This is a genomic window from Hymenobacter sp. 5317J-9, from assembly GCF_022921075.1.
Lineage (GTDB): Bacteria > Bacteroidota > Bacteroidia > Cytophagales > Hymenobacteraceae > Hymenobacter.
Window position 1 is genome coordinate 2,232,885 of record NZ_CP095050.1, and the last position, 55,070, is coordinate 2,287,954.

A 55,070-nucleotide genomic window follows, 5' to 3' on the forward strand; every position below is an offset into this window, starting at 1 on the left:
GGCCGGCTCTTCCGATTCGGACGCTTCGGGCGAGAAAAGCCAAGGCCACTACGGCAACAACAGCGGCTACAACTACGACTACTGGGTGGTGAAAACTGACGCCGCCGGCGCCGTGCAGTGGGAGCACACCTACGGCGGCGCGGCCATCGAAAACGCCAACGTGGTGCGCCCAACCCGGGACGGCGGCTACGTGGTGGGCGGCGTGTCGTCGTCGGGTGTGTCGTTCGACAAAACCCAGCCCAATCAGGGCGACGGCGGTGGGTACGACATGGACTACTGGGTACTAAAAATCAGCGCAAACGGCACCAAGCAATGGGACCGTTCGTATGGCGGCAATAGCAACGACTACCTCTACAGCCTGGCCCAGACCACCGATGGCGGCTACCTGCTGTCGGGCTACTCCGGGTCGGGCCTGTCCAGTGATAAAACCCAGTCTACCGCCGGCATCAGCGACTTTTGGCTTATCCGGCTGGGGCCGGTGGCCGCCCCCGTGGCGCCGCCCGTCACCATCAGCGGCGACTCGGTGCTGTGCCCGGGCCGCAGCGTCACGCTAGTCGCCGCGGCCTCGCCGGCGCCTACGGCCTACCGCTGGAACACCGGCGCCACCACGGCCAGCATCACGGTGGCGCAGGCGGGCCTCTATTCCGTCACGGCTACCTTCAGCACCGGCCTCAGCAGCACGCGGCAGTTTCGGGTGCTTGCGAATGCCGCGCCCCCGGTGCCTTCTTTCACCCTCGGGGCCGACACCACGCTGTGCGAAGGAGCAGCCCTGGTGCTACGAGCGCCCGGTCCAGCCAGTTCCGGTCTCAGCTACCGCTGGTCCGATGGGTCGTCGGGGCCCACGCTGCTGGTACAGCAGCCCGGTACCTACTCGCTGGAAATCAGCTCGGCCTGCGAGACCCGCACGGCCCGCCGCACCGTGACGGCTGCTTCCTGCCTCCTCATTCCCACCATCATCACGCCCAACGGCGACCAGCAAAACGAGCATTTTGTGGTGAAGGGAATGGGCGCGGCGGCCTGGTCGCTCGACGTTTACAACCGCTGGGGCCGGAAGGTGTACACCACAGCCAAGTACAGTAACGACTGGGGCAGCGGCGCCGCGCCGGGCATGTACTACTACGTGCTGCGCTTGGCGGCATCGGCCCGCGTCTACAAGGGCTGGTTTGAAGTAGTGCTGTAACGGCCCGCTTCCTTACTAGGAGGGCAGCAAGTCAATCCAGCCGTCTTCGCTTACCACCACGGCCAGCATGGGGTACTTGCTGCTGTTGGCGTAGCGCAGGGCCGAGTTGAAGCGCGCCCCGCGCGAAGAGTCACCCTTGTCGGTGGCCAGCCCGTCGAGAATGGCGCCGATGGCGTGGCACATGCCATTGGGCTCGATGAGCACGGCCCCGTCGATGTTGGTGACGAGTCGCAGCACCGAGGGCGTCATGATGCGCGGCACCACCCGGAAGCACTGCCGCGTGAGGCGATGGGCCTCCTGCGCCGCTCCGGCCGAGATGACCAGAATAGTCCCCGTGGGCTGTGTGCTGGCCTTCTGGGCGAGGTCCCAGAGGTAGTCGGTGCTATCAGCGTCGAGACTCGGAAACACAATGCGCACAATGCGGGCAAAGTTGTCGGCGGCCACGCGGCCCTGGGGCAGGCGCGGCGTGTTGCTCACCACGCGCATGAGGATATGGCCGGCGTGGCTCATTTCCCAGCTGTAGTGGTTGGTGAAATGCACCGTCACCAGGGGCTCGTACTGCGCATCCGACTCCGGCACCAGCTGGCCCAGGCCGAACACGTGGGAGGCGTCCGAAATTAGGGCGGTGTGGCCCTCGCTCAGCTCCAGCAGCTTCCGGATGGAGCGGTGGTCGCGCATGGGCACGGGCGTTTCCAGGGTGAGCACGGGCACGATGGCCGGGTGCAGGCGCCGGCTCACCAGCATGGTGCCGATGCCTTCGTCGCCCTCGTGGCGCAGAGCGGCCACGCCGTTGCAGGCATCATACAGGCCGTGGGTGCCGGCGGGGGCCACGCGCAGCATCAGCCGGCGGCCGGCCGAGCGCAGCAGCTCGTTGTAGTCGCGGTCGAGCACGGGCTGGTCGTTGTCGGCCGTGTCGGCTTCGCGCAGGGCGCGGGCGCAGTCGTGCAGAAACTCTACCACCGTAGCGTGGGGCAGGTTGGCGGGGCGCGCGCTGCTGGCTTTGGGCAAGGAATAGTAGCCCTCGTAGCAGTCGGCCGACAGCTGGAGCACCACCGTCACGAGGTAGCCCTGCAGGCTCACCGGCACCGAACAGAAGGAGCGGCGGTTTTCGTGCCGGCTGCGGGTGAGCTCGTGCAGCGTGGTTTCGGTGGCGCGGCACATCAGCTCGTACCAGTGCTGCTTCTCAAACCGGTCGTGGTCGTTGGGGTGCAGGTGGTACACCGAGCCTTGCGGGCCGGCGTCGGCCTCCAGGGCAGCGGCGTTGGTTTTGACGCGGCAAAAATCCTGCGGCTGGTAGCGCGCCGTGGGCGGCTCCACCACCACGGCATCGGGCTCGTCGGCCTCCTTGGCCGAGGCAAACCCAAGCAGAAAAATTTCCGGCCGCAGGTTGCGGTCGAGCAAGTTAAATACCCCCTCGGCAAAGAGTTGGGCCGAAACGCGAAACAGACTTTGGTGTTCCCACATGGGCAGATTCAAGACGGCCGGGCCTCGCTGCGGCCCCGACTTCAGGCCGAACTACGGAAAAAACGCGCGGATAGTGGTAGAACGAAACAAAATTCCTCTTTTAAGGCTTCACCTCCCGTTCAGAAATTCGTATCTTCGAGCTAGAGCCGGCGCAGTTGCCGGCACCTCCCACCGTCCTTTCCTCACCCCTGGCCTATGCCTTTCCTCGACATGCTTCTGGTGATGGCGGTGGCCATTTCCTTCATCCCCATCCTCACCGGCTACTGCGCCCAGAGCCGGGGTCGCTCGTTCTGGCTGTGGTTTGCGCTGGGGTGGTTGCTGCCGCTGGCGTCCTTCTTCCTGCTTTTTGCCCTCATTGCCCGCGAAGAACTGAACCCCGGCCGCCGGCTGCTCGGCGAAGCCCGCCAGATTTTGCGCGAAGCCGAAGAGAAGGCCAAAGCGCTGGCCAGGGAGTAAAAAAATAAACCGGGTGTTAAAATTCGGAGCGCCGCAGGTTATTCTGCTTGCAGCCGCTTCGCAATGCCCCGCGCCACCCATGCCCCGGTGCTGAAGCAGCCCTGCAGCAGGTAGCCGCCCGTGGGCGCCTCCCAGTCCAGCATTTCGCCGGCCACGTAGGTGCCCGGCCGCTGCCGCAGCATCAGAAACTCATCCACCGCTGCAAGGCCAATTCCGCCGGCCGTGGAAATGGCCTCGTCGAGCGGCCGCAGGCCGGCCACGGGCAGCGGCACCGCAGTGAGCAGGGCCGCCAACGCCTCGGCAGAATAAGTGGCCACTTCCGGCGCCGTTTCGCGCAGCAGCGTGGGCACCGGGGCCCCGAGATTCAGGGCTTTGCGCAGAAAGTCGGGCAGCGAGGTGCCGCTACGCCGCTGTTGGAGTTTGTCCAGCAAGGTGGCCTCCGGCAGGTCGGGCTTCAGGTTCAGATACAGCGTGGCTTGCCCTGCCGCCAGGGCTTGCCGAACCTGCGGCGTGAGGGCATACACGGGCGTGCCCTCGATGCCGTACTCGGTCAGCATGGCCTCGCCGCGCACCGGCGGGCCATCGTTCACCCGCAGGCTGATGTTTTTGAGCGGCGCGCGACCAATTTTCTGCTTAAAGAAGTCCGACCAGCGCACTTCCGCGCCGCAGTTGGCCGGGGCGAAGGGCGTGATGGGCACGCCAACCTCCTGCAGCAGCGGCACCCACGCACCATCGGAGCCGGTTTTGGCCCAGCTGGCGCCGCCCAGGGCCAGCACGGTGGCAGCGGGCTCCAGCGTGGTTTCCTGGCCGGTGGTTTCGTCGCGCAGGCGCAGGTCGTGGGCGCCCGCAAAGCCCAGCCAGCGGTGCCGGGTGTGCAGCTCCACGCCCAGCTCCCGCAGCCGATTCAGCCAGGTCCGCAGCAGGTCGGCGGGCTTGTGCGCCGCCACCGGGAAGATGCGCCCGCTGGTGCCCACGAAGGTTTCGATGCCCAAATCGGCGGCCCAGGCGCGCAGGTCTTCGGGCGAAAAGTGGGCCAGCAATTCCCGAAACCGGGCCGCTTCGGCGCCGTAGCGCCCGGCAAAGCGGGCAAGTTCTTCGGCGTTGCTCAGGTTGAAGCCGCCGTGGCCGGCTACCAGAAATTTGCGCCCCGCGGTGGCCTGGGCCTCGAATACCCGCACGCGCAGCCCGGCTTCGGCCAGGCGCTGGGCGGCCATGAGGCCTGCCGGCCCGCCCCCGATTACGACAACTTCGCCGCGGTGCTGGTGCATACAGAAAGAAGGTTAAAAAGGCCCGGGCGCAGCCCCGAAACGGGCCGCCAAGTTACGGCCAAGGGGCGCAGGGGCTTAACCCCGCCACCTTCTTGCCCGTTAGCAAGCTCCTCTATGGGACCTTATACCATCCTTATCGGCCTGAGCCTGGCCGTGCTGCTTTCCTACATATTCGACCTGGCTGCGCGGGCCACCAAGGTGCCGTCGGTGCTGCTGCTGCTGCTCTCCGGCATTGCTCTGAGCCAGGCTGCCGCCTACTGGGGAGGCGTGCCGGTGGCCGTGCCGCCGGTGCTGCTGCAGCTTTTCGGCATCGTGGGCCTCATTCTGATTGTGCTGGAAGGTTCCCTCGACCTGCGTCTCACCCGCGACAAGGCCCCGCTCATCCGGCGCTCGTTTCTGGCGGCGGTGCTCATTATGGGGGTGCAGGTGGCGGCCATTGCGGCGCTGCTGCACTTTTATGTAGGGGCCCGCTGGCAAAGCTGCCTGCTCAACGCCGTGCCGCTGGCTGTGGTGAGCAGCGCTGTGGCCATTCCCAGCGTGGCCGGCCTGGGCGGCGAGAAGCAGGAGTTCATCGTGTACGAAAGCACGTTTTCCGACATCGTGGGCATCATGATGTTTAATTTCATTTTGCAGGACGACTTTGCCCAGGGCTGGTCCGTCATCACGTTCGGGCGCGACGTGCTGGCCGTGGTGGTGGTGGCCGTGCTCAGCACGGCGCTGCTGGCCTGGCTGCTGGGGCGGCTGCGCTCGCACGTCAAGTTTTTCCTGCTGTTTGCGTTTTTGGTGCTCATCTACAGCCTCGCCAAGCAGTTGCACCTTTCGTCGCTGGTGCTGGTGCTGGCCTTTGGCCTGGCCGTCAACAACGCCGACCAGTTGCTGCACCACCCGCTGCTGCGCCGCTTTCTGCACCCCGAGCAGCTGGCCCGCGAGCTGCACCAGCTCAAAAGCATCACCGCCGAGTCGGCTTTTCTTATTCGCACGTTCTTCTTTTTGCTGTTCGGCTACTCCATCACCCTGAGCCATTTGGCCAACGTGACCCTGCTGCTGCAAGGGGCCCTCATCGTGGGGGTGCTCACGCTGGTGCGCTACGTGTACCTGCGCTACGTGGCGCGCACCGACCTGGTGCCCGAGCTGTTCATTGCCCCCAAGGGGCTGATTTCGGTACTGTTATTCTACAGCATACCAACCCGCTTTCTGATTGGCGAGGTGAGCGAAAACATCCTCTTCGTGGTCATCCTGCTCACCGGCCTGCTCATGATGGTAGGCCTGCAGCTGGCGCGTAAAACCCCGGAACTAGGCGAGTATTGAACGGTAGCGGCCACCGGCTACGCCTCGCTTTCCTGAATGAGCTGGCGCCGGTAGCGGGCCAGAATATCGGTTTTGACGATAAAGCCCAGGTAGCGACCGTCTTCCTCGCACACGGGCAGGGCCCAGAATTCGTGGCGGTCTAGCAGGCTCAGGGTGTGCTCTAGGTCGTCGTTGGGGCCCACCACGGCGGGGCGGGTTTCATCAGCTCGCGCACGCGGGTGGTGGCGTAGTGCGCGTCGTCGAACAGCGCGTCGCGCACCGAGTTCAAACTCACCACGCCCAATAAGCGCCCGCCGGCCGCCACCACCGGAAACAAGTCGCGCGACGAGTGCCGGAAAATGTCGACCAGTTCGCCCAGCGACGTGCTGGGCCGCACAGGAATGAAGTCGGTTTTCAGCAGTTGGCGCGGGTCGAGTTGGGCCAGCAGGCCCCGGTCCTTGTTGGCGTACACGTCCACTCCCCGCGCCGTGAGCTTGCGGGTATACACCGAATAGGGCTCGAAGTATTTGGTGATGAGGTAAGAAGAGCTGCTCACCAGCATCAGCGGCACAAACAGCGCGTAGCCGCCCGTGATTTCGGCAATGAGGAAGATGGCCGTGAGCGGCGCGTGAATGACGCCCGCCAGCGTGCCCGCCATGCCGAGCACCACAAAGTGCACTTCCGGAATGTGCACCAGCCCGCTCAGGTTGATGATGCGGGCAAAAAAGAACCCGCCCAGCGCCCCCGCAAACAGCGACGAGCCAAACATGCCGCCGTTGCCGCCGCTACCCACCGTGATGCTGGTGGCCACTACCTTCAGCAGCATGCTGAACAGCACCAGTACCAGTAGCAGCCAGGGGTTATTGTCTTGGTAAACCGAGAAAATGCTGCCGTCGGTGATGTGCTCGGGGTGGCCGCGCAGCAGCAGCTCCACGGTGTTGTAGCCCTCGCCGTAGAGGGTCGGAAACAGAAAAATGAGCCCGCCCAACGTGAGGCCACCCAGCGCCACCTTGCTCCAGCGCAACCCCGGCCAGCGCTCAAAAAAATGTTCGGACCAGTGGTAGGTCCGAATCATATACACCGAAAAAAAGGCCGTAAACAAGCCCAGCAGCACGTAAAACGGCACCGCGTCGACGGGCCAGCTGGTGGTGATGAGCACAAACGGCTGGCCCGCATACAGCGCCTTCGACACCACCGTGGCCGTGGCCGACGAAATCAACAGCGGGATGAAATACTGCGCCGGCAGCTCCAGCAAAATGGTTTCGACCGCAAACAGCACCCCGGCAATGGGGAGTTGAAGATGGCCGCCACGCCCGCCGCCGCGCCGCAGCCCGTGAGCAGGCGCCGCCGCCGCCGGTCCAGGTGCAGCACCCGGCCGGCGTTGGAGCCCAGGGCCGAGCCCGTGACGGAAATGGGCGCCTCGGTACCCGCCGAGCCACCGAACGTGACCGTCAGAAAAGCCGTCACCAGCTGCGAGTAGAGCTTGGAGCGCGGCACCACGCTGCCCTCGCGGGCCGTGTTGTAGATGATGGGACCAATGCCCCTCCCTAACTGCCCGCCCAGAAAAAACTTGGTGAACAGCACCGTGAGCGCAATGCCCACCACCGGGTAGATGGACAGCGCAAACACCCGGCTGGGCTCCGAAATGCCGTTTTGCAGCATGGCCTGGCCCCAGCGCACCGACGTTTTGAGGAGCACCGCCGCCAAGCCCGCCGCCCCGCCCACCAGCACGCTCAGAATAAGCATGTACATCCGCTCGCTGATGTGGCGGGCCCGCCAAACCAGCAGCGGGCGCAACAGTCGGTGAACGGCGTGGTGGGGCATAAGCGAGAGCGGGAAGTCAACGCAATAGCATCAACGCAAAAAAAATGCCGACAGATGAGATGAACGTGAATCCACCCATCCGCGGGTTTTGACAACGCGCCGATAGCGGCTATCATTGCCAAGCCCTCCTCAAGATTCGGCCGACACCGCGACGAGGTTGGCTGCCCAACCCGTCAATTTTACTTTGCTGCGGGCACGCCCTGCAGGTAGGTGCGCTTCAGGTGGGCGCCGAGTTGCTGCAGGTTGGGGTCGTGTTCGTACAGCAGGTTGCGCCACAAACTCTGGATGAGCAGGAGCAGGAGTTGCGTGGTCATGTCGGGGCTGGGAGTGCCCAGTTCGGTGAAGGCCTGCTTGAGCAGGCTGTCAATCGGGCTCATGAAGCGCTGGAAATACTTCTGCACCAGCGGGCGGTTGAACTCCTTATCCTGCATCTTCCAGAAATCGGGCTCGTCGTGCACCAGCTTATAGGGCAGGTCGATGACGTTTTCGACCAGTACGCGCGGGTTTTTCTCGGTCAGAATGCCGCGGTTGGCTTCCACAATGCGCCGAAATCCCTGCTTGATGAGGTATTCAAACAGCTTCTCCTTGCTCAGAAAATACTTGAACAGCAGTGCTTCCGACACTCCGGCGCCCTTGGCAATGAGCAGGGTGGAGGTACTGTCGTAGCCCCGTTCTCCGAAAAGCTGCAGGGCCGCCTGCTCAATTTTGGAATGACTGGTCATAGCCCAACCTAATATAAATAAACCGCCAAAAATCAGTCGCAGGGCCATTTTCGGCCCATCTACGTGGCAAGATAGGGCCCACGGCAGGCATTTGGGACGCACAGACGTGGAGAAACGGCATGAATTCACCAAAAAATAAACCCATTCGCATCATACCCTCGGCGCTCAACGCGACCCGCCGGAAACGCCACAATGCCCCAAAACAATACAGCCGGTTAAATCGAAGCGTGTTCGATTTAACCGGCTGTAACGTGTTGAACTCCGCATGCCGTAGCTCCTAGGACGGAGACCCGAACGGATTCAACCATTGTTTTCCTAGGTGGGGTGGGATACACCTAGCGAAAGAGGACGTGGGAATTGGCTGCTCGGTCAACGTTTTGTCCGATAGCGAAACAAAGGTAGGTGAGGAGCCGCTAAAGCCATATAAGTGTTAGCTCACTATTGGTAAGCAAACACTCACTCGCCTTTTTATCAGCGTACTAAAATTCGGCAGCTGGGCTGGCTTACAGCTCCATAATGTCTTCGTTCCACAGCGTGGGCTCAGCTTCGATGAATTCGTTCATCATGTCCACGCACTCCTGCAGGTCGAGGTCGACCACTTCCACGCCGTGGCTTTCCAGGAAAGCGCGCGACTCGCCGAAGGTGCGGCTCTCGCCCACCATCACCTTCGGGATTTTGAACTGCACTATAGTGCCGGCGCACATGTAGCAGGGCATGAGCGTGGTGTAGATGACGGTGTCGCGGTAGCTGCGCTGGCGGCCGGCGTTGGTGAGGCAGTCCATCTCGCCGTGCTTGATGGCGGAGTCTTCCTGCACGCGCTTGTTGTGGCCCTGGCCAATGATTTTGCCGTCGCGCACGAGCACCGAGCCGATGGGAATGCCGCCCTGCGAGCGGCCCAGCCGGGCTTCGTCGATGGCGGCCTGCATGAATTCGTCTTTCGTGTTTTGGTCAGTCATGAGTTTGGTTGAATTGGGATTGAATTTATACGTCTGTCATCCTGAACGCAGCGAAGGGCCTTCTCACGTTTGCACCGATTGTGCTAGCGTGAGAAGGTCCTTCGCTGCGCTCAGGATGACAGGTGTTACGAGTAATGCTATCGCGCGCAAATGCCGCGATACGGGCAATGCTCGCACTTGGTGAAGTCGTCGGTTTTGCGAATGGGCTCGGTGGGGTCGAGGATGCGCAGCACAATCTTACGCACCAGTTCCTCCGACGCGACTACGAACTCCTGGCCGCCGTCGGTGATGAAGCTGAGGTCGGCTGAGAGCAAGCCTTCGTCGATGTTGCGCAGCGAGAGGATGGCAGTTTCGGCCGTTTCGCGCTGGGCGGTGTGGGCCAGCATGAGGCGGTAGAGCCAGAGCTGGCGCACCTTGTCGGCGCTGGAAGAGGCTTCGAGGAGCAGGCGCTCGGTGGCTTCGGCGGGGGTGAGGCGGTCGCGGTAGCCGCGCAGCTGCAGGTCGTTGCGTTTCACCAGGCCCGATTTGTAGTCGACCACGCGCAGGCGGCCGTCGGGCATCTCGTCCACGCGGTCGGCGAAGCCGAACAGGCGCACGGCCAGCGGCTCGGGCTGGCCCGGCACGTCGACGAAAATGGTGGCGGCCAGCTCCTTTTCGAGTCCGAAGAGGCGGATGGGGAGCAGGCCGGGCTGCTCGGTCAGGCTTTCGAGCAGGCGCACCACGAGGCGCGTGGCCACCTGGCCATACACGTGGTTCAGGCCTTCGTCGGCGCGGGCATGCTTTTCGGTTTCTTCCTGGCGCAGGGCCTTTTGCACCTCGGCCGGGGCTTGCCGGATGAGCTCGGGAATGTCGTCGGCGGTGATGGAGCGGGCGTCCTGAGCAAAGGGCTGCATGAGGTTTTCCAGCGCCTCGTGCACCATGGTGCCGAAGCTGCTGGCTTCCAGGGTTTCTTCCACGGCGTCGTTTTCATGGAAGCGGGCCACTTTCGAGAAGTAAAAGCGCAGCGAGCAGGCCAGAAAATCGTTGAGGCGCGAGGGCGAGATGTTGCGTTCCAGCACGCCGCGCAGGGCAGCCAGCATCTCGGGTCCTTCTCCAGAATGAGGTCGCCCTCGTAGGGATTTACGCCCACTTCGGTGTCGGGGCCGGCCACCGATACCGTTAAGTCCTCGAGCGTGAGCTGTGGGTTTTGGGGCAGCAGGTCGTTTTCCAGCTGCAGCAGGAAGCGGCTGCGCTCGCCGCTTTTCATGCCCTCGGCGCCGGGCAGCACGTGCACCAAATCCACGCGCTGGGCGCGCTGGAGCAGGCGCCAGAAGTTGTAGGCCGTGATGGCCTCGGCGTCGGCGTAGGTGGGCAGCTTGAATTCGGTGAGAACGTCGTAGGGAAACAGCGACTGCTGCTTTTTGGGCGCGGGCAGCACGCCCTCGTTGCAGCTAAGGATGATGAGGTGGTCAAAGTCCAACGCCCTGGTTTCCAATAGGCCCATCACCTGCACGTCGGCCAGCGGCTCACCGGAAAAGGGCAGGCGCGTGCGGCTCATCTGCTCATACAGGAAGCGGCGAAACGAGCGCACCGACAGGCGCTGCTCGCGGCAGTCGAAAGCCGAATCGAGCTGTTTCACCAGCGTGTAAAACAGGTAGAGGTATTCGGCTTCGATGCCGCCCTGGTGGTCGGCGTATACCTGCTTCAGCAAATCGATGAGTGTGTTGCAGGCGGCAATGATGTCGTCGCAGTTGTCCCAGGTTTTGAACAGCGCCTCCACAATGGGATGGTGCGCGCCGAGCCGCAGCAGCTCTTCGGCCGGCAGCAGCACGGCGTTGAGGCGCACGAATTCGCGGCAAATCTGGTCGAGCACGCCGTGGTATTGGGGCTCGTCGGCCTGGCGGTCCTGCCACTGCTGGTAGCGGCGCAGGAAGGGGTGGCTCAGCAGCTTGGTCACGGCCAGGTGGTGGTAGCGGGGCACGCCGTAGCCGGTTTCGGGGCTGCCCTCCCGAATGCCGGTGAGGTGCACCTCAAACAGCAAATCGACCAGGTTGAACAGCGGCGTGGCCTGGAAGCTCAGGCCCATGGTCACGTTGTAGTCGGGCACTTCGTCGGGCGGCAGGCCGTGGAGCACGGGCAGGAGCAAGGTTTCGTCGGGCAGCACCACGGCCACGCTGGCGTCGGGGTAGTTGCGGCGGGCTTCGGCCAGGAGCTGGCCGGCCAGCTTGCCCTGCATGCTGGGGTTGGCCACGCCCAGGTAGCGCACGTGGTGGGGCTGGCCGCGCAGCCATTCCACGCCGCCCCCGAAATTATCAAGCGACAGCTTCCACTTCTCGAAGTAGCGGCGCAGGTGCTGGCCGGCGCGGTTGGGCGAGTCTTTTTCGAGGTAAAACGGGTCGGCGTCGAAGCGTACTTCGGCCCGGCCCGCGTTCAGCAGCAGGCGAATAAGCTTTTCTTCCGAAGCCGACAAATTCCCGAGACCCACAAACACGTGGCGGGCCACTTCGGGCGCGGCGGGGTCCAGAATGGTTTTTTCCAGCTTCTCCACGGCGCGGCGGTAGGCCAGACCGGGGTAGGCGAGGTGGTTGGCCAGCATTCGGCGCTTCAACTCGTGGTACACGCGCTCCAGCTGGTTCCAGAAGCCGAACGAGTGCGCGGCGGCCTGGCTTTTGGGCGGCAGCTCGCTGATGTCCCAGCGCTCCAGGGCCTTGGCCTCGGTCAGGTAGTCGAAGACTTCGTGGGTGGGGGCCAGGTTCTGGTCGAGGTTGGAGAAGTCGTTGAGCAGCAGTCCGGCCCAGCTCACAAATTGGTCGAAATCCAAATGGGTGTCGATGCCTTTGAGAATGTCGTAGAGCAGCAGTTGCAGGGCAATGGGCTCTTCAACCTGCACGCCCGACAGCTCCACCATATAGTCTTCCATGGCGGCCACGCGCGGGGCCCACAGCGGGGCCGCGCCGGGCAGGGCCAAGGCCAATTCGTTCTTCAGGTACACCACGGCGCGGCGCGTGGGCACCACCACTACAAGGTCGGACAACTCATCGAGCGGGCCGGAGCCGTAGCGGTCCAGCAGCTCGCGGGCCATGGTGGCTAGGAAGGAGGCAGGGGCGGCGCCGGGAGCGGCCGCGGGAGGTTCGGGGTAGGAAATAGGACGAGCCGGCATTGGGGTAAAGATACCGGAGGTGGGGCAATGGGTGGGACGCTTAGAGCCGGGGCGAGCTGCCGCCGGGCAGCCACGCGGCCGGTGGCCTAACGCTCGCCCGCGCCGGCGTGTTCCGGGCAGGCGGGCCGCCGGCACCGGGCAGATTGGGCTGAGGAAGGTGCTGATGAGGCCGAGCGGGCAGGCAAGCCGTTGGGCTTGCCGCGCAAAATGCCGAACTTGACGAAGTCGCCAGCCGGGTTGATGGCCGGTGATGCTATTTGCGGCCTCAAACAACTAACCTCCCGCCATGAAACACCTGTACCTCTGCCTGAGCGCCGCCGCGTTGCTGGCCTCGCCCGCCTTTGCCCAAACCACCCCCACCGTCATTCCCGAGCCCGTGCCCACGGCGCCCGCGCCCGACCCGCTTTGGCGTAAGTCGCTCAAAACCGGCCTGGGGCTGAACGAGGCCCTGCTGAGCAGCAACTGGCGCGGCGGCGGCGTCAACACCATTGGCTTCAACGCCCTGGCCAACGCCCGCGCCAACCGCAAAAGCGGCGCTCACAGCTTCGACAACGAAGCCGATTTCCTCTTCGCCTTTTCCCAAACCAAGGGCCTGGGCTACCGCAAAGGCCAGGACCGGCTTTACCTCGACACCAAATACGGCTGGGCCATGAGCACGAAGTGGGACATGTTTGTGTCGCTGAATTTGCTCACGCAATTTGCGCCTGGCTATAAGTACGATGGTGACAACGCCCAACTCACGTCCGATTTCTTTGCGCCGGGCTTTCTCACGGCCGCCTACGGGTTTGAATACCACCCCGTCACGTACTTCCACCTGCGGCTGGCGCCTTTCGCCCCGCGCCTCACGGTGGTGAACCGGGCCGACCGTTTCGTGGCCGCCCTCGGCGATACGCCCTACGGTGTGAACCCTGGCCACAGCACCCGTTGGGAAATCCTGGCCGCCCAAATCCTGGCCGAGCTCGATAAAAACATCAGCCCCAACGTCAACCTCAAGGCGCGTTACCTGCTGTTCGCCAACTACCGCAACATCAACCCCCGGGAAATCGACCACCGCCTCGACGTGGGCCTCACCGCCAAAGTGGGCAAGTACGTGAACGTGTCGCTCAACGGCATTGCCCTCTACGACTACGACCAGGACAACGCCGTGCAGTTTTCGCAAGGCCTCACCATCGGGGTGGCGTATTCGGTGCAGAATTTCGTGGATGCGAAGAAGTAGCGAGTGTTAGGTATTTACTTTACCCAAGTTGATAATATTAAATGCCAGCCTCGTAGTGATAACTCTCGGTCACCCATCACCGCCACGCTTGGGGATAAACCGCAAATTTTGCGATTTGGGTTATTTTGATTAGTGGCTCATTAGTAATTCAACAGTGGTGTAGAAAATTTGAGACCATAAGGTGGTGTCGCTTAAGGTGCTAGTTCGCTTTTCAGCCCGTTTGGTACAGACCAAGATTTGGAAGATTCTCTAATCGACACTGCTACTTGGTAGCCTCGGTTTCTTACGGAGTCTTGCCATCTGCTTTGAGATGGGTATTTAGATTTTTGTAACGAGTCGAGAGCCAGCTTAAAGCCAACCATGGCGGCTTCGACAGGTTGGGTTTCAACAGCCGATAATTCGACCCAATAAAGCCGTCTAAACTTAGTGTCTTTTGCTTTATACTCCTCAGATTTAAAATTTAAGTGAGTAGTTAAATAACTTATAACCTCGGTGGCTTCGTCATATACTTTGCTCTGTTTGTTTTTGAATTTTGTAAGGGTCTCAATGGTTGCTTGGCGGTATTTTGCTAGGGTTTCCAACGAGTCTTGCCTATGCATTTTGACGAGTTCGTATTTGCGTAAATCAAGCTCTGCAGCCTTGTTTTGATTGAATTCTGAAATGCCTACGGCTATGGTCCATAGTGTAGCACCAATCGTCAAAATTTTCACGATAAGGTCTATTCTCTTTTCAGCATCCATGAGTAAGTGTGGGTCTTTTAAACCGGAGTAATTGTACGGTCAAATTATTCGATTACCGCAGTGCGTAAATCCGCTCAATGATTTCCACCACTTTCAGCCCTTCCAGTGCATTGGTGGTGGCAAAGCTGCGCTGCTGCACGGTGTCCACCACGTTTTCGATGACCTGCACATGGTTGGCGGCCGAGCCCTGGAAGGCGCCGTAATTATTGGCGGGATTAGTGGCGGGTAATTCCGGCATGTGGTAGCCGTCGAGATGGCAATATTCCACCTTGTCCATGTACTGGCCGGCGATGCGCAGGCTGCCGCGTTCGGCCACCACGGTGAGGGAGCTTTCGAGGTTGCGGTCCCACACGGCGGTGCTGTAGCTGAGCGTGCCGCTGCCGCCGCGCACGAGGTCGAAGGTGACGAGGCCACTGTCTTCAAACTCGGTCAGGCCCGCGTGGGTGAAGTCGCGGAAGCGGGCCGAAATATTGGTGATGTCGCCAAATACCCAGTACAGCAAATCGACGAAATGGCTGAATTGTGTGAAAAGCGTGCCGCCGTCGAGGGCCTGCGTGCCTTTCCAGCCGCCGGGGCGGTAGTAGCGCGCGTCGCGGTTCCAGAAGCAGTTCAGCTGCACCAGAAACACCTGGCCCAGGCGACCTTCGTCCACAATCTGCTTCAGCCAGGCGGCGGGGGGCGAGTAGCGGTTCTGCATCACGCCAAACACCAGCCGGCCGGTTTGCAGGGCCGTGTGCACAATGGTTTCGGCGTCGGCTTTGTGCAGGGCAATGGGCTTTTCGATAACCACGTGCAGGCCGTGGCGCAGGCCGGCCACCGCCTGCGGGGCGTGCAGGCCGTTGGGCGTGGCCACGGTGAGGACGTCGGCCGCGGGGCCGTTTTGCAGGTATTCTTCGAGCGAAGCAAAAAAAGGCACGCCCGGAAATTCGGCAGCAAGGCCGGGTTGCAAGTCGGTGCGCACGTCAATCAGGGCCGCTAGTTGGGCACCCTCGTGGCGCGAAACCAGCGCGGCATGGCGGCGGCCGATGTGGCCCACGCCGCAAATGGCAAAGCGGACGGGTTGAGCCGATTTATTCAAGGTATCCAAAATACGTAAATCAACAGTGCGGCAGGTAGGAACGCCGCTGCGAAGCTAAGGATACTCCATGCACTGGCCTTTTTTTGATGCGGTTGCCGCCGGACTAAGCCCACCTGCCACGAGCAAAGCACGAACTGGTAAATCGTTGTGAGCAAGGCAAAGAATAATGCCACGGACTCGCCGGTTGCACAACGATATGTTTCGCCTGCCGAAGGCACGTAGCTGTAGAATGCTGAATAGTAAATCCAGCCGCACAAGGAGGCAAACGCAACCAGAAGCAGCAGCTGACCAATCAGCAGTTTACCTGCCATGCGCTGCCACCAGCGAACCCCTGTATTAGCAACCATTTTATAGTTAATGCCTGCTTAGGCGGAATGGTCACCTGCACATGCAGCCATCAGAATCCGCTTATTAGTTGTGCCACATAGGCCACCTGCTCCACCGTCAGCAGCGGATGAATGGGGAGCGACAGCACCGACCCGCACAGTTGCTCCGCCACCGGGAACTGCCCCGCGCGATAGCCCAGGTAGGCGTAGGCCGGCTGCGCGTGCACCGGCAGCGGGTAGTAAATCATGGTCGGCACGCCGCCGCCCTTGAGGAAGCGCTGCAGGTCGTCGCGCCGCTCGGCGTCCGTTACCTGAATAGTGTATTGATGGAAGACGTGGGTGCTGCGCGCGTCGCGGGCTGGAACAGCAATGCCCGCCGTGCCTGCCAGCGCGGCATCGTAGCGGGCGGCCACGGCCTGGCGGGCGGCGGTGTTGTGCGGAAGCTGCCGCAGCTTCACGCGCAGCAGGGCGGCTTGCAGGGTGTCGAGGCGGGAGTTGAGGCCGATGCGCTGGTGGTGGTACTTGCGGCTCTGGCCGTGGTTGGCCAGCTGCTGGAGCAGGGTGGCGCGGGCGGTGTCGCGGGTGAGCAGGGCGCCGCCGTCGCCGAGGCAGCCCAGGTTTTTGGAAGGGAAAAAGGAGGTCGTGCTCACTTCGCCCACGGCGCCGGCGAATGCTGTCTCGCCGCTGGCAAACTGAAACGTGGCGCCAATGGCCTGCGCGTTGTCTTCAATCAGGGCCACGCCGTGGCGGGCGGAAATGGCTTTCAGCGCCTCTAAATCGGCGCATTGCCCAAACAAGTGCACCGCCACGATGGCGCCGGTGCGCGGGGTAATGGCCGCCTCGGCGGCGGCCGGGTCGATGTTGAAGGTATCGGGCCGCACATCTACCAGCACCGGCTTCAGGCCCAGGAGCGCTGCCGCTTCCAGCGTGGCCACGTAGGTGAAAGCCGGCACGATGACTTCGGCACCGGCGGGCAGCTCCAGGCTCATGAGCGCCAGGGTGAGGGCATCGGTGCCGTTGGCGCAGGGCACGACGTGCGCGCCGCCCAGGTACTGGCCCAACTCGGCGGCAAAAGCCCCCACTGCCGGCCCCTGAATGAACGCAGCCGCATCCATCACCTCCCGCAAGGCCTCGTCCAGGGCCGGTTGCAGGGCCGCGTGCTCGGCGGCCAAATCGAGCAGGTGAATGGGGGCGGGCGGGGCGGGAAGGATGGACACGGGCGGCAAGTAGCAGGAAGGGCTCAAAGATAGAAGCCGGCTCGGGGCGGCCGGCCCCGGCCGGGAGAGCCATCGGTATGGTTTTCGAGAGCTGATGGGCGCCCTGATGGTGAGGGGTGTTTGCGGGCCGGCCAACGAAGTAGTTGGCTGGCTGTGAGGGACGTGTTGGCCTGCTTTGGCCCTGGTTCAGCAGGGGTGGTGACGCATTGGTAATTCGTAAAGAATTGTCCTGCAAGGGCATCCAATTATAACCCCCAGTCAAACGCCTGCGTTAACCTACTTTGTGCGAATGCCAGCCGGCATCTGTCGCGCTATTTTTTACCAACGTTTTTGCGCTATGAATAACCAGAATTCCTTTCTCCGCACCCTAGGTTTTGTGCTGTTAATGGGCGGCGTGGCGGTTGCCAACACCGGCTGCTCGCAGGCTGACAAACAAGAAATTTCGGCCGAGAGCGACCAGGCATACAACGACATGACCACGTTCGTTAATGACGTGGAAGCCAAAACGGATGCCGTGGGCGACGAGATGAAGGCCGACTACGAACGGGAAACCGCGCAGCTCAAAGCCGACTACCAAACCAAAAAAGCAGCGGTCGATAAATACGCCGACCAGTACGACGACAACCGCCGCCAGGAAATTGACCGGCTCAACACCCGCTACACCACCGCCGTGGAGCAGCGCACCACTGCCTGGAACAACCGCACGACCGTGGGCGAGCTGGGCCAATACTACAAGCCCATGAGTCCGGCCGCCCAACTCACGGCCGCCAACGCCCGCACGACCTACGAAAAATTCGTACAAAACGTGAAAAGCAACCAGGAGAAATACGACATCAATGACTGGCGCAACATCAACGCCGAGTGGCGTGCGCTCGACGAAGCCTACGACAACGTGAAAGGCTCCATTCCGGCCAAAGACCTGGCCGAGATTCAGAAGGAAAAGCTGAAATACGCCGCCTTTAAGTCCTGGGACAAAACCAAAATCCGGGCCGGCCAGGGGGCCGATGCCGTGGCCAACAAAGCCGATGACGTGAGCAACGAAACCGCCGATGAGCGCAGCCGCGCCGGCCAGGCCATCAGCAATACCGCTTCCGACGTGAAAGAGGCCGGCAAGGACGTGGGCCAGGGCGCTGCCAAAGTGGGCAAAAAAGTTGGCGGCGCCGTGAAAGACGTGTTCGACGGCAAAGACGACGACAAGAAGTAAACCGCCTCGTTGCGAAGCTCAAAACCGGTTTCTGGCCCTGCGCCGGAAACCGGTTTTTTTGTGCGAGCCCGCGAAGGGAGTTGCTTACCGCCGGGCTCCGAGCTCCCGCAGCAGCCAATACAGCTTCAGCGCATCGAGTGCCCCCAGCCCGGGCCTATCTGAAAGCAGCTGGCGGCGCAGCACCGGCGCCGCCGCGCCCAGGGCGGCCCGCATGGGCGCGGCCAGGCCCAGCCGGCGCAGCCGCAGCGCCAACCGCAGCAGGCGCGAGTCGGTGCCGGGACCGTCTTCGTGGTACACCCGCGCCAGGTTGCGCACGGCTTGCTCGGTTTTTTGCAGGAAAAGTGCGGCCGGCTCCAGCCCGGCGTGAAGCACCGGATTATCGAGGTGCCGTATCGAAACCCGCGCCGCGGCCAACTCCTGGCCGAATCGGGTGTCTTCGTGGCCGTAGCCGGTCAGGCGCTCATCGAGTGGAAACTGCCGGAAAACGTCGGCCCGAATCAGCGCGTTATTGATGGTCAGCTGCCCGTAAGGCGCTGCCTGCCGCACGGAAGCCGGCCGCGCTTCCCGGACCTGGCCATAGAGCCAGCGCAGGTGCAACGCGGCCTCGGCGGGCGGGGCCACCTCGTAGCAAGTGCCGCCGATGAGCACGTGCGCCAGCTGACGAGCAGCGGCGTAGCGTGCCAGAAACTGAGAATCGGGCAGCATGCTGTCGTTGTCGAGCAGCAGCAGCCACTCGTGCTGCGCGGCAGCGGCCAGTTGGTTGCGGATGGCGGCACGGCCCACGTTGCGGGGAAATTCGCGGTACTGCACGCCCGGGTGGGCACCCAATGGCCGGTTGGCCGCAAGAAATTCCGGTCGGGAGCCGTCGTCAAACAGCAGAATTTCAACCGGACCGGGCCAGTCGGCCCGCTGCGCCAGTAGCGAAGTCACCAGCGCGCCCACCTCCCAGTTGTAAACCGGAATCAGCACCGAAAGGCCTGCGGTCATGGCAAGGGAAAGAGGGGATGAGCAAAGGCAAGCCAGCCGATTACTGCGGCTGTCGCGCCGAATCCAGCAGCTCGCCGTCCTTGCAGGTCAGCACGCGGTGCGGGTATTTTTCGAGCAGCTGAAAGTTGTGCGTGGCCATCAGAATGGCCGTGCCGGCGTTGTTAATCTCGGCAAACAGCCGCATGATGCTGTCCGATACGTCTGGGTCGAGGTTGCCGGTGGGTTCGTCGGCCAGCAATAGCACGGGCTCGTTCAGCATGGCCCGGGCAATGACCACGCGCTGCTGCTCGCCGCCCGAGAGGCGGTGCGGCATGCGGTTGGCCGCCCCGTTGAGGCCCACTTGGGTCAGCACGTCGCTCACGCGCTGCTGCTTTTTGGCCTTGCCCTTCCAGCCCGTGGCGTTGAGCACGAACAAGAGGTTTTCGGCCACCGTGCGGTCCGATAGCAGCTGAAAGTCTTGGAACACAATGCCCAGCCGCCGGCGCAGATACGGCACCTTGCTGGCCGGCAGCTTCGCCAGCGGAAAGCCCGCTACGGTGCCCATACCGCTCTGCAGGGGCAGGTCGGCGTACAGGGTTTTCAGCAGCGACGACTTGCCCGAGCCGGTGCGGCCCACCAGATAGGCAAACGAGCCTTTCTCGAGCGAGAACGTCACGCCCTGCAGCACGGCCTGCTGCTCCTGCATGATGGTGGCGTCGTGCAGCTCAATCACGTTTTCTATCATACGGCTACAAGCTCAACGGCTGCAATTTGCCAAACTCCAGGCCCGAAATCACGGCGGCCAATTCGGTTTCTTTGCCTTCCAGACCGTAGCGGTGCAGGTCTTTCAGCGGCCGGTCGGCCCGGAAATAGGCGATGAGCACAAACGCCTCGTCCCGCAGCTGGATGTAGTCCGGAATTTTGGCCTTGCCCTTTACTTTGATGATGTACATGGGGTGATGTGATAATTGATTGATGTGCTGATATGCTGAATGCTATACTGCTAACAGCAAGCACCTCCGCACATCAAAAAATCAGCACATTTACGAATTAACCTTCTTATGGTCGGCCAGGAACGTAGCCAGGCCCTTGTCCGTGAGCGGGTGGTTCAGCAGGCCGGTGATGACGTTGAGCGGGCAGGTCACCACGTCGGCGCCGATTTCGGCGCACTGAATGAGGTGCGGCACGTGGCGCACCGAGGCGGCCAGTACTTCGGTAGGATAACCGTAGTTGCTGAAAATCTGCACAATCTGCTCGATGAGCTGCAGGCCATCGTGGCCGATGTCATCGAGGCGGCCCACGAAGGGCGACACGTAAGTGGCGCCGGCTTTGGCGGCCAGCAGGGCCTGGCCGGCGGTGAAAATCAAGGTGCAGTTGGTTTTGATGCCCTTGTCGGCGAAGTACTTAATGGCCTTCACGCCTTCCTTAATCATGGGCACCTTCACCACGATGTTGGGGTGCAGCTCGGCCAGGGCTTCGCCTTCGCGCACGATGCCGTCGAAATCGGTGGCAATGACTTCGGCCGACACGTCGCCGTCCACCAGCTCGCAAATCTGGCGGTAGTGCGCCATCACGGCATCGAGGCCGCGGATGCCTTCCTTGGCCATGAGCGAAGGATTGGTGGTCACGCCGTCCAGCACGCCCAGCTCCACGGCTTCGCGGATGTCATCGAGGTTGGCGGTGTCAATGAAGAATTTCATGATAAGGTCTTGGGAAACGGGGGCTTGGGGTGGCAGTCAATGGAATGTTCATGGCCAAAAGCCACGTTTCCACTGCCGCAAATCCCTCCGGCTTTGAAAAAAGAATCGGCCCCAAAGCTACTCAATGGCCCGCCAAATTGCGGAACAGAGCAGCGCCGGGGCCGACTGGAAAAGGCAAAAAAAAGCAAGCCAAAATCGCACCGCTACAACCACCTACCCTTGCTACCTTCCGGTCCTGGGGGAGTTCAGCAGGAGCTGGTCGTTCTGACTTGCCGTTGCAAAGATACGCAGCTGCGCCACAAAATCGCAACTTTTCTCGCCTAAAAGGGGCGCGTCGTGCTTGCAACGTTGGCACTGAGGCGTCTGCGATGCCGTGACCCGGGTCGGTTCCGTTACTTTTTCCAAATTGCGTTGCCGGGCAGGCGGGCCCTAACCCTACCTTTGCGGCATGGAACGACTACTCATTCTGGATTTCGGCTCGCAGTACACGCAATTGATAGCCCGACGCATTCGCGAATTGCACGTGTTCTGCGAAATTCACCCCTACACCCACGCCTCGAACCTCGTCCTCAGCGACGATATTCGGGGCGTTATTCTTTCCGGCTCGCCGTGCTCGGTGCGCGAGGAAGGCGCCCCCAACCCCGACCTGAGCCACCTGCTCGGCCACGTGCCGGTGCTGGGCGTGTGCTACGGCGCACAGCTGCTGGCCCAGCAGGGCGGGGGCGAGGTGCTGCCGGCCACCATCCGCGAGTACGGCCGCGCCCGGCTGGCCGAGCTCAACGACGCCTCGCCGCTGCTGATGGGCATGCACGCCGGCTCGCAGGTGTGGATGTCGCACGGCGACACCATTCAGACGCTCCCGGCGGGCTACGACATCATTGCCAGCACGCCGGAAGTGGCCGTGGCCGCCTTCAAAATCGAAGGGCAGGACACCTACGGCATCCAGTTTCACCCGGAGGTGACGCACTCCACCGAAGGCAAGCAGCTGCTGAAAAATTTCGTGGTCGACATCTGCCAGTGCAGCCAAAGCTGGACGCCCGACCACTTCGTGGATTCCGCGGTGGAAGCATTGCTGCACACCATCGGCCCCGACGACCAGGTGATTCTGGGCCTGTCTGGTGGCGTGGACAGCAGCGTGGCGGCCCTGCTGCTGCACCGCGCCATTGGACCGCGCCTGCACGGCATTTTCGTGGACAACGGCCTGCTGCGCAAAGACGAGTTTGAAACCGTATTGAAAGCCTACGAAGGCCTGGGCCTGAACGTGACCGGCGTGAACGCCGCGCCCGAGTTCTACGCCGCGCTGGCCGGCATCAGCGACCCGGAGGGCAAGCGCAAGGCCATTGGCCGCACGTTTATTGAGGTGTTCGACCGCGAGGCGCACAAGGTGCAGGGCGCGGCGTGGCTGGCCCAGGGCACTATTTACCCCGATGTGATTGAGTCGGTGTCGGTGAAAGGCCCGGCTGTGACCATCAAAAGCCACCACAACGTGGGCGGCCTGCCCGACAAAATGAAGCTGAAAGTGGTGGAGCCGCTGCGCATGCTCTTCAAAGACGAGGTGCGCGAAGTGGGCGCCGCCCTGGGCCTGCCCGGCGAGATTCTGAACCGCCACCCCTTCCCCGGCCCCGGCCTGGGCATCCGCATTCTCGGCGACATTACGCCCGAGAAAGTAGACTTGCTGCAGCGCGCCGACGCCGTGTTTATCAACCTGCTCAAGGAGCACGACCTGTACCAGCACGTGTGGCAGGCCGGCGCCATGCTGCTGCCCGTGCAAAGCGTGGGCGTGATGGGCGACGAGCGCACCTACGAGCGGGTGGTGGCCCTGCGCGCCGTGACCAGCGTGGACGGCATGACCGCCGACTGGGCCCACCTGCCCTACGATTTCCTGGCCGAGGTCTCGAATAAAATCATCAACCAGGTGCGCGGCATCAACCGCGTGGTGTATGATATTTCGAGCAAGCCGCCGGCAACGATTGAGTGGGAGTAATCGATAGCCCAGAAACCAGAACGTCATGCTGAGCGCAGACGAAGCATCTCTACCGCAACAGTAACTCTAATTAGTGGCACGGTAGAGATGCTTCGGCTGCGCTCAGCATGACGTTCTTACTTTATAATCAATAACCCCAATGCCATGCGTTTTCACTGCCTTCAACACCTGCCCGATGAAGGCCCCGGCCACGCGGCCGACTGGCTGGCTGCGCATGGTCATTCGCTCACGTTCACGCGTTTATTCGAGCCCAACCCGGTATTTCCCGCACTAGCTGAGTTCGATGGCCTGCTGGTTCTCGGCGGCGCCATGAGCGTGCATGACGAGCAAAGCCTGCCGTGGCTACGCGCCGAAAAGGCGTTTATCCGCGATGCGTTGCGGGCGGGCAAGATTACGCTGGCTATTTGCCTGGGGGCGCAACTGGTGGCCGAGGCGCTGGGCGCTGAGGTGCGCCCAAATCACGCGCCGGAAATCGGGTTCTGGACGGTGCGTTTTTCGGCAAAGTCGCTGGAGCACCCGCTGCTGCGCGGGTGGCCCGAGAAGGCCACGGTCTTGCATTGGCATTTGGACACCTTTACGGTGCCGCCGGGGGCCATGCGGGTGGGCATGTCGGCGGCCACTGCCACCCAGGGCTTCGTGTGGGGCGATGGCGTGATTGGCCTACAGTTTCATCCTGAAATGACCGTGGAAATGGTGGAGCAGCTGATGGAATTTGAAAACCATGAGCACGCCGAGGAGCAGGAGTTTGTGCAGACGGCCGAGCAGATTCGCGCCAAACTGAAATCAGTGTGGAAAGGCCGCAAACTGCTGGAAGCGCTGCTGGCTAACCTGGTGGCGCTGCACGAAGGCGAAGCAAATGCTTATGGCCGCTAGCTGATTTTTACTTGCTCGAAAGTAAATGACCACTCCGCGCCCGGCTGGCCGTGGCCGGTGAGCAGCCCGAAGCGAATGGCGTGGCCAGCCTCTTGCGGGATGATGGTGTGGGAGTCTACATCCAGGTCCGTCAGGGCGCCAGCGGATAAGTCGAGCGCACCCAGGTTGAGGTCACTTATGCCCTGAAACTCCAGTTTCAGGCTGTCGTAGCTGCGGGTGTCTTCGTTGTACACGCCGAGCTGGAGGGTAAGCGTGCTGTGCTTGAAATCGATGTTGAGGGCATCGACGCCCATGTCGTGCAGCGAGGTTTGCTTCAGGTTTTCGAGGTCCGTCATGAGGTCGGTTGTTGGTAGCTGCGCGTGGTTTAGAACCCCTTCGGCAGCTCAATGCCCTTGATGGTCTTGTACAAACTCAGCGCGTTCTGGTCGGTCATGCCGGCCACGAAATCGGTGAGCAGCAGGATTTTCTCGTAGGCCGAAACGTGGGCCTGGTGGCCTTCGGCACGGAACTGCTCGGGCAGCAGCAGGAGCAGCTTGCGGCTGCGGTGGCCCAGGCTGGCATCGAACACGGCACACAGGAACGCATCAAGTAAACCGCCGAGGACCTCAAAGCCGGCGGCTTCAATTTCCAGCACCGGGCGGCTGCGGTAGAGCTGGTTGATGCTCAGGCGCTGCACTTCCTGCAAATCGACCCAGCAACTCAGCTCCTTGATAAGGGACTGGTCGTACTCGCCGCGCAGGATGGCGGGGGCGTGCTCGGCAAAAAGCGCGGCCAGCTCCGCCACCAGCTTGCCAATGAGGCGGGCGCGGACGTAGCCCAGCTCTTCGCGCCAGTCGTGCCACTGCACACTGCCCACGCGCCCGGCGGGGTCGTTGAGCATGCGCTTGAGCAGCGGCAAACCGGTTTCGGGCGCGATGAGGCCCAGTTTGAGGCCGTCCTCAAAGTCGATGATGCGGTAGCACAAGTCGTCGGCGGCTTCAACCAGAAAAGCCAGCGGGTGGCGGTGGTAGAAGCCGTTGGCTGCATCCTTGGGCAGCAGGCCCAGCTCCGCGGCTACGTGCCGGAAGCGGGCGCTTTCGGTCTGGAAATGGCCGTATTTCTTCTCGGAGGCGCCGCCCACGCGGGCATCGTCGGGCACTAGGCTGGGGCGCGGGTACTTGGTGAAGGCGCCCAGCGTGGCGTAGGTGAGGCCCAGCCCGGCGGTGCCGCTGCTGTGCGCCGCGTAGGTGTGCGTGAGAATGCGGAAACCGGCCGCGTTGCCTTCAAAATGCTGCAAATCGGATACTTCGGCGGCACTCAACTGCGCTAAATACGGCGCGGCGGCCGCGCTCAGGAAATAGCTGCTGATGGCGTCTTCGCCGGAGTGGCCGAAGGGCGGGTTGCCGATGTCGTGGGCCAGGCAGGCGGCGGCCACGATGTCGCCGCAGTCCTGGTCGAGGTTGGGCAGCTGGCGGGCCAGCTCGGCGTCGGCCTCCATGAGGTGGCGGGCGGCAAGGCGGCCCAGCGAGCGGCCCACCACGGCGGTTTCGAGCGAGTGGGTGAGGCGGGTGTGCACGAAATCGGTTTCGGGCAGGGGCATCACCTGGGTTTTGCGCTGCAAGCGCCGAAAGGCCGAGCTGAACACCACCCGGTCGTAGTCCTGCACGAAGGCGCCGCGCACGGGGGCGGCGCTGGCGGGCGGTAGCTGTTGGTCGGGGAAGCGGCGCTGCGAGAGCAGGCGCGGCCAGGCCATGGGTGTTTGGGCGGGCATTAGCGGGTTAGGTTTTCATCCAGCAAGCGGAAGGGGCTCAGCTTGTTCAAATTCAGCACGAAGCGGATGCCGTCGGTGAATTCTTGGCGGCTGCCGGGCAGACCGTCGCGGAATTGCGAGCCGGCCACGGGCACGTACACCTCGAAGATGTTCCGAACGAAAGGCAGCGTCACGCCGGCATCGTAGAACAGGCGCTGCGAAGTGGCACGACCGGCCAGGAATTGCTTCTCGCTGGTGGCGCCCAGGTCGGCAAAAATGGCCAACGGCAGCGCGGGCACATCCACCTGCACGTTCAGGGAACTGAGCCACTTCTGGCTGGCCACGGGTACAAAGGCCTTGAAGGCGCCGTCGCGGTTGTCGGTCTGGTGCACTTGGGCGGTGAGTGCGTGCGAAATCTGCTGGCGGTCGAGGAAAGCGGTTTGGCGGCGGTAGTCGGGACTGCTGCTCAAGCCCAGCACAAAGTCGGTCTGGGCCGCGCTTTGCAGGAAACGGCCGCCGAACAGGCGCACCTGCACGCGCTTTTTGGCGGAATAGAAGCGCTGGTAGGCTGCCTCGGCCCGTAGCAGAACGGCACCTTTGTCGTTGCTTTCGGTGGCGCTGGCCAGCAGGTGGTTGAGCTCCACGTTGGCCGACCAGGCCTGCAGGGCGTCTTCGTGGCGCACGCTGTAGGCGCCCGTCACGATGCTTCTGGTGCGGCTCAGGTCCTGGTCGGTCACGGAGGTGAAAGCCACCTGCACCTGCTGCTGGGGCACGTAGCCCACCCGGTGCGGCAAGATGAACGTGAAGCTGGGCTCGGTCTTAAAATAGCGCTCAAACCGCTGCACGGTGAGGGCCGTGATGAACTGGCGTGAGTCGCGCTGGGGCAGCGCGTTGAGCTGAATGCGCCCGATGCCATTCAATTCGTTGCGGTTGAAGCTGTACATGGGCATGAGCAGGTACTGCAGCTTCTTGGGCGCCAAGGGGTTGTTGTAGAACGCGGCCCCCAGCATGAGTTTGTCGGAGGTGTTGGCGCCGAGCACGGGCAGCCAGTTCACGGTGGCCTTGTCCCAGCGCTCCACGCTGAAGAGCGGACGCAGGTGCAGCGGCTCGGAGCGGTCGAGGGGGCCGCTTTCGATTTTGAGGCGGTCGTTGCGGCGGTTGAGCTGCGGGGTGAGGTAGCCGGCATCGACCACCACCGCGGCCACGTTTTCGCGCTTGAAGTTGAGCTGGCTCGTCACTTCTTCGTCGGCGTTGGGGTCGGTGTTGCCGAAGGGCGGCGTCCAGAGGGTTTCCAGCACGTTGTTCTGGGCGTCGACGGTGGACACGGGCACGGCCCACGGCACCGACGAGTCGGTGCGCACCAGCACCTTCACCACGTCGTTGAACACGGCCAGCGCGCTGATGTCGGCGTCATAAGGCTGCGCTGTGCCCAGGAAATCCCGGAAAAACCAGCCCAGCTTCTGCCCCGTGCTTTCCTCAAACACGGCCTGCATGTCTTCGGGGTAGGGGTGCTTGAACTGCCAGCGCGCGTAGTATTGGTGCATGGCCGCGTCGAATTTCTCCTGCCCGAGGTAGCCCGCCAGGTATTTCATCGAAAGGGCGGTTTTCTCATATACCGTGGCCGCGTAGTTCACCTGCGTGTACTCGGCCGACGTGGGGCCCTGCACGGGCTGGGCCAGGCCGCGCGTGGCCATGGCCTGATAGGGCAGCCAGCTCAGGGCCGTGCCGGGCAGATTTTCCAGGCCGAAAGCCTTGGCCACGGGCTTGGCCGTTTGGAGGGCGGACAGCATGCCGGCCTGCGGGTTGGTGAGCTCCTCTACGCGGTACTGAAAGTAGGAATTCATGCCCTCGTCCAGCCACGGAAAGTCGCGCTCATTCGAGCCCAGGATGCCGTAGAACCAGTTGTGGCCCACTTCGTGCACAATGGCTTCGGGCTCGGTCACGGTCACCATGGGGTATTCCATGCCGCTGCCGGCCGAAAGGGCGCCGTCTACGGCGGTGGCGCTGGCGTAGGGGTAGTCGCCCACCCATTTCGAGTAGTTGCGCACGGCGTCGTTCACGTCCTGCAGCCCTTTTATCCACTTCATCGCCTGGCGGTTGGTGAATAGCACCCAGGTCGAAACCGCCCGGCCCGAAGGTAACTGCACCGAGTCGCGCAGCACGTTGAAGCGCTTGTCGGCGAACCAGGCGAAATCGTGCACCCGTTCCTGCTTGTAGCGCAGGGTTTTGGTGGTAGGGGCTGAGGCTGGGAAGGCCATGTCCTTGCCGAAGTCGTCGGCCGTTTTCTTCGACGCGGTGGCGGTGGCCAACGCGGCCATGCGGGCCTGCTCGTCGGGGTTTTGGAGCACGCCTGTGGCCCCCACCGTGTAGTTGCTGGGCAGGGTGATGCTTACGTCGAAGGAACCGTATTCGGAGTAAAACTCGCCCTGGCTGAGGTAGGGGATGGGGTGCCAGCCGCGCCGGTCCAGCACGGCCGGCTTGGGGTACCACTGCGAAATCTGGTAGCTCTGCCCCACGTGCCCGAGGCGCGAAAACGACCCCGGCAGCTTCACCCGAAACGGCGTGGCGATGGTGGCCGTGGCGCCCGGCGCCAGCGCCTGCGGCAGCACCAGCTTGGCGATGTCGGGATTCTTGGGGTCAAATTCGAGCTTGGCCGCCTGCCCGTTCACCGCAAAGGCGAGGCTGTCGATAAAGCCCCGGTCTTTAGCTTTGGCAAACAGGAATTTGCGGTTGCCATGGCGCTGCTGCTCCTGCCCAAAGGCCGTGTGGTTGTCGCGGTAAGCATTGGGCCACAGATGGAACCAGATGAAGCCCAGCGGCTGCGGCGAGTTGTTGTGGTATACCAGCTCTTCGCGGCCGCGCAGGTAGTGGGCGCGGTCGTCGAGCTTCACGTCGATGGCATAGTTGACTTCCTGCTGGAAGTAAGGCACCGCGGCGGCTTTGGCCGGGGCGGCGGGCTTGGGTTTGGGGCGGCGCTGGCCCAGGGCCAGGCCCGGCAGCAGGGCCAATAGCCCGAAGAGAAAACGATTTTTCATGCAGAATTCAATGGGCCGGGAGTAGAGCCGCGCCTTCGGGGCGAAGCTACGGCGCGCCGGATAACGGAGCTGCGGAACGCAGCGCAATGGCCGTAAAGCAACGCAAAAGCACTGCATCAATAAGCCGCCAGATTCCGTTCAACGGGGCTCATCAGTGCCTTCCCTCATGCCCAGCGAAAATTCCCTGCAACGTTTCCTCGACGCCCAGGCCACCAACTACCACGATGCCTTGGCCGAAATAAAAAGCGGCCGCAAGCGCAGCCACTGGATGTGGTATGTCTTCCCTCAGATTCAGGGGCTTGGCCTGAGCGAAACCGCGCGGTTTTATGCGTTGCAGGACCGGGCGGAAGCGGCGGCCTATCTGCAGCATCCGGTGCTGGGCAGCCGTTTGGTAGAAATCAGCCAGGCTTTGCTTGAACTGAAATCCAACGACGCGCACGGCGTTCTGGGCAGCCCCGACGACATGAAGCTAAAGTCCTCAATGACGCTTTTTGCGGCGCTGCGGGCCAGCCCGGTTTTCCAGCGGGTGCTGGACAAATTTTACGCCGGCGAGCCAGACAGTAAAACGTTGCGTATCATTGGCTGATAACTCACTGACAGCCTGATGGAGCAAAAGGATAAAAACTTGATAATTGATGGGGGAGCCGTGTGGTTTGGACTCGTAATTGGCTGGATTACGGCGGTGACCTTTTATTCCACGCAGGGCCATACCAGCAAGGAGCTAGCTGCCATCGTGGCCGTCATTACAGGGGCCGCCATCTCTAAACTTTTTTCGAAAACCGACACTCAATTCTCGATGTATTGTGTAGGGCTTGCGCTAGGCTTTATTATCCAAGTCGTGCTTATCGCGTGCTACGGTAAAATTTGGCCCGTACTGGCTCACTAAGTTGCTGCAGGCTACTGCGTTTTACATTTCCTCGTGTGCCCGGCCCAGCAGCCGTACCGTGCCGTAGCCCACCAGCAGGAACAGGCCGAAAACCAACGTCACGCCCCAGGTGCCAGGAAAAGAGAAGGGGTGCAAAATGCGGTTCACGATGTCGTAGAACAGCGTGAGCGGGTTCGTGAGTATGTCCCAAGAATTGAAGCGCAAGTAGCGGCCTAAGTAGATACCGAAGCTGCTGAGCAGCAGCGCCAGCGTGGCAAACACCCAGCCCATCCAGAAGCCCAGGCGTGACTGTACCAGCCGCTGCATATCCGACAGCGAGGCATAAGCCAGCATCAGCCCGTTCCAGGCGCAGCTCAGGATGAGGGCCAGGTCGTACCACAGCGGCACGCCGGGGCGGGCATCGAGGTGGAAAAGGTCGGTGAGGATGTAGGGCGCATTCGGAAAAAACAGCAGCCAGGCCGCGCCCACCGGCACCAGCATGCGCGTGCGCAAGGGTGCCTGCGCAATGCCCAGCAAGGTGCTCAGCGCAAAGGGAATGACGGCCAGAAACAGGTTCCAGACCAGAAACAGGAAGGTGAGATGCCCCGTCAGTAGTACCCGTCCCATTATTAGCAACATGCTGAGCGTGAGCGAAGCGCCCAGCACGAACATCAGCGTGAGGCGGGCGCGGGAAACGGGGAGGCTGGAGAGGGAAACGGCTTGCATAGGACTAATATACGGGCGGGCCAACGGGCAGGTGCTGCTTTCGGCGGCAGGCACAACTCAAAACCGCCCGTGCGTATTGTTTGAGCCGGGATGAAGTTTTGGGTTCTGCTTCCGTGGCGTCCGAAAGTCGCGTTTAGTCGCCACCGGCTGCATATCGCACTTGGGCCTGGGTCTGGGCGTATTTGGCTTGCAACTCGGCCAGCTTCTGGCGGGCAGCCAGCAGGCTCGCCTCGCGGGAGTTGATGAAGAACACGGTGCTTTCGCCGCTCTCGAAGCGGATAAGCTCGCCGTCGCGCAGGCGCTGGTAGTTGACGGTGGCCTGCTGCTGCAGACGCAGCTGTTCCAGCAGGGCCTGCCAGTCGTTGGCGGCGGTTTGCAGGGCGTTGGTCACCTGGCGCTGGTCGTTGCTGAGCTGGTACCCGGCATCGCGCAGCTTGAGCTGCACCAGCTGGCGTTTGGCCCGCTCGGCCCGCAGAAAGATTGGCTGGGAAAAGCTGAGGCCCAGCTTGTAGTTGTTGGTCGAGTATGCCCCCGTGAAGGGGCTGGGGCTGCCTTCTAGGGCAAAGGGTTGGCCGGGCAGCAGCAGGTTGTAGTCGACGCTGAGCTTGGGCAGCAGCTTGTTGAGCGCGAGGCGGTTTTCCAGGCCCAGCTGCACCTGCTTGGCGCGGGTTTTGGCCAGGTCGGGGTGGCGCTGCAGAGCCAGTTCGGTGAGCTGGGCCAGCGAATCGGGCAGGAGCGGGCGCCAGGCCGGCGCGGCCGGCAGGGGCTGGGGCTGAACGGTGGGCGGCAGCTCGCGGGGGCGCCCCTCGGCGTCCCAGAGGTAGCTGGACGCCACCAGGGCGGCATTTTGCCACTGCACCCGGGCGGCCACGCGCTGGGCCTGCCGGTTTTGCAGCTCCGTGAGGGCTTCCACCGAGTCGATGGCGGCCAGGTCGCCGGCCAACACACGCAGGCGGGTGGCGTTGAAACGAGTGCCGGCCACCCGCTCGTTGGCCGAAAGCAGGCGCAGGCGCTGCGTGGCCAGGGCCCAGTCCCAGTAGTCTTTGCTGGCGCTCAGGCGCAGCTTGTTCAGCACCGCCCGGCGCTCGGCTTCGGCCAGGCCGGCCAGGGCCTGAGCCACGCGCACGGCCGTGCGCCGCTCGTCAATCAGCAGGCCCTGGCTCAGGGGCACGCTCAGGCCCACGTAGCTCAGGCCGCTGCTGGCGGTGTACTCCTGCGGGTTCACGTAGGGGCCCACGCCCCGGTCCCAGCCGGCTTTCACGTCCACGCCAAACCAGGTGGGCACGCGCAGGGCCGTTTCCCAGTCGTGGTAGTAGTCTTTGCCTTTCAGCTCTTTGCCGTAGTACTTGCCCGTGAGCGCGGGGTCGAAGGCGCCGCGGGCCTGGCGGATTTCCTGCTGGGCGCGCTCCGGGTTCAGGTTGGCCTGCCGGGCAATGGGGTGGAACTGGTCGAGCAGCGCCAGAAACTCGGCGTGGCTGATGACCACCGAATCGGCCGGCACCGCTGTGGGTTGGGCTTGGGGCGTCAGGGGTAAGAGCAGGAGCAGGGCCGCCAGCCAGCGTCGGAGGTGGCGGGGGGCGCTCCACCGGTGCCCGTCGTTATTCTTCGTTTCCATAGTCCGCACTTTTCTCCTTCTTCCCGCTTTTGCTGTCTTTGCTGCCCGCGTAGGCCGGCTCGGCGCCCACGTAGTTGGGCGGGAAGCCGTTGATTTGGCGCCACAGCTCGTACCACACGGGCACGTCGTCGAGCAGGGCCCAGCCATACACGCCCGAGCCCACGCGCAGCGGGGCGGGCCAGGGCTCCGTGCCGGGCTCGTGCGTCACCAGAATGCGGTACTGACCCTGCGAGTCGATGTTGTCAATCACTTGCACGATGCCGCCAAAGGTGCCGAAGCTGCTGCCCGGCCAGCCCGTGAACACCAGTGCCGGCCAGCCGTCGAACTGCAGCCGCACTCGCCGGCCCACCCGCAGCAGCGGAATGTCCATCGGCTTCACGTAGAGCTCGGCGGCCAGGCGCGGGTTGGCGGGCATCAGCGTCACCAGGTCTTCGCCTTCCTTCACAATCTCGCCCTGGCCCTCCTTGAGGGCCCGCACCACGTAGCCCGTTTGGGGCGCCGTGATGAAGTAATAGCCCGCCCGGATGCTCAGGTTGGCCAGCTCGTTGCGCATCTTGGCAATCTGGCCCTCGGTGTCGAACTGGTAGCCGGTGGCCGAGCGGCGGTCGCTTTCGCTCTTGGCAATTTTGTCGGCGTACTCCGCGTCCAGCGACTGTAGCTCGATGCGGGCCGAAACGGAGTCCTGGCGCGAAGCACCCAGCTTGTTTTGCACGGCCTGCAGCTTGGCGGCGCTTTCCTGAAACTTCAGGCGGCGCTGCTCCAGTTCGGTCAGGCTCTTCAGGCCTTGCTTGTAGAGCAACTCCTGGCGTTCCTGCTGGCGCTCGGCAATGGCGTAATCGGCGCGGGCCGCCACCAGCTCGGCGCGGTCGGAGCGCACTTTTAGGTCGGCCTGGCGCACCTTGTTGCGGGCTTTGGCCAGGCTGGCTTGCAGGGCCAGGCGCAGGGCGTCCTGCTGGTTGCCCAAGGCAGCGGTTTTGGCCGTGTTTTCGCGCAGGCCGGAGATTTTGGCTTCGAGCTGCTCGCGGGTGCGGGCCAACAGCTCGGGGTCGAAGTACTTGTCTTTGATTTCGACGATTTCGGCCAGCGTGTCGCCTTTTTGCACCAGCTGGCCTTCCTGCACGCGCCAGGTTTTGATGCGGCCCCCAATGGTGCTGGGCACGGTTTGGGGGCGGTCCTGCGGGCGCAAGGTGGTCAGCTTGCCCGTGGAGCGGATGTTTTGCGTCCAGGGCAGAAACCCGCACAGCAGCACCAGCAAGCCCAGGCCGCCGGCCCAGCGGGCCAGCGTGCGCCCGGCCCGGGGCGTGCGCGCCCGCCGAAACGCCGTGAAGCGTCCCGCGTCGGGGTGGGTTTCGGAAGTGGGATGTTCAGCAAATGGCATATTTCAGTAGTTTGGAGAGGCAGCAAAGCGCCCGTCGAATGAGTAAGGAGAAAAGGGAGGAGATGACGGCGGAAGGGTGAGCCGCGACTTGTCAATTTGTTGACTTCGTGCTGTTCATAATCCGCCATTCATTTTCAGCGCATGGCTACGCGCCCAGCAGGGCACGCATTTCGGGGGTCTGGCGCATCTCGGCCAGCGTGCCTTCGGCCACCAGGCGGCCTTCATCGAGCACGGCCACGCGAGGCATGTGGGCCAGCAGCTCGGGCTGGGTGGTGCCCAGTATCACGGTCCAGGGCAGGCCGGGCTCCAGCAAGCGGCGCAGCACCCGCACCCGCTCGGCCAGCGAGGCGGCCGGCAGCAGGTGGTCGAGCAGGAGCAGGCGCGGGCGCCCCACCAGCGCGCGGGCCAGCAGCAGCTTCTGGGTGATGCCGGCCCCAGCGGGTGGCCCGGGCCCACGGGCGTTTGCAGGCCGCCGGGGCGGGCGTAGAGGTTGTCGCGCAGGCCCACCAGTTCCACGGCCCAGGCGGCATCGGTGGCGCTGAGGTGGGGCTGGTTGAGGGTGATGTTTTCGAGCACCGTGCCCGAAAACAGGTGCTGGTGCGAGAGGTTGTCGCCCACCGCGGCGGCCAGCGCCTCGGGGCCGAGGTCGGCCAGGGGCAGGCCCGCGTACACTATCTGGCCGGAATAGTCGTCGAGCAGGCCGGCCAGCAGGCGCAGCAGGGTGGTTTTGCCGGCGCCGTCGGCCCCGGCCAGGGCCAGGTGGTTGCCGGGGACCAGGGTCAGCGACACGTCGTTGAGGGTGGTGTGGCTGGCATTGGGGTAGGTGTAGGAGAGGCCGCGCAGCTCCATGGCCAGGCCCGCTTCTGCCGCGACGGCGGGGAGAGGTGCCGTGCCCGCCGGGGGCGTCACCGCCTCCAGGTCCAGCACGTGGCCAATTTTGTCGAGCGAGGTGAGGGCATCGTACACCACGTCGAGCTTGAGCACCAGCTTCTCCACCGCCCCAATGGTGAGAATGATGACGATTTCGGCGGCCACAAACTGGCCGATGTTAATCTGCTTCTCAATCAGCAGCCAGCACCCAATGCCCAGCAGCGAGGCCGTAACCAGCGTTTTGAACACCACAAAGCCCCACGACTGCGTGAGCAGCACCCGGAAATGCGCCGCGCGGGCCCCGAGGTAGCCGTTCAGCAGGTCGTCGGTGCGGCCCAGGGCCAGGCCCTGGCGCGGGGGCAGCCGGAAGCTGCTCACGGTGCGGGCCACGTCTTCGAGCCAGGCCACCACGCGGTACTTGTACTGGCTTTCGGTGATGCTGGTGCTCAGGCCTTTGGGGCCGGTGAGGGCAATCAGGCCGTAGAGCACCAACACCAGCGTCAGGCCAAACACAATGAAGATGGGGTGGTAGAATGAGAGCAGCAGCAGGCCAAACAAAATTTGCAGAGCGGCGGCCGAAAACTCAATCAGCAGCGTGGCCAGGCCTTTCTGCAGCGTCGGTACGTCGAGCAGGCGGTTCATGAGTTCGGGCAGGTATTCGCCTTCCAGGGCCTCAGACCGCACCTTGGGCAGGCGCACGGCAAAGTCGAGGGCCACCCGCGTCATCAGCCGCTGCTGCATGTACTCCACCAGCGTTATCTGCATGATTTGCAGGCCGCCCACTAGCAGCGTGCCCAGCACAATGAGCCCGATGAGGACCACCAGCGAGGTGCTCACGGCCCCGCTGCTCACGAAGCCAATCACCGACTGCACCCCCAGCGGCAGGCTCAGGCTGATGACCCCGGCCAGCGCCGCGTACACATACAGGTAGGCAATGTCGGTGCGCTCGGCCGCGAACAGGCGGAACAAGCGTTGCATTGGGGTAAGGGAATGAGAAGAAGCCATATAAGTTGATTGAGGACGAATGAATTAAGCCAGCGCCGCGAAGGCCAGCTGGGTCAGAAAGGCCGGCACCTGGTCGGCGCCGTCGCTGAGCGAGGGCAGGTGCCGGGCAAAAAAATGCTGCTTGCGCGCCGACTCCAGGAGCGTGCTCACCAGCGCGTGCGGGTGGGCGTAGCGGGGGCTCACGGCCTGCACCACGCCCACCAGCTCGGCCACAAGCTCCATGTGCTCCCGGAACAGGCCGGCGCGGTTATCGGCGTCGACTTCCTTGGTGAGGTAGGCCTTGCTGGCCTCGGCCACCACCACGCGGTAGAGGGCGGCCTCGTCGAAATCGGGCGTGGCGGGGTCGTCCACGCTGGCTTCGCACACGGCCGCCAGGGCCAGGCGCAGGCGCTGCTGCGGGTCGGCCACGTGGTGCAGCGCCACCCGCACCCGGAAGCGCAGCCAGGCCCAGTGCCAGCTCACTAAGTAGAGGAGCAGGCGGTGCTTGTTTTCGAAGTAGCGGTAAAGCGAAGCCTCGGTCGAATTCATCACCGCCGCCAGCTTCTTGAAAGTGAACGCCTCAAAGCCGATGTCATCGAGCAGGCGCACGCTTTCGGCCAGCAGGCGGCGGCCCAAATCCGTGGCCTGCGGGTCGCGCAGGTACAGGTGCTGGTTGAGGTCGGGGCGGAGGGCAGCAAGCATCATTTGGAGCGTTTATACTGCAAAATTCCAACGCTCAGCCAGCCAATGAAAGCAATACTACCATTTTTAATAGCGATTTAATCGCAGTTTAAGAGGGGTTTAATCTTAGGGCTTGCGCCGGCGGTGGGAGCGGGTAGCAGTGCCGCAGTGCCGGGGTATTTATGGCTAATTTTGCCCCGCTTTCCGTAGTAGCGGAAGTCTGTTTTTTGCTTCAATGACCCCGTTCTCTTCGCTGCGACTTCCGCTTCGGTGGCTGGTGGCCGGTGTGCTGCTCGCCCAGCCCGCCCTGGCCCAGACGCCCGCCAAACCCAAGCCCCGGCCCGCGCCCGCCGCCCCGCCCGCCGCGGCCGACCCCGCCGCGCGCTACCGCAGCGGCAAAGCCCAGCTCGACCAGGGCAACTACGCCGCGGCCGTGGCCCTGCTGGAACCGCTGGCCCAGCCCGGTGCCCGCTTCGCCCGCGCCGCCGATGCCGCGTATCTCGGTGCCGTGGCGTACGCCCGCCTCAAGCAATGGCCCGAAACCGAGCAGCTGCTCAACCTGCTGCGCACCGAGTACCCCGCGTACCCCAACCTACCCGATGCGCTGCTGCTGCAGGGCCAGGCCTCGTTTGAGCAGGAGGACTACGACACCGCCCTCAAAACCCTGGCGCTGCTGCCGGCCGACAAGTTTGTGCCCGAGCGCGAGGCCATGAAGGCCACCTACCTGCCCCGCATCAAGGAGCGCAGCACCTGGCAGCGCAACCTGCGCCGCTACCCCGACGATGCCGCCCTGGCCCGCGCCTACGCCGATAACCTCGTTATCGGCGGCACCTTCACCGACGCCGACCGCCCGCAGCTCGACGCCCTGATAGCGCGCTTTAACCTCGACCGCACCCGCTACACGCCGCGGCCCCGCGCCGTGGTGGCCAAAAAAGCCAGCTACAACGTGGCCGTACTGCTGCCCTTCGAGCTGAGCGACCCCAGCTGGCAGACCATCCGCAAAAACCAGTTCGTGACCGACCTCTACGCCGGCCTGCGCCTGGCCCAGGACAGCCTGCAGCGGGCCGGTCACCCCATCCAGCTCTTCGCCTACGATACCGGCGCCGATACCCTGACGCTCAAGCAGGTATTGGCCCTGCCCGAGCTGGCCGGCATGGATTTGCTCATTGGGCCGGTGTATAAGTCGGGCGCCCGATTGCTGGCGCGCTACGCCCGCGAGCACCAGATTGTGTGCGTCAATCCGCTGTCGCAGGACGCTGATTTGGTGCTAAATAACCCCTGGCACTACCTGTTTTCGCCCAGCACGGCCACGCAGGGCCGGGTGGCGGCGCAGTTTGCGCTCAATGCCTTTGGGGCTGGGCGCCCGGGCGTGGTGCTGCACGAAGACAGCAAGGACGACGCCGCCTTCGCCAATTCCTACAAAGCCGCCTACGAAACCGACGGCGGCAAAATCGGCACTTTGCGCCGCTTCAATCCCGACGTGGACGAAAGCCTGAATGCCGCCTTCACCGGCCTCGACCTGGCCAACGCCAGTCACCTGACGGTGTATTCCGACAACCGCCGCGTGGGCCCCGCCGCCTTCAAGCAGTGGCAGCAGCTGCCCGCCGCCACGCGCCCGGCCCTGCTGTGCCCCGGCTCCTGGCTCGACAACGCCCGCCTCGACGTGTCGCAGCTGGCCGCGCCCGGCGTCTACATGCTGCAGCCCAAATACTACGACGAGCAGGGGGCCGGCTTCCGCCGGTTTCGGCAGCTGTACCTGCAGCGGCAGCATTTGCCGCCGTCGGTGTTTGCCAGCCAAGGTTTTGAGTTGATGCTGTATTTCGGCACGGCGCTGTTTCAGTACGGCCCGGCTTTCCAGGCCAACTTGGCCAACGCCGGCGTAACGCCTGGGGCAATCTTTGACGGCATGAACTACAGCAACGGCGCTCACGATAACCAAGTGGTGCCCATCGTGAAGCTCAGCAACCTGGAGCTGCAGGTGCTGCGGTGAGTGAAGTATTGAGCTTTGAATGTTGAGGGTTGAGTTATGCAGTCGATTAGGGCTGTGTCCGGTCTTCGCCTTACATCAAAACTCTTGCTTCCAAACTCAACCCTCAACATTCAAAAACTCAACACTTCTTTAGATGCTCAACCTCACCACTTCCGCTGCTCTTTTCGAACGTGCCAAAACCCTCATTCCCGGTGGGGTCAATTCGCCGGTGCGCGCTTTCCGGTCGGTGGGCGGCTCGCCGGTGTTCATGCAAAGCGCCCACGGCGCCTGGCTGACGGACGTGGACGGCAACCGTTACGTGGACTTCATCAACTCCTGGGGCCCCATGATTCTGGGTCACGCCCCGGCCGTTGTGCTCGATGCTGTGAAAGAGGCCCTGCCGCACTCGCTCAGTTTCGGCGCGCCCACCAACCGCGAGGTGGAAATGGCCGAACTCATTCGGCGGATGGTACCCAGCATCGAGAAAGTGCGCCTCGTGAACTCCGGCACCGAGGCCTGCATGTCGGCTATTCGGGCGGCGCGCGGCTACACGGGCCGCTCCAAAATCATCAAGTTTGAAGGCTGCTACCACGGCCACGGCGACGCTTTCCTCATTGCGGCCGGCAGCGGCGCCCTCACCGCCGGTGAGCCCGACTCGGCCGGCGTGACGCGCGGCGTGGCCCAGGATACCCTCACCGCGCCCTATAACGACCTGCCCGCCGTGCAGGCCCTCATCGATGCCAACCCCAGCGAAGTGGCCGCCCTCATTCTTGAGCCGGTGGTGGGCAACATGGGCCTCGTGGCCCCGGCCGAAGGCTTCCTGCAAGCCCTGCGTGCCCTGTGCACCGAGCACGGCATCGTCCTGATTTTTGATGAGGTGATGACCGGGTTCCGCTTGGCGCAGGGCGGCGCGCAGGAGCTCTACGGCATCAAGCCTGACATGACCACGCTGGGCAAAATCATCGGCGGCGGCCTGCCCGTGGGTGCCTACGGCGGCCGCGAAGACATCATGAACTGCGTGGCGCCCGCCGGCAAGGTGTACCAGGCCGGCACGCTCTCCGGCAACCCCATGGCCACGGCCGCGGGCATGGCCCAGCTGCGCTACCTGCACGAGCACCCCGAGCTGTACACCGCCCTCGAAGCCAGCAGCGCCCGCCTCGCCGACGGCACCCGCCAGATTGCCGCCGAACTGGGGCTAAACTATACCGTGAACCGCGTGGGCTCCATGTTCAGCTTGTTTTTCACTTCCGAGCCCGTCACCAACCTCGACGACGCCAAGAAGTGCGACACGGCTGCATTCGGCCGCTATTTCCACGCCATGTTGGAGCGCGGCATCTACCTGGCGCCGTCGCAGTTCGAGGCCCTGTTCGTGTCCACGGCCATCACTGACGAGCTGGTGGAAATGTACCTGAAGGCCTGCCGCGAGTCGTTGATTGAGGCCCACGGTTTATAGGTTCCGCTTGTCATGCCGAACGTCGTGAGGCACCTTATCACGCCTGAACATTTCGTTTGGACGTGACAAGGTGCTTCACGACGTTCGGCATGACTGACGAAAACCTTGCGAAACCTTTTTTCACCTCGCGAAACCCTGCGCTTTACCTTTGCCCCATGGTGAAACAGCTTTTTATTGCTCTGCTGCTACTTATCGGGCCGCTGGCACAGGCCGAAACCCCGGCCCAGGCCAACAAGCGCCTTTTCGATAAAACCATCGACGAGCTGAATTTCCGGACCATGGAAACGGTGTACGACAAGTCGTTCACCCGGGGCAAGTTTCCGCTCACGCTGCGCACCGCGGCCGCCCGGCGGCAGTTCGACGGCTTCGGCACCAACGCGGCGCTCAAGCAGTTGTTTATGAACTACAACGGCGTGGCCGAGCGGTACAAAAACCGTTTCGGCAACGGCCCCATGACGCTGGCTGAGTTCGAGAAACAGCTTAAGTCGGTGCTGCTCGATAAGAACTTTGAGTTCTTCATCCACAACCTGCCGCGCGACGAGCGAGTGGCCCTCATTCGGGCCGAGCAGCGCCTCATTCAGCAGGCCAGCGCCCAGTTCAACGCCTCGGGCTCGGAAGAAATGGCGGCCGTGCCCCCCGCCGATGCCGACGCGCAGCCCGAAGCGCCCGTAGCGGCGCCCCTCACCACCCACGACGCCGACGGGCAGGAGTCCGTCCCCGTTACCTCCTCCGACGAAGCCCCGCTGAGCAGCGTGCCCGTGGGGGCGCCCGAAGCACCCGGCGCCGCCCCGCGCCATGACTGGGTCGACTATTTCACGCTGCTGCTCAGCCTCGGCAGCTTCCTGACTTTGCTATACCTGACCACCAGCGTGCTACCGGGCATGAGCCGCCGCATCAACAACCTGGCGGCCGACCCCGAGCCGGAGCCCGAGCCCCGCAGCTTCGTGAGTCGCCTGCGCCCCACCCGGTCGACGGGCCTGCGCGAAGACAGCTACGAGGACGATGACGATTTCGAGCCTACCGAACCCGCCCGCCACCACGACGACGACTAGCGCCGCCCGGCCCCCTTTTCTGCATCCTGTTTCTTCCCCCCATGATTTTAACCGACCAGCAAATCCTCGCGGAAATCGAAAAAGGCACCATTGTCATCGAGCCCTACGACCGTAGCTGCCTGGGTACCAACTCCTACGACGTGCACCTGGGCCCCTACCTCGCCACCTACCGCGACGAGGTGCTGGACGCGCGCCGCCACAACGAAATCGACACGTTTGAAATACCGGAAGAGGGCTTCGTGCTGCAGCCGGGCAAGCTTTACCTGGGCGTGACGCAGGAATATACCGAAACCCACGCCACCGTGCCCTTCCTCGAAGGCAAGAGCAGCGTAGGCCGCCTGGGCATCGACATTCACGCCACCGCCGGCAAAGGCGACGTGGGCTTCTGCAACTACTGGACCCTGGAAATCAGCGTGTCGATGCCCGTGCGGGTGTACCGCCACATGCCCATCGGCCAGCTGATTTATTTCACCGTGCAGGGCGATGTCAACAACTATTATAACCGCAAGCAGAACGCGAAATACAACGAGCGCACCGACAAACCGGTGGAGTCGATGATGTGGAAAAATAACTGGTAGCATATTCGGCGGCTCCTATGTGTGCCGGCTGATTCCGAACCGTTCGGGCCTCCCTTGCGTTTAAATAAGCAACTGAGCCTCCTTCCCTCTGGCCCGGTCCTTGCGTAAGTGTGTACCAAAACCCTACGACGATGACGACAAAATCAGCATTTGCTTCCCTGCTGCTGGCGCTGATGGCCGGCACCGCTTCTGCCCAGCAAGCTTCCCGCGCTACCACCGTGGAGCCCCAGGACAAAACCCAATCTTCGCCGCGCCTCAACCCGGTGCAGGTGCGGGCCGACCGCCTGAGCAACCAGATGGTGCGCGACCTGCGCCTCAACAACTACCAGGCCGCCAAACTCCGCGCCGTGAATGCCGACAAAATCGCCAAGATGGCGGTCATCGAGCGCAAAAACGCCGGCAACCCCAGCCTCATTGATGCCGAGTGCAACGGCGTGTGCAAGGAGCGCGACAAGGAACTGCAGGCTTTCCTGAGCAACGACCAGTACAGCAGCTATTTCGGCTCGCGGGCCACGTACTACAAGTACGACAAGGACTATGCCGCTCAGTCGGCTAGCATCCTCCTCACCAACTCGGTGCAAAACCCGGCCCCGGCTCGTGCTAACGACGCCACCATTGCGCCCGCCAGCACCAAACCGGCCAGCCGTCCCGCGGGCAATCTGGGGCGCAATGCCCGGTAATAGCTTCCCTCATACAACAGCAAAAAGCCCCGTTGGAATTTTCCAACGGGGCTTTTTGCTGTACAGCGCTATGCTGAAAGGACTTATTGGCCCTGTTCCTGCTTATCGAGGTACTCCGACAATTCCTTGCAGAGGGCACGCATCTTAGCCGCCATTTCCTTGTCGTCGGTGGCCGTCACGATGTTCTCGGCCATGGAGCCGATGTTGTCGACCACGAAGCGCTTCATCTCGTCCACGGGCATGTCTTTGGTCCAGAGGTCGATTTTCATGGTGCCCACTTGCTCCCGGTCCCACAGCGCGATGTTGATGGCCTTGGCAAAGTGAATATCCGGCCCGGCGTCAGTGGCCGACCAGCTGATTGCCTCGGGTACTTTATTATCATCCAGCGCAATGCTGAAACGGATTTCTGATTTTTTCATGTTTGGTAAAAATGTGTCATCCTGAGCAGAGCGAAGGACCTTACCCTTGCCGAACGATTGGCGTTCTGACTTGAGTAGGTCCTTCGCTGCGCTCAGGATGACAGTTTTGAGGGCAAGATTTAAACGTAGTTGTTCAGCATCACCGGCATTACCAGCATCAGGATGCTTTCGTTGTCGTCGGGGGTGGTGGGCATGAGCAGGCCGGCGCGGTTGGGCGTGCTCAGTTCCAGGGTGATTTCCTCGGAGTCGATGTTCGACAGCATTTCGAGCAGGAAGCGGGCGTTGAAGCCGATTTCCATGTCCTCGCCGTCGTACTGGCAGGTGAGGGTTTCCTTGGCTTCGTTGCTGAAGTCGAGGTCTTCGGCCGACACCACCAACTCCGAGCCGGCCAGGCGCAGGCGTACCTGGTGGGTGGTCTTGTTGGAGTAGATGCTGATGCGACGCACCGAATTCAACAATTCCGAACGGTTGATGATGAGCTTGTTGGGGTTGCTCACCGGAATCACGTTCTCGTAGTCCGGGTACCGCTCGTCAATCAACCGGCACACGAGGCGCATCTGGTTGAAGGAGAAAAAGGCGTTACTCTGGTTGAACTCCATCTTCACCGGCGTGGCCTCCGAAGGCAGCGTGCCTTTCAGCAGGTTGAAGGCTTTGCGCGGGATGATGAGGTTGGCGGTTTGGCCGGCGCCTACGTCCTGGCGGCGGTAGCGCAGCAGGCGGTGCCCGTCGGTGGCTACGAAGGTCACCTGCGAATCGGCTAGCTGCACCAGAATACCGGTCATGGCCGGGCGCAGCTCGTCGGTGCTCACCGCGAAGATGGTTTTGTTGATGGCGCGGGCCAGCGACGACGACGGCATCTCAATCGGGGCCGAGCCCTTCACCACCGGCACGCGGGGGAAGTCGGCTGCATTCTCGCCGGCCAGCTTGTAGCGGCCGTTGGCCGAGCTGATTTCGATGGTGTAGGTTTCCTCGTCCAGCGTGAAGGTCACGGGCTGGTCGGGCAGGTTCTTAAGGGTGTCGAGCAGGATGCGGGCGGGCGCGGCAATGCGGCCGGTATCGCGGGCCTCCACGGGCAGCTCGGTTATCATGCTCGTCTCCAGGTCGGAGGCCGTGATGGTGAGCTTACCGGCCTCAATCTCAAAGAGAAAGTTCTCCAGAATGGGCACCACGGGGTTGTTCGTGACCACGCCGTTGATGCTTTGCAGCTGCTTGAGCAGCGCGGAGGAGGATACGATGAATTTCATGATGCGAGGCTAGGGCTGGGATTAAGGGAGGGCAAAGATAGGGGGTGGGGTTGGGCTTTGGAAAGGGGATTTAGCGTTTACGCAAATGACCTATATGGAATGGCTACTCGGCTTTGTTAGTTAAGATGTTTAGCCAAACTCACTCGCTTATAAAGCGCCTACTGCCTCTCGCTGGACCGAGTTCATCCAACGCAATTCCCAGTCTTTGCTTAAGAAAATCTTCTACTTCAAGCAAAGTCGATAAGTGATGAAGTTCTTCGACATCATACTCTTCTAAAGCACTCGATTTAACTGGCGGTTCGTGTATCTCTTCAATGGAAATACAAAAACGGCTGTCTTTTAGGATGACGGCTACAGTTCCGAATACGTTCGTATTGGATAGGTCTTGTAACTGATGCGTATAGTGCTTACGTTGTTCTTTCCCCTTTAGTAGCGCACTAATAACCAGTTCTTTTTGTGAATGTTTTTTCACATTCGTAGCCGATTATTCTTGGCTGCTACCCCGCAAACCCCGCATACCGCCGCTTGCGCCGCCACGACCGCACGGCCCCGAACACGCCCAATAGCAGCAGCGGCGCGCCGAGGTTCAGCAGTTGCCAGCGGCGGCGCTGTTCGGCCAGCTTCACTTTGTCGAGGGGGCGGAGGGTGATTTGCTTGCCGCGCACGGCAATAAGACCGGTTTCGTCGAGCAGGTAGTCGGTGGCGTTGAGGACCAGCTCGCGGTTGGCAAATTCGGTGTTGGCGAGGCGGTCGAAGCCGAGGCGGTAGGGGTTGCCGGTTTTGGGGTCGATATCGGAGCGGATGAAGTCGCCGTCGGACACGACCAGTATTTTGCTGGGCTTGGCGTTGGCCGGCTTTTCGGGCTGGAACTGCAGGGTGCCGGGCCGGGCGCGGTTGGCAAAGAGCGAGGTAAACTGGCCTTCGAGCAAATACGCCACCGGCTGAAAACCCTTCTGGTAGAGCTTGGGGTTGGGCTCCAGGCGGGCGTCGTTGAAGTTGATGGGCACCGGAGCGGGCAGCACGCGGGTGTAGCGCGAGGTGGTCATCAGGGCAGTTTTGCGGATGCCGGTGGCCTTCACTGTGTCCATGTTGCCGACGAACTTCAGGTACACCGCGTCGAGGTTGCGGGTGATGGGGTGGGGGCTGAACTTGTTGATAAGCGGATAGAGCTGCCAGGGCATGGGCTCGATTTTGGGCTTGTTGCCGTCCATGCCGGTCACCAACGGAATCTGGCCGCTGTTGAGGTCGAGCAGCAGGTTCTGGTTCAGGCGCAGACCGTACTTGAAGAAGAGGTCGTCCAAATTAAGATTGTAGGGCGTGGCCAGGGCCACGCCGTTGCGGCTCACGCTGTCGAGGTCCACCCGCAGTGCATCGACGAAAAACAGCGCCCGGCCGCCATTGGTGATGAACTGGTCGAGCTTGAACTTCTCGTCCTCAGTGTAGGGCGATTTGGGTTGGGCCACTACCACAGCATCGAGCGCGCTGAGGTCCTTTACCTTGTTCAGCGTCACGCGAAACACGTCGTACTGCTGCTGCCAGGTGCCAAGGATGTCGCCCGCCTGCGCATTGGTGAGTTCACCGTGGCCTTCGATGACGCCAATGCGCTTGCGCAACGCCGGCACGAGCGTCCGGATGGTGCTGGCCAGCTCATATTCTAACCCTTCGATGCTTTGGTTGAGGCGCACGTCGGCGGGGGCGGCTTGGTTGCCGCGCAGTAATAGCACGTTACGGTCTTTGCCGCCCACGCTCACCACCGCCCAGGGGAAGATGATTTTCTCGACGCGCTTGCCGTTTTCGGTGGCGCCGAGGTTGGTGGGTTTCAGGCCTTTTTTGAAGAGGGTGGTGTAAAAGGCATTGCGCGCTGCTTCGGTGCCACCCGCGCTGGGGTCGATGAAAATGTAATTCAAATTGGCGCCGCCGTATACCTGAAACTCGTTCAGCGTTTCGCGCACGCCCTGCTCCAGGCGGCGGAAAGCCGGCGGGAAATCGCCGGTGAGGTAGACCGTGATGGTGACCGGCTGCTTCAGGTCGCGCAACAGCTTTTTGGTCGCGTCGGACATGGTGTAGCGCTTTTCCTCGGTCAAATCGACCCGGAAAAAGAAGCGCTGCGCAATGAAATTGAACAGCAGCAGCCCGCCCAGTACGGCGGCAAACGCCAGCAGGTCGCGCTGTTTGCGCGAAGCAGGAACGGGGGCCGTGGCCGGCGAATTAGTCAACGTATTTTCCATTACCAATTGCGGCTCCGTAACACCAGCCGCGTGGCCTGCAACGCCACCGCAACCACACTAAAGAAATAAACTACGTCGCGCGAGTCAATCAGGCCCTTGCTCAGGTCGCGGTAATGCGCCGCAATGCCCAGCTGGCTGATGTAATAAGCCGGGCTGCCCTCCAGCACCGAGGCCAGCGAGTCGAAGCCTGAGTAAATCAGAAAGCACCCCACCACCGCCACCAGAAACGCAATAATCTGGTCGCGGGTAAGGGCCGAAGCCAGGATGCCGATGGCCGCAAACACCGCCGCCAGCAGCGCCAGGCCCAGATACGAACCTACCGTGGCGGCCGAGTCGATGTTGCCCTCGGGGCTGCCCAGCTTGTACACCGAGAAGTAGTAGAGGAGCGTGGGAATCAGGGCCAGCAAGGCAAGTAAGAAGCAAGCCAGGTACTTGCCGCCGATTATCTGCCCGTCGGTGAGCGGGCGCGTCAGGAGCAACTCAATGGTGCCGGCCTTTTTCTCCTCGGCAAAGGTGCGCATGGTAATGGCCGGGATGAGAAACAGGAAAATCCACGGGGCCAGATTAAACAGCGTCTGCAGGTCGGCATAGCCGTAGTCGAGCACGCTGCTGTCGGGAAATACCCAAACGAACAGGCCTGTCGCAATCAGGAAAACCCCCAGCACCACGTAGGCCACGGGGGAGTTCAGGAAGGCGTTGAATTCTTTTCTTAGAATGGTGAGCATAAGGCGTTAGTGCCGGTAAAAGAACGTCATGCTGAGCGGAGCGCAGCGAAGTCGAAGCATCTCGCGTGTGGTAGTAATTCAGTCGTTACAACGTCATGGATTAGTGGTGGCACGCGAGATGCTTCGACTTCGCTGCGCTTCGCTCAGCATGACGTTCAATTCATCATTTCGTCAGTTCCCCAAACACCTCCTCCAGGCTCTGGTGCTCCTGCCGCAGCCCCAGCAAAATCCAGCCTTCCTGGCCGGCCAGCCGAGACACTGCCGCGCGCACGTCCACGCCCGGGGCGGTGCGTAGCAGCACCACGCCACCCGGCGCGGCTTCCACGTGGCGCACACCCGGCAGCTGCGCCAGCTTGGTGGCGTCCACGGCGCCTTCAAACTCGGCACGGACCACCGTTTCGCCGGCGGCACGGGCGGCCAGCTCGGCCACCGGGCTGTCGGCCACCAGCTTGCCGCGGCTGATGATGAGCACGCGCGAGCATAGCGCCGTGACTTCGGGCAAAATGTGGGTGCTGAAAATGACGGTTTTGTCCTCGCCCACTTCCCGAATGAGCTGGCGGATTTCCAGAATCTGGTTGGGGTCGAGGCCGGTGGTGGGCTCGTCGAGGATGAGCACGTCGGGGTCGTGAATGAGGGCCTGGGCCAGGCCCACGCGCTGCCGGTAGCCTTTGCTGAGCGCCCCAATCTGCTTGTTCTGCTCGCGGCTCAGGCCCACCCGGCGCACCAGCTCGGCCACGCGGGTGCGCAGGTTGCGGCCGCTCAGCCCGTGCACCGAGCCGATGAATTCGAGGTACTCGTGCACGTACATGTCCAGGTAGAGCGGGTTGTGTTCGGGCAGGTAGCCCACGTGCCGGCGCACGGCCAGGCTGTCGGTAAGCACATCGTGGCCGGCCACGCGCACGGTGCCCGCCGTGGGCGGTAGGTAGCCGGTGGCAATTTTCATGGTCGTGCTTTTGCCCGCGCCGTTTGGCCCGAGGAAACCCACAATCTCACCTTTGCCCGCCGTGAAGCTGATGTTGTCCACGGCGTTTTGGGTGCCGTAGGTTTTGGTCAGGTGTTCAATTTCTACCATTGGTTGGTGCTTGGTTGTTGGTGCATGGTGCTTGGTTTGTTGTCGCTTGCCCTGTTGGTGCCAGGCACGAAGCACCATGCACCAAGCACTAGTTTTTCACGTTCGCCGGCCGCAGCTGAATTTCCGACACCATCGTGGTGTCGGGCGCCTCGATGGCGTGCACAATGGCGTCGGCAATGGCTTCGGGCTGCATCTTGTAGGGGCTGGGCTCGGCGCCGGGCTCGTTGCCGTTGAAGTTGGTTTCGACCGAGCCGGGCATCACGCACGTCACGCGAATGCCAGCGGGCCGCACCTCTTTAAACAGCGCGTCCGAGAAGCCGCGCACGGCATATTTGGTGGCGCAGTAGCCGCTCATGCCGGCCGTGCCCGCCGTGGCGGCCAGCGAGGCCACGTTCACGATGTGGCCGGCGTGCTGCTTCTTCATTTGCGGCAACACGGCGCGGGTACACAGGAACGTGCCCAGCACGTTGGTGTCGAACATGGTTTTCCAGTCCTCGGTCCGGAAGCCGTCGACTTCGCCCATGATGCCCAGGCCGGCGTTGTTTACCAGCACGTGGATTTCGGAGCCCAGCTCGCGCTGCGTGTTGGTGAAGGCCTCGGCAATGGAGTGTTCGTCCTGCACGTCGCAGGCAAAAAACTGAAACCGGTCGTGCACCAGGCCAGTGGGAGCGGAGCGCGCCCAGCCGGCCACGGCGGCACCGCGCGCCAACAGCGCTTCGACGGTGGCACGGCCGATTCCTTTGCTTGCGCCGGTGACGATGGCGACTTTGCCGGTGAGGTCCATTTATCTTTGGGAAAAGTAAGGATGCAAATGCGCTATACGAGTTTGCGGCCGCAAGTTAGCGGCCTTAGGTGGTTTAAAGGAATGCGCGTCGCCGTCCGCAGCGCAGCGGCCGTGGGGCTGGCCCTGAGCCTTAGCACCTGCAATTCGGGGCCCGACTGCCTCAAGAGCACGGGCGCCGTTGTGACGCAGCAGCGCGACGTGGAACCGGGCCTGGTCACCGTCACGGCCTTTGACAACGTGGACCTGCGCCTCGTGCAGGATACCAAAACCTACGCCGAGGTGCGTGCCGGCGAAAACCTGATTAGCGAAATTGTGCTCACCCGTAAAGGCAATTCGCTCGAAATCAACAACACCAGCACCTGCAACTGGACCCGCAGCTACGACTCGCCCCGCGAAGTCACGCTGCACCTGCCGCGCATTACCAACGTGTTTATGCGCGGCCAGGGCAACGGCAGCACCGTGGGCGAGTTCGTGCAGGATACCGTTTTCTTCCACCTCATCGGAGCCGGCGACTACGACCTTACGGTGCGGGCCAAGCAGCTTTTCCTCGACCAGTACGAGTTGGGCGACATCACCGTGCGCGGCACCACCGACTACATGAACTGCACGCTGGGGGGCGCGGGCCGGCTTTTTGCGCAGGGCATCACGCCGCAAAGCTGCGACGTGAACCTGACCCGCGACAGCGACGGCGACGCGCACGTGCGGGCGTCGCAGCGCCTGGGCGCCACCGTGGCCGGCAACGGCACCCTGTACTACGGTGGGCCGCCTGCGTTCGTCGACATCCGCGTGACGGGCCGGGGCGGCAAGAAAACCGAGTAATTTGCCCGACTGCATCAGTTCAATCCCACATGCAATTGCCGGATTTTCAATTCGCTTCTGGATTAGGACTCGCTTACCCGGTGATAAAATTCGGGCTGCTGGTTTTCATGGCGTGTAGCAGTGCCATGTGGCGCGAAAGCCGCTGGCCGGTGGTAGTGGCCCTGGCGGCCGGCATTGGGCTGGCAGCCTTCGGCGCGCTATTTAAAATTGAGCATTGGGCGATGGGCGACGAAATACTGCTGGCCGGAGCTGCCCTGGTGGCGGGCAGCTCCGCCTGGTGGTACCGGGCCAAGCCGCAGCGCCGCTTGCTCGACCACCTCAAGCTAGCCTGGGTGGGTGCTGCCTGCGCCGCGCTGGCGTTTGTAGCAGTTTATCCTCCCATGATACGGCCGCTGGCCGGCCTTGCCGAAACGCTGTTCTGGGCCATGGCATTGCTCTTCGTCTATCAGCGTTGGATTCGTCGTCCCAGCCAAGCTTCTTAAAGCTACAAATCGCCCAGCTGTGGCCGAATCAATAATTCTTCTACCACGGCGTGGGGCGAGAGCGAGTAGGTGCCGAACACGGCTTCGGCCACATCTTCGGCCTGCACGAACCGCTCGGCGGGCAGGTCCACACCGGCCCAGCTGGCCGTGAGGGTGGGGCCGGGCAGCACCGCCGTCACGCGCACGCCGCTGGGCTTCAGCTCCTCGCGCAGGTTTTTGGTGAAGCCCAGCAGGGCGTGCTTGGCAATGCCGTAGGAGCCGCCGTTGGGGTAGGCCGTGATGCTGGCCGTGGAGCAAATGGTGAAAATGTGCCCCCGGCCCTGGGCAATGAAACCCGGCAGCAGGGGCAGGGTCACGTCGTAGGCGCTGAGCAGGTTCACGGCCAGCATCTGGCGCAGCTGCGAGCCGTCGGCGGGCTCGTCCTGCAGGCGGCCGGGCACGAAGGCGCCGGCGTTGTTCACCAGCACTTCCACGGGCAGGTCCAGGCTTTGCACGAAGGCCGCAAAGCGGGCGCAGTCGCCGGGCTGGCTGAGGTCGGCGGGTAGGGTGTGCAGCGCGGCGCCGGGAATGGCAGCGCTAAGTTCGGCGGTGAGGGCCGCCAGGTCGTCGCTTGAGCGGGCGCAGGTGGCCACCGGAAAGCCCGCCTGCAGAAAGCGCGACACGACGGCGCGGCCAATACCTTTGCTGCCGCCGGTCACGACAATTAATTTTTCGTTCGGTTCCACTGTCTTCTCCTGATTTTACGTAAAGTCCCGCGGCGCCTCAAACGTCTTGCGTCGCAACGCCGGGCCCCAAACTTCGGCTTTAATTCTTACCCAACCTCATGCTAACAACTTTCGGCTCGTTCGTTCTCTTTCTGCGCGGCATGGTCACGCGCACCGAGCGGTTCCGCGTCCTCTGGAACCGCACCATCGACGAAGCCATTCTCATCGGGGTCGATTCCGTGGTCATCGTGTCCATCGTGTCGGCCTTCATCGGCGCCGTTACCTGCGTCCAGATTGCTTACAACCTCACCAATCCGCTCATTCCGCAGTCCACCATCGGCTACATGGTGCGCGAAATGACTATTCTCGAGCTCGCGCCCACCATCACCAGCATCGTGCTGGCCGGCAAAGTGGGTTCCAGCATCGCCGGCGGCCTGGGCACCATGCGCATCACCGAGCAGATTTCAGCCCTCGAAGTAATGGGCATCAATTCGACCTCGTACCTCGTGCTGCCGCGCATTCTGGCGGCCGTGCTCATGTTTCCGCTGCTGGTCATCATGGCCATGCTGCTGTCCATCTTGGGCGGCTATCTCGCCGGCACGCTCACCGGCGTGATGACGGCCCAGGACTACGTGGAAGGCATTCGCACCGATTTTATTCCTTACAACATTCTTTTCGCCCTCATCAAGGCCGTGGTGTTTGCCTTCCTGGTGTCGGGCATCTCGTCGTTTAAGGGCTATTTCACCACCGGCGGTGCCCTCGAAGTGGGCGCGGCCAGCACCGGCGCCGTGACCAACTCCATCATCGCCATCCTGATTGCCGACTTCGCCCTGGCGGCGCTGCTGCTTTAAAAACAATGGCTGAATGGCTGAATGGGCGAATGAGTGAAGCTGCGGAAGCCACTCATTCAGCCATTCAGCCATGCGCCCATTCACTCATTGAATCATGATTGAAGTATCCAACATCGAAAAGTCGTTCAACGGCACGCCCGTGCTCAAAGGCATTTCGTGCGTGTTCGAATCGGGCAAGTGCAACCTGCTGCTCGGCGGTTCGGGCACCGGCAAAAGCGTGCTCCTGCAGTGCATCGTGGGGCTGATGAAGCCCGACATCGGTTCCATCACCTTTGATGGCACGGTGTACACTAACAGCAAAATTGACATCCGGCAGGAAATCCGGCGCAAAATCGGGATGCTGTTCCAGGGCTCGGCCCTGTTCGACTCCATGACGGTGGCCCAGAACGTGGAGTTTCCGCTCCAGATGCTGACGCCTGAAATGACGCCCGAAGAGCGCCGCGAACGAGTAGAATTCTGTCTCAAGCGCGTGGGCCTCGAAAACGCCGGCGACAAGATGCCCGCCGAAATCTCGGGCGGCATGAAGAAACGCGTGGGCATTGCCCGCGCCATTGCCCCGCAGTGTACCTACCTGTTTTGCGACGAGCCCAACTCCGGCCTCGACCCCGCCACCAGCATCAAGATTGACGAGTTGATTCACGAAATCACGCACGAATACAACATCACCACCGTCATCGTGACCCACGACATGAACTCGGTGATTGAAATCGGCGAGCACATCATCTTCCTGCACCAAGGCAAAAAGCTCTGGGACGGCACCAAAGACGAAATCCTCAACGCCACCGTGCCCGAGCTCAAGGAGTTCATTTTCAGCAGCAGTCTGGTGCGCGCCGCCAAGCGCATTGACGAAGAAACCGAAGGCGGCATGGCTGCTTTCACCGAAGAAAGCGAAGCCGGCGGCGGCATCTAGAATCGGATAAAAGTGTAACCCGAAGCTGCGCTTCGGTCCGCAGGAGCAATACCCGCCGGGCCGAAGCGCAGCTTCGGGGTACGCTTTTTATGCTCCTACGCCTGCAACAACTGCAGATGCCCCAAGTGGTGCCGCCCGTGCCAGGCATATAGCGCCAGCGTCTGGTCCAGCGTCGAAGTGCGTTGGTTGCCGGGGTGGTAGAAGGTGCGCTGCCATTGCTCTTCGGTGAGGTGGTGCAGCAGCGTCACAAAGCGCGAATGCAGCGCCTCCAGCAAGGTGAGCGACACGGTGATGGGCGTGGCCGCCACATCTGGCAGCTCGGCCCAGGCCGCTTCCTCGTAGGGCTTAATGGTGGGATTTTCCTCAGTCAGGGCCAGCTTGAAACGCACGTAGGCGTTCAGGTGAGAGTCGGCCACGTGGTGTATTACCTGGCGGCCGTTCCAGCCGCCGGGGCGGTAGGGGCGTTCCAGGCCCACGCCGCCCACGGCCTTGGCGGCTGCTGTGAGCTGGGCCGGAAGCTCAGCTATCTGCCCGATAAGCACGGTGCGTTCGGCAGGAGTGAGGGGCCCGCTGGGCAGTTGCGGGCGTCCCACGGGGTATTTCAGGGAGTCGTCGGATGCATTCATGGGGGCAAAGAAAGCAAAAGCGCCGCCTCTGAGTGAGGCGGCGCTTTCGTATTTGGCATAAAACAAGGGTTTGGGTTTACCCGTTGCGCTTGTTGAGCTCGTCGCGGATTTTGGCGGCCTTTTCGTAATCCTCCTTTTCGAGGGCCTGGGCCAGCATTTTGGTCAGCTCGTCCAACGACACCTGGCCGCTGGGCTCGCGCGGTTCGGGCTGGGCCCGGCTGGGCCGGGGAGCGTCCGAATCGTCGTCCTCGTCGTCTTCGTCCTCGTCTTCTTCCGCCTCGCTTTCCACCTCATCGAGGTCGGAGAGGATGATGCCGGCCTCGCTCAGCACGCTTTCCACGGTGTAGATGGGCACGCCGAAACGCAGGCCAATGGCAATGGCATCAGAAGGCCGGGCGTCTATGTCGAAGGTGGTGGCGCCGTCCGAGCACACGATGCGCGAATAGAACACGCCTTCCTTCAAATCGGAAATCACCACTTCCAGAATCACCACGTGCACGTGCTCGGCAAAGGACTTGAACAGGTCGTGGGTGAGCGGGCGGTTGGGGCTGATTTTCTCGATTTGGATGGCAATGCTCTGGGCCTCGAACATGCCGATGATGATGGGCAGGCGGCGGTTGCCGCCCTTCTCGCCCAGAATCAGCGCGAAGGAGCCAGACTGCGACTGGCTGGACGACAGGCCCAGGATTTCAAGCTGGATTTTTTTCAAGGGAATGGGTACTGTGTGTCTTGGGTGGCTTGGGAAGGATGGGCAGGGCCCGGCCGCGGCCGGTGGGCAGGATGTACGTGCAAATAAAGAAAAGTCCGGGCATCTGCCGCCAAAACCTCCCCCGTAATACGGGATAACCGAAAAAAGATTGGGGGCTTAAGCCCCGGCGTCCTTGCGAAAACCAGCTGCCTAAGCCCCCATTCCCATGTAAGCGGAATTAATTCAGCGCTTTAACAGCCGCCGTCAGTTTAGGCAATACGTCGAACACATCGCCCACAATGCCGTAGTCCGCCGCTTTAAAGAAGGGGGCTTCGGGGTCTTTGTTGATGACCACGATGACTTTGCTGCTGTTCACGCCGGCCAGGTGCTGAATGGCACCCGAAATGCCGCAGGCAATGTACAGGTTCGGCGACACGGTAATGCCCGTTTGGCCCACGTGCTCGTGGTGAGGGCGCCAGTCCACGTCGCTCACCGGCTTGGAGCAGGCCGTGGCCGCGCCCAGGGCTTTGGCCAGGTCCTCAATCAGGCCCCAGTTTTCGGGGCCTTTCATGCCGCGGCCGCCCGACACCACGCGCTCGGCCTCGGGCAGCAGCACGCCGCCCGCCTGGTCCTGCATCACCACCTGCTTGGGAGCATCGGCAAAATCGGCGTCCGACAGCTGGGCCGAGAAGCTCGTCACTTCGGCGGTTTTGCCGGCGTCGTGCTGGGCCTCGGTCGAATTTTTCTTCACGGCAATGATTTTGCGGTCGCCGCTCAGCACCACGTCCGAAAACGCCTTGCCCGAGAATGCGCCGCGCTTCACCGTGAACTGGTCGCCGCTGATTTTGGGCAGCTCCACCACGTTGGTGGCCAGGCTGGCCTTCAGGCGCACCGACAGGCGCGAACCCACAGCCGCACCGATGTTGCTGTTGGCCAGCACAATGATTTTAGCGCTTTCCTGCTCGGCCGCCGTGGCGATGAGCTTGGTGTAGGCGTTGTTCACGAAGTCCTTCAGGCGGGGCTCGGCGTCGTACAGCACTTTCGTGATGCCCTGCTCGCCCAGCTTGGCCAGGTTGGCTTCATTGGCTTCGCCTACGGCAATGGCCGTGGCGGTGGTGCCCAGTTGGGCCGCTACCTGGGCACCATACGAGGCCACTTCCAGCGACGACTTTTTTACTTCGCCGTCGGCGCATTCAACTACAACTAATACAGACATGGTTTTTGCTTTTTGTCATCCTGAGCGCAGCGAAGGACCTTATCACGCTGGCGCCATTGGTTTAGTTAAAGCCAACGAAAGCAGCCGTGATAAGATGCTTCCTTCGTCAGCATGACAGACGTAATTAAATTACTTTGGCTTCGTTGCGGAGCAGCTTGATGAGCTCGCCGGCGTTTTCGGCGTCGATGAGCTTCACGCCCTGCTTCTTGGGCGGCAGCGCGTACTCGGCCACGGTGGTGCGGGCGGGCTCGCCCACGGCGGGTACCACTTTCAGGGGCTTGGTGCGGGCCGTCATGATGCCGCGCATGTTGGGGATGCGGGGCTCGCACATGGGCTGCTGGCAAGAGGCCACGAAGGGCGTGTTGACGGTCACAATCTCCTTGCCGCCCTCAATTTCGCGCTCCAGCGTGGCGGTGTTGCCGCTCAGGTCGAGCTTCATGGCCGGGGCCACCGTGGTGATGCCCAGCATCTCGCCCACCATGCCGTGCACCTGGAAGCCGTTGTAGTCGATGCTTTCCTTGCCCATCAAAATCACGTCATAGGCACCTTCCTTGGCAATGGCAGCAATCTGCTCGGCCACGAAGTAGGCATCGGTGGGGACGGCATCCACGCGGATGGCGTCGTCGGCGCCAATAGCCAGGGCCTTGCGGATGTTGGGCTCGGTGTCGGCCTGGCCCACGTTCAGCACCGTCACGGTGCCGCTGCCGGCGGCTTCCTTCAGCTCAATGGCGCGGGTGAGGGCGTATTCGTCCCAGGGGTTAATCACGAACTGCACCCCGGCCTTGTTGAACTCCTTGTTATCGGGAGTGAAGGTGATTTTGGTGGTCGTGTCGGGCACGTTGGAAATGCAAACCAGAAACTTCATCTAAACGGGGCTTGAGTGGGCGAAAAAGCGAAAAAAAGGCTGCATGCATAACAACCTACGAGAGCTAACCGTTTCCGGCAGCCCATCTTTGTCAGGGCAAGTGCGGGGGAAAAGCCGCAATTTTGCCCCAAAGGTAAACAAAACTTGCGCCCTATGAACACCCCGGCCACCCGTTTGCAGCAGCTGCTGGCTTTCTACGAAGACGACCCGACCGACGCCTTC

General features: G+C 62.4%; 56 protein-coding genes and 1 other RNA gene (2 of these 57 cut by a window edge). 19 read left to right on the plus strand and 38 right to left on the minus strand.

The annotated features are described in order from the left end of the window. Positions 1-1,180, plus strand: partial view of a gliding motility-associated C-terminal domain-containing protein gene (locus MUN81_RS09275; RefSeq protein WP_245117020.1) — the 3' portion only. Its footprint begins 923 nt before the window's first position; 1,180 of the gene's 2,103 nt are visible here — the last part of the coding sequence; its start codon lies beyond the left edge, outside the window; the stop codon is at positions 1,178-1,180. 15 nt (positions 1,181-1,195) lie between these two features. Here MUN81_RS09275 and MUN81_RS09280 read toward each other — a convergent pair whose 3' ends face one another. Then, complete coding sequence (locus tag MUN81_RS09280) at positions 1,196-2,644, minus strand: diadenylate cyclase (protein ID WP_245117021.1); 1,449 nt, start codon at positions 2,642-2,644, stop codon at positions 1,196-1,198. A gap of 195 nt (positions 2,645-2,839) precedes the next feature. Between MUN81_RS09280 and MUN81_RS09285 the strand changes: the two genes are divergently transcribed. Next, on the plus strand, positions 2,840-3,100 hold the full coding sequence (locus MUN81_RS09285) for a hypothetical protein (protein WP_245117022.1): 261 nt from the start codon (positions 2,840-2,842) through the stop codon (positions 3,098-3,100). Positions 3,101-3,138: 38 nt separating this feature from the next. On the opposite strand, the gene MUN81_RS09290 is transcribed toward MUN81_RS09285, so the two are convergent. Then, a complete protein-coding gene (locus MUN81_RS09290) occupies positions 3,139-4,368 on the minus strand; it encodes a TIGR03862 family flavoprotein (protein ID WP_245117023.1) in 1,230 nt (409 codons plus the stop codon). Positions 4,369-4,482: 114 nt separating this feature from the next. Between MUN81_RS09290 and MUN81_RS09295 the strand changes: the two genes are divergently transcribed. After that, positions 4,483-5,676 carry a sodium:proton antiporter gene (locus MUN81_RS09295; RefSeq protein WP_245117024.1) on the plus strand — a complete coding sequence of 398 codons (1,194 nt, stop codon included), beginning with the start codon at positions 4,483-4,485 and terminating at the stop codon, positions 5,674-5,676. 17 nt (positions 5,677-5,693) lie between these two features. On the opposite strand, the gene MUN81_RS09300 is transcribed toward MUN81_RS09295, so the two are convergent. The 6 genes from MUN81_RS09300 to MUN81_RS09325 form a co-directional block, all read right to left on the minus strand. Continuing rightward, positions 5,694-5,861 (minus strand): CBS domain-containing protein, encoded by a 168-nt coding sequence (locus tag MUN81_RS09300; RefSeq protein ID WP_245117025.1) that lies wholly within the window; start codon positions 5,859-5,861, stop codon positions 5,694-5,696. Beyond that, positions 5,837-6,934: a chloride channel protein gene (locus MUN81_RS09305; RefSeq protein ID WP_245117026.1), complete on the minus strand. Its 1,098-nt coding sequence runs from the start codon at positions 6,932-6,934 to the stop codon at positions 5,837-5,839. Before MUN81_RS09305 ends, MUN81_RS09300 begins: the two co-directional genes overlap by 25 nt. After that, positions 6,871-7,479, minus strand: a complete 609-nt coding sequence (locus tag MUN81_RS09310; RefSeq protein ID WP_245117027.1) for a chloride channel protein — start codon at positions 7,477-7,479, stop codon at positions 6,871-6,873. Before MUN81_RS09310 ends, MUN81_RS09305 begins: the two co-directional genes overlap by 64 nt. A gap of 179 nt (positions 7,480-7,658) precedes the next feature. Then, entirely contained in the window at positions 7,659-8,201 is a 543-nt protein-coding gene (locus MUN81_RS09315) for a TetR/AcrR family transcriptional regulator (protein ID WP_245117028.1), read from the minus strand. Positions 8,202-8,704: 503 nt separating this feature from the next. Next, on the minus strand, positions 8,705-9,157 hold the full coding sequence (locus tag MUN81_RS09320; RefSeq protein WP_245117029.1) for a nucleoside deaminase: 453 nt from the start codon (positions 9,155-9,157) through the stop codon (positions 8,705-8,707). A gap of 137 nt (positions 9,158-9,294) precedes the next feature. Then, a complete protein-coding gene (locus tag MUN81_RS09325; protein WP_245117030.1) occupies positions 9,295-10,236 on the minus strand; it encodes a PD-(D/E)XK nuclease family protein in 942 nt (313 codons plus the stop codon). Between the two features lie 2,346 nt (positions 10,237-12,582). Between MUN81_RS09325 and MUN81_RS09330 the strand changes: the two genes are divergently transcribed. Further along, entirely contained in the window at positions 12,583-13,512 is a 930-nt protein-coding gene (locus MUN81_RS09330; protein WP_245117031.1) for a DUF3078 domain-containing protein, read from the plus strand. Between the two features lie 191 nt (positions 13,513-13,703). On the opposite strand, the gene MUN81_RS09335 is transcribed toward MUN81_RS09330, so the two are convergent. Genes MUN81_RS09335 through MUN81_RS09350 form a run of 4 tightly spaced genes read right to left on the minus strand, consistent with a single transcriptional unit; the run spans position 13,704 to position 16,873 of the window. Further along, positions 13,704-14,252 carry a hypothetical protein gene (locus MUN81_RS09335; RefSeq protein WP_245117032.1) on the minus strand — a complete coding sequence of 183 codons (549 nt, stop codon included), beginning with the start codon at positions 14,250-14,252 and terminating at the stop codon, positions 13,704-13,706. A 52-nt stretch (positions 14,253-14,304) separates the two neighbouring features. Next, a complete protein-coding gene (locus MUN81_RS09340; RefSeq protein WP_245117033.1) occupies positions 14,305-15,330 on the minus strand; it encodes a Gfo/Idh/MocA family oxidoreductase in 1,026 nt (341 codons plus the stop codon). Continuing rightward, complete coding sequence (locus MUN81_RS09345) at positions 15,327-15,677, minus strand: hypothetical protein (RefSeq protein WP_245117034.1); 351 nt, start codon at positions 15,675-15,677, stop codon at positions 15,327-15,329. The genes MUN81_RS09340 and MUN81_RS09345 overlap by 4 nt, the downstream gene beginning before the upstream one ends. 50 nt (positions 15,678-15,727) lie before the next feature. After that, positions 15,728-16,873 carry a DegT/DnrJ/EryC1/StrS family aminotransferase gene (locus MUN81_RS09350; RefSeq protein WP_245117035.1) on the minus strand — a complete coding sequence of 382 codons (1,146 nt, stop codon included), beginning with the start codon at positions 16,871-16,873 and terminating at the stop codon, positions 15,728-15,730. 337 nt (positions 16,874-17,210) lie between these two features. Here MUN81_RS09350 and MUN81_RS09355 point away from each other — a divergent pair, with 337 nt between their 5' ends. Further along, positions 17,211-18,077 (plus strand): DUF6565 domain-containing protein, encoded by an 867-nt coding sequence (locus MUN81_RS09355; RefSeq protein WP_245117036.1) that lies wholly within the window; start codon positions 17,211-17,213, stop codon positions 18,075-18,077. Between the two features lie 84 nt (positions 18,078-18,161). Here the strand turns inward: MUN81_RS09355 and MUN81_RS09360 are convergent, their stop codons facing one another. The 5 genes from MUN81_RS09360 to ffs form a co-directional block, all read right to left on the minus strand. Then, positions 18,162-19,064, minus strand: coding sequence for a glycosyltransferase family 2 protein (locus MUN81_RS09360; protein WP_245117037.1), 903 nt, complete (start codon positions 19,062-19,064; stop codon positions 18,162-18,164). Between the two features lie 40 nt (positions 19,065-19,104). Further along, positions 19,105-19,788: an ATP-binding cassette domain-containing protein gene (locus MUN81_RS09365; RefSeq protein ID WP_245117038.1), complete on the minus strand. Its 684-nt coding sequence runs from the start codon at positions 19,786-19,788 to the stop codon at positions 19,105-19,107. A 4-nt stretch (positions 19,789-19,792) separates the two neighbouring features. Then, a complete protein-coding gene (locus tag MUN81_RS09370; protein WP_196288256.1) occupies positions 19,793-19,996 on the minus strand; it encodes a fructose-6-phosphate aldolase in 204 nt (67 codons plus the stop codon). A 90-nt stretch (positions 19,997-20,086) separates the two neighbouring features. Then, positions 20,087-20,743: a fructose-6-phosphate aldolase gene (fsa, locus tag MUN81_RS09375; protein ID WP_245117039.1), complete on the minus strand. Its 657-nt coding sequence runs from the start codon at positions 20,741-20,743 to the stop codon at positions 20,087-20,089. Between the two features lie 178 nt (positions 20,744-20,921). Next, positions 20,922-21,019, minus strand: an RNA gene (ffs, locus tag MUN81_RS09380) — signal recognition particle sRNA small type. A gap of 172 nt (positions 21,020-21,191) precedes the next feature. On the opposite strand from ffs, the gene guaA reads away from it, so the two are divergent. Together guaA and MUN81_RS09390 are read left to right on the plus strand one after the other, a co-directional pair. Beyond that, positions 21,192-22,727, plus strand: a complete 1,536-nt coding sequence (guaA, locus tag MUN81_RS09385; RefSeq protein ID WP_245117040.1) for a glutamine-hydrolyzing GMP synthase — start codon at positions 21,192-21,194, stop codon at positions 22,725-22,727. 144 nt (positions 22,728-22,871) lie between these two features. Further along, a complete protein-coding gene (locus MUN81_RS09390; protein WP_245117041.1) occupies positions 22,872-23,600 on the plus strand; it encodes a type 1 glutamine amidotransferase in 729 nt (242 codons plus the stop codon). On the opposite strand, the gene MUN81_RS09395 is transcribed toward MUN81_RS09390, so the two are convergent. From MUN81_RS09395 to MUN81_RS09405, 3 genes are read right to left on the minus strand one after another with little or no spacing between them, the layout of a single operon-like run. After that, positions 23,597-23,935, minus strand: coding sequence for a hypothetical protein (locus MUN81_RS09395; RefSeq protein WP_245117042.1), 339 nt, complete (start codon positions 23,933-23,935; stop codon positions 23,597-23,599). The two genes, MUN81_RS09390 and MUN81_RS09395, sit on opposite strands and share 4 nt — an antisense overlap. Positions 23,936-23,964: 29 nt before the next feature. Beyond that, a complete protein-coding gene (gene dgt / locus MUN81_RS09400) occupies positions 23,965-25,350 on the minus strand; it encodes a dGTP triphosphohydrolase (RefSeq protein ID WP_245117043.1) in 1,386 nt (461 codons plus the stop codon). After that, positions 25,350-28,364, minus strand: coding sequence for a M1 family metallopeptidase (locus MUN81_RS09405; RefSeq protein WP_245117044.1), 3,015 nt, complete (start codon positions 28,362-28,364; stop codon positions 25,350-25,352). Before MUN81_RS09405 ends, dgt begins: the two co-directional genes overlap by 1 nt. Before the next feature lie 166 nt (positions 28,365-28,530). On the opposite strand from MUN81_RS09405, the gene MUN81_RS09410 reads away from it, so the two are divergent. Together MUN81_RS09410 and MUN81_RS09415 are read left to right on the plus strand one after the other, a co-directional pair. Beyond that, a complete protein-coding gene (locus MUN81_RS09410; RefSeq protein ID WP_245117045.1) occupies positions 28,531-28,950 on the plus strand; it encodes a DUF1810 domain-containing protein in 420 nt (139 codons plus the stop codon). An 18-nt stretch (positions 28,951-28,968) separates the two neighbouring features. Next, positions 28,969-29,250 carry a hypothetical protein gene (locus MUN81_RS09415; protein WP_245117046.1) on the plus strand — a complete coding sequence of 94 codons (282 nt, stop codon included), beginning with the start codon at positions 28,969-28,971 and terminating at the stop codon, positions 29,248-29,250. Between the two features lie 21 nt (positions 29,251-29,271). On the opposite strand, the gene MUN81_RS09420 is transcribed toward MUN81_RS09415, so the two are convergent. The 6 genes from MUN81_RS09420 to MUN81_RS09445 all read right to left on the minus strand — a co-directional run bounded on the left by MUN81_RS09420 (position 29,272) and on the right by MUN81_RS09445 (position 35,504). After that, positions 29,272-29,955, minus strand: coding sequence for a DUF1361 domain-containing protein (locus MUN81_RS09420; protein ID WP_245117047.1), 684 nt, complete (start codon positions 29,953-29,955; stop codon positions 29,272-29,274). Positions 29,956-30,088: 133 nt separating this feature from the next. Then, positions 30,089-31,570 (minus strand): TolC family protein, encoded by a 1,482-nt coding sequence (locus MUN81_RS09425; RefSeq protein WP_245117048.1) that lies wholly within the window; start codon positions 31,568-31,570, stop codon positions 30,089-30,091. Continuing rightward, complete coding sequence (locus tag MUN81_RS09430; RefSeq protein ID WP_245117049.1) at positions 31,554-32,948, minus strand: HlyD family efflux transporter periplasmic adaptor subunit; 1,395 nt, start codon at positions 32,946-32,948, stop codon at positions 31,554-31,556. The genes MUN81_RS09425 and MUN81_RS09430 overlap by 17 nt, the downstream gene beginning before the upstream one ends. A gap of 145 nt (positions 32,949-33,093) precedes the next feature. Then, positions 33,094-33,234 carry a hypothetical protein gene (locus MUN81_RS09435; protein ID WP_245117050.1) on the minus strand — a complete coding sequence of 47 codons (141 nt, stop codon included), beginning with the start codon at positions 33,232-33,234 and terminating at the stop codon, positions 33,094-33,096. Beyond that, entirely contained in the window at positions 33,231-34,796 is a 1,566-nt protein-coding gene (locus MUN81_RS09440; RefSeq protein ID WP_245117051.1) for an ABC transporter ATP-binding protein, read from the minus strand. The genes MUN81_RS09435 and MUN81_RS09440 overlap by 4 nt, the downstream gene beginning before the upstream one ends. 51 nt (positions 34,797-34,847) lie before the next feature. Further along, complete coding sequence (locus MUN81_RS09445) at positions 34,848-35,504, minus strand: TetR/AcrR family transcriptional regulator (protein WP_245117052.1); 657 nt, start codon at positions 35,502-35,504, stop codon at positions 34,848-34,850. Between the two features lie 214 nt (positions 35,505-35,718). Between MUN81_RS09445 and MUN81_RS09450 the strand changes: the two genes are divergently transcribed. From MUN81_RS09450 to MUN81_RS09470, 5 genes are all read left to right on the plus strand, one after another. Then, positions 35,719-37,473, plus strand: coding sequence for an ABC transporter substrate-binding protein (locus tag MUN81_RS09450; RefSeq protein WP_245117053.1), 1,755 nt, complete (start codon positions 35,719-35,721; stop codon positions 37,471-37,473). Between the two features lie 133 nt (positions 37,474-37,606). Beyond that, positions 37,607-38,905: a glutamate-1-semialdehyde 2,1-aminomutase gene (hemL, locus tag MUN81_RS09455; RefSeq protein ID WP_245117054.1), complete on the plus strand. Its 1,299-nt coding sequence runs from the start codon at positions 37,607-37,609 to the stop codon at positions 38,903-38,905. Between the two features lie 155 nt (positions 38,906-39,060). Then, positions 39,061-39,957 (plus strand): hypothetical protein, encoded by an 897-nt coding sequence (locus tag MUN81_RS09460; protein ID WP_245117055.1) that lies wholly within the window; start codon positions 39,061-39,063, stop codon positions 39,955-39,957. Between the two features lie 41 nt (positions 39,958-39,998). Then, the gene (gene dcd / locus MUN81_RS09465) at positions 39,999-40,535 is read left to right on the plus strand and encodes a dCTP deaminase (protein WP_245117056.1); all 537 of its coding nucleotides are present in this window, start codon (positions 39,999-40,001) and stop codon (positions 40,533-40,535) included. Positions 40,536-40,666: 131 nt separating this feature from the next. Beyond that, on the plus strand, positions 40,667-41,215 hold the full coding sequence (locus MUN81_RS09470) for a hypothetical protein (protein WP_245117057.1): 549 nt from the start codon (positions 40,667-40,669) through the stop codon (positions 41,213-41,215). An 83-nt stretch (positions 41,216-41,298) separates the two neighbouring features. Here MUN81_RS09470 and gldC read toward each other — a convergent pair whose 3' ends face one another. The 7 genes from gldC to MUN81_RS09505 form a co-directional block, all read right to left on the minus strand. Continuing rightward, positions 41,299-41,634, minus strand: coding sequence for a gliding motility protein GldC (gene gldC / locus MUN81_RS09475; RefSeq protein ID WP_190922038.1), 336 nt, complete (start codon positions 41,632-41,634; stop codon positions 41,299-41,301). Positions 41,635-41,753: 119 nt separating this feature from the next. Further along, positions 41,754-42,878: a DNA polymerase III subunit beta gene (gene dnaN / locus MUN81_RS09480; RefSeq protein ID WP_245117058.1), complete on the minus strand. Its 1,125-nt coding sequence runs from the start codon at positions 42,876-42,878 to the stop codon at positions 41,754-41,756. 139 nt (positions 42,879-43,017) lie between these two features. Next, positions 43,018-43,350 (minus strand): hypothetical protein, encoded by a 333-nt coding sequence (locus MUN81_RS09485; RefSeq protein WP_245117059.1) that lies wholly within the window; start codon positions 43,348-43,350, stop codon positions 43,018-43,020. 25 nt (positions 43,351-43,375) lie between these two features. Then, positions 43,376-45,106 carry a gliding motility-associated ABC transporter substrate-binding protein GldG gene (gldG, locus tag MUN81_RS09490; RefSeq protein WP_245117060.1) on the minus strand — a complete coding sequence of 577 codons (1,731 nt, stop codon included), beginning with the start codon at positions 45,104-45,106 and terminating at the stop codon, positions 43,376-43,378. Beyond that, positions 45,106-45,831, minus strand: a complete 726-nt coding sequence (gldF, locus tag MUN81_RS09495; RefSeq protein ID WP_245117061.1) for a gliding motility-associated ABC transporter permease subunit GldF — start codon at positions 45,829-45,831, stop codon at positions 45,106-45,108. The genes gldG and gldF overlap by 1 nt, the downstream gene beginning before the upstream one ends. Before the next feature lie 163 nt (positions 45,832-45,994). Then, positions 45,995-46,903 (minus strand): gliding motility-associated ABC transporter ATP-binding subunit GldA, encoded by a 909-nt coding sequence (gene gldA / locus MUN81_RS09500; RefSeq protein WP_245117062.1) that lies wholly within the window; start codon positions 46,901-46,903, stop codon positions 45,995-45,997. A gap of 88 nt (positions 46,904-46,991) precedes the next feature. Further along, positions 46,992-47,687, minus strand: coding sequence for an SDR family NAD(P)-dependent oxidoreductase (locus MUN81_RS09505; RefSeq protein ID WP_245117063.1), 696 nt, complete (start codon positions 47,685-47,687; stop codon positions 46,992-46,994). A gap of 81 nt (positions 47,688-47,768) precedes the next feature. Between MUN81_RS09505 and MUN81_RS09510 the strand changes: the two genes are divergently transcribed. Then, positions 47,769-48,506, plus strand: a complete 738-nt coding sequence (locus tag MUN81_RS09510) for a DUF2807 domain-containing protein (protein WP_245117064.1) — start codon at positions 47,769-47,771, stop codon at positions 48,504-48,506. 80 nt (positions 48,507-48,586) lie between these two features. Further along, the gene (locus MUN81_RS09515) at positions 48,587-48,988 is read left to right on the plus strand and encodes a hypothetical protein (protein ID WP_245117065.1); all 402 of its coding nucleotides are present in this window, start codon (positions 48,587-48,589) and stop codon (positions 48,986-48,988) included. Between the two features lie 2 nt (positions 48,989-48,990). On the opposite strand, the gene MUN81_RS09520 is transcribed toward MUN81_RS09515, so the two are convergent. Further along, entirely contained in the window at positions 48,991-49,713 is a 723-nt protein-coding gene (locus MUN81_RS09520; protein ID WP_245117066.1) for an SDR family oxidoreductase, read from the minus strand. A 98-nt stretch (positions 49,714-49,811) separates the two neighbouring features. On the opposite strand from MUN81_RS09520, the gene MUN81_RS09525 reads away from it, so the two are divergent. Continuing rightward, entirely contained in the window at positions 49,812-50,543 is a 732-nt protein-coding gene (locus tag MUN81_RS09525; RefSeq protein ID WP_245117067.1) for an ABC transporter permease, read from the plus strand. 94 nt (positions 50,544-50,637) lie between these two features. Beyond that, on the plus strand, positions 50,638-51,453 hold the full coding sequence (locus MUN81_RS09530; RefSeq protein ID WP_245117068.1) for an ATP-binding cassette domain-containing protein: 816 nt from the start codon (positions 50,638-50,640) through the stop codon (positions 51,451-51,453). A gap of 95 nt (positions 51,454-51,548) precedes the next feature. On the opposite strand, the gene MUN81_RS09535 is transcribed toward MUN81_RS09530, so the two are convergent. The 4 genes from MUN81_RS09535 to MUN81_RS09550 all read right to left on the minus strand — a co-directional run bounded on the left by MUN81_RS09535 (position 51,549) and on the right by MUN81_RS09550 (position 54,848). After that, positions 51,549-52,079: a YfiT family bacillithiol transferase gene (locus tag MUN81_RS09535; RefSeq protein ID WP_245117069.1), complete on the minus strand. Its 531-nt coding sequence runs from the start codon at positions 52,077-52,079 to the stop codon at positions 51,549-51,551. 76 nt (positions 52,080-52,155) lie between these two features. Then, on the minus strand, positions 52,156-52,788 hold the full coding sequence (locus MUN81_RS09540) for a bifunctional nuclease family protein (RefSeq protein ID WP_245117070.1): 633 nt from the start codon (positions 52,786-52,788) through the stop codon (positions 52,156-52,158). Between the two features lie 217 nt (positions 52,789-53,005). After that, a complete protein-coding gene (locus MUN81_RS09545) occupies positions 53,006-53,983 on the minus strand; it encodes an electron transfer flavoprotein subunit alpha/FixB family protein (RefSeq protein WP_245117071.1) in 978 nt (325 codons plus the stop codon). 124 nt (positions 53,984-54,107) lie between these two features. Next, positions 54,108-54,848, minus strand: a complete 741-nt coding sequence (locus MUN81_RS09550; protein WP_245117072.1) for an electron transfer flavoprotein subunit beta/FixA family protein — start codon at positions 54,846-54,848, stop codon at positions 54,108-54,110. A gap of 153 nt (positions 54,849-55,001) precedes the next feature. Between MUN81_RS09550 and MUN81_RS09555 the strand changes: the two genes are divergently transcribed. After that, positions 55,002-55,070, plus strand: the start of a protein-coding gene (locus MUN81_RS09555) for a tetratricopeptide repeat protein (protein ID WP_245117073.1). The gene runs 270 nt beyond the window's last position; only the first 69 of its 339 coding nucleotides appear in the window; its start codon is at positions 55,002-55,004; its stop codon lies off the right edge, out of view.

Excerpts from the sequence above, each read along its gene's own strand:
- MUN81_RS09550 (WP_245117072.1), bottom strand. The coding sequence starts at position 54,848 with ATGAAGTTTCTGGTTTGCATTTCCAACGTGCCCGACACGACCACCAAA.
- MUN81_RS09280 (WP_245117021.1), bottom strand. The coding sequence starts at position 2,644 with ATGTGGGAACACCAAAGTCTGTTTCGCGTTTCGGCCCAACTCTTTGCC.
- MUN81_RS09425 (WP_245117048.1), bottom strand. The coding sequence starts at position 31,570 with ATGGAAACGAAGAATAACGACGGGCACCGGTGGAGCGCCCCCCGCCAC.
- MUN81_RS09325 (WP_245117030.1), bottom strand. The coding sequence starts at position 10,236 with ATGCTGGCTGCCCTGCGCGGCGTGCTGGAACGCAACATCTCGCCCTCG.
- dgt (WP_245117043.1), bottom strand. The coding sequence starts at position 25,350 with ATGCCCGCCCAAACACCCATGGCCTGGCCGCGCCTGCTCTCGCAGCGC.
- MUN81_RS09420 (WP_245117047.1), bottom strand. The coding sequence starts at position 29,955 with ATGCAAGCCGTTTCCCTCTCCAGCCTCCCCGTTTCCCGCGCCCGCCTC.
- MUN81_RS09390 (WP_245117041.1), top strand. The coding sequence starts at position 22,872 with ATGCGTTTTCACTGCCTTCAACACCTGCCCGATGAAGGCCCCGGCCAC.
- MUN81_RS09460 (WP_245117055.1), top strand. The coding sequence starts at position 39,061 with ATGGTGAAACAGCTTTTTATTGCTCTGCTGCTACTTATCGGGCCGCTG.
- MUN81_RS09290 (WP_245117023.1), bottom strand. The coding sequence starts at position 4,368 with ATGCACCAGCACCGCGGCGAAGTTGTCGTAATCGGGGGCGGGCCGGCA.
- guaA (WP_245117040.1), top strand. The coding sequence starts at position 21,192 with ATGGAACGACTACTCATTCTGGATTTCGGCTCGCAGTACACGCAATTG.
- MUN81_RS09360 (WP_245117037.1), bottom strand. The coding sequence starts at position 19,064 with ATGACCGCAGGCCTTTCGGTGCTGATTCCGGTTTACAACTGGGAGGTG.
- MUN81_RS09335 (WP_245117032.1), bottom strand. The coding sequence starts at position 14,252 with ATGGATGCTGAAAAGAGAATAGACCTTATCGTGAAAATTTTGACGATT.
- fsa (WP_245117039.1), bottom strand. The coding sequence starts at position 20,743 with ATGAAATTCTTCATTGACACCGCCAACCTCGATGACATCCGCGAAGCC.
- MUN81_RS09330 (WP_245117031.1), top strand. The coding sequence starts at position 12,583 with ATGAAACACCTGTACCTCTGCCTGAGCGCCGCCGCGTTGCTGGCCTCG.
- MUN81_RS09365 (WP_245117038.1), bottom strand. The coding sequence starts at position 19,788 with ATGATAGAAAACGTGATTGAGCTGCACGACGCCACCATCATGCAGGAG.
- MUN81_RS09430 (WP_245117049.1), bottom strand. The coding sequence starts at position 32,948 with ATGCCATTTGCTGAACATCCCACTTCCGAAACCCACCCCGACGCGGGA.
- dcd (WP_245117056.1), top strand. The coding sequence starts at position 39,999 with ATGATTTTAACCGACCAGCAAATCCTCGCGGAAATCGAAAAAGGCACC.
- MUN81_RS09505 (WP_245117063.1), bottom strand. The coding sequence starts at position 47,687 with ATGGACCTCACCGGCAAAGTCGCCATCGTCACCGGCGCAAGCAAAGGA.
- MUN81_RS09410 (WP_245117045.1), top strand. The coding sequence starts at position 28,531 with ATGCCCAGCGAAAATTCCCTGCAACGTTTCCTCGACGCCCAGGCCACC.
- MUN81_RS09530 (WP_245117068.1), top strand. The coding sequence starts at position 50,638 with ATGATTGAAGTATCCAACATCGAAAAGTCGTTCAACGGCACGCCCGTG.
- MUN81_RS09310 (WP_245117027.1), bottom strand. The coding sequence starts at position 7,479 with ATGCCCCACCACGCCGTTCACCGACTGTTGCGCCCGCTGCTGGTTTGG.
- MUN81_RS09470 (WP_245117057.1), top strand. The coding sequence starts at position 40,667 with ATGACGACAAAATCAGCATTTGCTTCCCTGCTGCTGGCGCTGATGGCC.
- MUN81_RS09415 (WP_245117046.1), top strand. The coding sequence starts at position 28,969 with ATGGAGCAAAAGGATAAAAACTTGATAATTGATGGGGGAGCCGTGTGG.
- MUN81_RS09545 (WP_245117071.1), bottom strand. The coding sequence starts at position 53,983 with ATGTCTGTATTAGTTGTAGTTGAATGCGCCGACGGCGAAGTAAAAAAG.
- MUN81_RS09450 (WP_245117053.1), top strand. The coding sequence starts at position 35,719 with ATGACCCCGTTCTCTTCGCTGCGACTTCCGCTTCGGTGGCTGGTGGCC.
- MUN81_RS09395 (WP_245117042.1), bottom strand. The coding sequence starts at position 23,935 with ATGACGGACCTCGAAAACCTGAAGCAAACCTCGCTGCACGACATGGGC.
- MUN81_RS09315 (WP_245117028.1), bottom strand. The coding sequence starts at position 8,201 with ATGACCAGTCATTCCAAAATTGAGCAGGCGGCCCTGCAGCTTTTCGGA.
- MUN81_RS09440 (WP_245117051.1), bottom strand. The coding sequence starts at position 34,796 with ATGCAACGCTTGTTCCGCCTGTTCGCGGCCGAGCGCACCGACATTGCC.
- MUN81_RS09355 (WP_245117036.1), top strand. The coding sequence starts at position 17,211 with ATGAATAACCAGAATTCCTTTCTCCGCACCCTAGGTTTTGTGCTGTTA.
- MUN81_RS09445 (WP_245117052.1), bottom strand. The coding sequence starts at position 35,504 with ATGCTTGCTGCCCTCCGCCCCGACCTCAACCAGCACCTGTACCTGCGC.
- MUN81_RS09370 (WP_196288256.1), bottom strand. The coding sequence starts at position 19,996 with ATGTACATCATCAAAGTAAAGGGCAAGGCCAAAATTCCGGACTACATC.
- MUN81_RS09405 (WP_245117044.1), bottom strand. The coding sequence starts at position 28,364 with ATGAAAAATCGTTTTCTCTTCGGGCTATTGGCCCTGCTGCCGGGCCTG.
- MUN81_RS09525 (WP_245117067.1), top strand. The coding sequence starts at position 49,812 with ATGCTAACAACTTTCGGCTCGTTCGTTCTCTTTCTGCGCGGCATGGTC.
- hemL (WP_245117054.1), top strand. The coding sequence starts at position 37,607 with ATGCTCAACCTCACCACTTCCGCTGCTCTTTTCGAACGTGCCAAAACC.
- MUN81_RS09535 (WP_245117069.1), bottom strand. The coding sequence starts at position 52,079 with ATGAATGCATCCGACGACTCCCTGAAATACCCCGTGGGACGCCCGCAA.
- gldG (WP_245117060.1), bottom strand. The coding sequence starts at position 45,106 with ATGGAAAATACGTTGACTAATTCGCCGGCCACGGCCCCCGTTCCTGCT.
- MUN81_RS09295 (WP_245117024.1), top strand. The coding sequence starts at position 4,483 with ATGGGACCTTATACCATCCTTATCGGCCTGAGCCTGGCCGTGCTGCTT.
- MUN81_RS09510 (WP_245117064.1), top strand. The coding sequence starts at position 47,769 with ATGCGCGTCGCCGTCCGCAGCGCAGCGGCCGTGGGGCTGGCCCTGAGC.
- gldF (WP_245117061.1), bottom strand. The coding sequence starts at position 45,831 with ATGCTCACCATTCTAAGAAAAGAATTCAACGCCTTCCTGAACTCCCCC.
- MUN81_RS09320 (WP_245117029.1), bottom strand. The coding sequence starts at position 9,157 with ATGACTGACCAAAACACGAAAGACGAATTCATGCAGGCCGCCATCGAC.
- gldC (WP_190922038.1), bottom strand. The coding sequence starts at position 41,634 with ATGAAAAAATCAGAAATCCGTTTCAGCATTGCGCTGGATGATAATAAA.
- MUN81_RS09345 (WP_245117034.1), bottom strand. The coding sequence starts at position 15,677 with ATGGTTGCTAATACAGGGGTTCGCTGGTGGCAGCGCATGGCAGGTAAA.
- MUN81_RS09285 (WP_245117022.1), top strand. The coding sequence starts at position 2,840 with ATGCCTTTCCTCGACATGCTTCTGGTGATGGCGGTGGCCATTTCCTTC.
- dnaN (WP_245117058.1), bottom strand. The coding sequence starts at position 42,878 with ATGAAATTCATCGTATCCTCCTCCGCGCTGCTCAAGCAGCTGCAAAGC.
- gldA (WP_245117062.1), bottom strand. The coding sequence starts at position 46,903 with ATGGTAGAAATTGAACACCTGACCAAAACCTACGGCACCCAAAACGCC.